Source organism: Archangium sp., assembly GCF_057119385.1.
Genome location: NZ_DBNGVP010000154.1, coordinates 286,193 through 340,687, shown reverse-complemented (window position 1 = coordinate 340,687; position 54,495 = coordinate 286,193). Strand labels below are relative to the sequence as shown.

37 protein-coding genes (1 of these 37 running past the window's edge) are annotated in these 54,495 nt (G+C 69.5%); 18 read left to right on the top strand and 19 right to left on the bottom strand.

Annotated elements, in window-relative coordinates:
• The coding region (locus tag AC16DP_RS37530; RefSeq protein WP_483956943.1) for a non-ribosomal peptide synthetase at positions 1 to 3,076 on the top strand (3,076 nt) is incomplete at its 5' end.
• A gap of 6 nt (positions 3,077 to 3,082) precedes the next feature.
• On the opposite strand, the gene AC16DP_RS37525 is transcribed toward AC16DP_RS37530, so the two are convergent.
• Together AC16DP_RS37525 and AC16DP_RS37520 are read right to left on the bottom strand one after the other, a co-directional pair.
• The gene (locus tag AC16DP_RS37525; protein ID WP_329726046.1) at positions 3,083 to 4,033 is read right to left on the bottom strand and encodes a biosynthetic peptidoglycan transglycosylase; all 951 of its coding nucleotides are present in this window, start codon (positions 4,031 to 4,033) and stop codon (positions 3,083 to 3,085) included.
• Between the two features lie 61 nt (positions 4,034 to 4,094).
• Entirely contained in the window at positions 4,095 to 5,912 is a 1,818-nt protein-coding gene (locus tag AC16DP_RS37520; RefSeq protein WP_329726293.1) for an ABC transporter ATP-binding protein, read from the bottom strand.
• Between the two features lie 188 nt (positions 5,913 to 6,100).
• Between AC16DP_RS37520 and AC16DP_RS37515 the strand changes: the two genes are divergently transcribed.
• Both AC16DP_RS37515 and AC16DP_RS37510 read left to right on the top strand, forming a co-directional pair.
• Entirely contained in the window at positions 6,101 to 7,705 is a 1,605-nt protein-coding gene (locus tag AC16DP_RS37515; protein WP_329726047.1) for an MBL fold metallo-hydrolase, read from the top strand.
• Between the two features lie 235 nt (positions 7,706 to 7,940).
• On the top strand, positions 7,941 to 11,195 hold the full coding sequence (locus AC16DP_RS37510; protein ID WP_329726048.1) for a PAS domain S-box protein: 3,255 nt from the start codon (positions 7,941 to 7,943) through the stop codon (positions 11,193 to 11,195).
• Here AC16DP_RS37510 and AC16DP_RS37505 read toward each other — a convergent pair.
• Positions 11,174 to 11,773 (bottom strand): DUF2378 family protein, encoded by a 600-nt coding sequence (locus AC16DP_RS37505; RefSeq protein ID WP_329726049.1) that lies wholly within the window; start codon positions 11,771 to 11,773, stop codon positions 11,174 to 11,176. The genes AC16DP_RS37510 and AC16DP_RS37505 overlap by 22 nt on opposite strands.
• Before the next feature lie 218 nt (positions 11,774 to 11,991).
• Positions 11,992 to 14,181, bottom strand: a complete 2,190-nt coding sequence (locus tag AC16DP_RS37500) for a DUF7151 family protein (protein WP_329726050.1) — start codon at positions 14,179 to 14,181, stop codon at positions 11,992 to 11,994.
• 311 nt (positions 14,182 to 14,492) lie between these two features.
• Here AC16DP_RS37500 and AC16DP_RS37495 point away from each other — a divergent pair, with 311 nt between their 5' ends.
• A complete protein-coding gene (locus tag AC16DP_RS37495) occupies positions 14,493 to 16,736 on the top strand; it encodes a site-specific recombinase (RefSeq protein ID WP_329726051.1) in 2,244 nt (747 codons plus the stop codon).
• Positions 16,737 to 16,796: 60 nt separating this feature from the next.
• Positions 16,797 to 17,435 carry an endonuclease III gene (gene nth / locus AC16DP_RS37490; protein ID WP_329726052.1) on the top strand — a complete coding sequence of 213 codons (639 nt, stop codon included), beginning with the start codon at positions 16,797 to 16,799 and terminating at the stop codon, positions 17,433 to 17,435.
• 22 nt (positions 17,436 to 17,457) lie between these two features.
• On the opposite strand, the gene AC16DP_RS37485 is transcribed toward nth, so the two are convergent.
• Together AC16DP_RS37485 and AC16DP_RS37480 are read right to left on the bottom strand one after the other, a co-directional pair.
• On the bottom strand, positions 17,458 to 18,165 hold the full coding sequence (locus AC16DP_RS37485) for a glutamine amidotransferase-related protein (protein ID WP_329726053.1): 708 nt from the start codon (positions 18,163 to 18,165) through the stop codon (positions 17,458 to 17,460).
• Positions 18,166 to 18,265: 100 nt separating this feature from the next.
• Positions 18,266 to 18,415 (bottom strand): hypothetical protein, encoded by a 150-nt coding sequence (locus AC16DP_RS37480; RefSeq protein ID WP_329726054.1) that lies wholly within the window; start codon positions 18,413 to 18,415, stop codon positions 18,266 to 18,268.
• 306 nt (positions 18,416 to 18,721) lie between these two features.
• Between AC16DP_RS37480 and AC16DP_RS37475 the strand changes: the two genes are divergently transcribed.
• The 4 genes from AC16DP_RS37475 (at position 18,722) to AC16DP_RS37460 (ending at position 23,347) form a co-directional block, all read left to right on the top strand.
• Entirely contained in the window at positions 18,722 to 19,345 is a 624-nt protein-coding gene (locus AC16DP_RS37475; RefSeq protein ID WP_329726055.1) for a TetR/AcrR family transcriptional regulator, read from the top strand.
• A gap of 32 nt (positions 19,346 to 19,377) precedes the next feature.
• Positions 19,378 to 20,772, top strand: a complete 1,395-nt coding sequence (locus AC16DP_RS37470; protein WP_329726056.1) for a hypothetical protein — start codon at positions 19,378 to 19,380, stop codon at positions 20,770 to 20,772.
• Positions 20,773 to 20,857: 85 nt separating this feature from the next.
• The gene (locus AC16DP_RS37465; protein ID WP_329726057.1) at positions 20,858 to 22,159 is read left to right on the top strand and encodes a hypothetical protein; all 1,302 of its coding nucleotides are present in this window, start codon (positions 20,858 to 20,860) and stop codon (positions 22,157 to 22,159) included.
• Positions 22,160 to 22,162: 3 nt separating this feature from the next.
• Positions 22,163 to 23,347, top strand: a complete 1,185-nt coding sequence (locus tag AC16DP_RS37460; protein ID WP_329726058.1) for a hypothetical protein — start codon at positions 22,163 to 22,165, stop codon at positions 23,345 to 23,347.
• 9 nt (positions 23,348 to 23,356) lie between these two features.
• Here AC16DP_RS37460 and AC16DP_RS37455 read toward each other — a convergent pair whose 3' ends face one another.
• Entirely contained in the window at positions 23,357 to 24,718 is a 1,362-nt protein-coding gene (locus tag AC16DP_RS37455; RefSeq protein WP_329726059.1) for a cytochrome P450, read from the bottom strand.
• A 112-nt stretch (positions 24,719 to 24,830) separates the two neighbouring features.
• Between AC16DP_RS37455 and AC16DP_RS37450 the strand changes: the two genes are divergently transcribed.
• The 3 genes from AC16DP_RS37450 to AC16DP_RS37440 are packed head-to-tail and all read left to right on the top strand — an operon-like array spanning position 24,831 to position 29,791.
• A complete protein-coding gene (locus AC16DP_RS37450) occupies positions 24,831 to 27,122 on the top strand; it encodes a GMC family oxidoreductase (RefSeq protein ID WP_329726060.1) in 2,292 nt (763 codons plus the stop codon).
• 9 nt (positions 27,123 to 27,131) lie between these two features.
• Entirely contained in the window at positions 27,132 to 28,688 is a 1,557-nt protein-coding gene (locus tag AC16DP_RS37445) for a GMC family oxidoreductase N-terminal domain-containing protein (RefSeq protein ID WP_329726061.1), read from the top strand.
• Between the two features lie 50 nt (positions 28,689 to 28,738).
• Positions 28,739 to 29,791: an alpha/beta hydrolase gene (locus AC16DP_RS37440; protein WP_329726062.1), complete on the top strand. Its 1,053-nt coding sequence runs from the start codon at positions 28,739 to 28,741 to the stop codon at positions 29,789 to 29,791.
• Positions 29,792 to 29,804: 13 nt separating this feature from the next.
• Here the strand turns inward: AC16DP_RS37440 and AC16DP_RS37435 are convergent, their stop codons facing one another.
• The 5 genes from AC16DP_RS37435 to AC16DP_RS37415 all read right to left on the bottom strand — a co-directional run bounded on the left by AC16DP_RS37435 (position 29,805) and on the right by AC16DP_RS37415 (position 34,860).
• Positions 29,805 to 30,704, bottom strand: coding sequence for a fumarylacetoacetate hydrolase family protein (locus tag AC16DP_RS37435; protein WP_329726063.1), 900 nt, complete (start codon positions 30,702 to 30,704; stop codon positions 29,805 to 29,807).
• Complete coding sequence (locus AC16DP_RS37430; RefSeq protein WP_329726064.1) at positions 30,701 to 31,774, bottom strand: hypothetical protein; 1,074 nt, start codon at positions 31,772 to 31,774, stop codon at positions 30,701 to 30,703. The genes AC16DP_RS37435 and AC16DP_RS37430 overlap by 4 nt, the downstream gene beginning before the upstream one ends.
• Before the next feature lie 74 nt (positions 31,775 to 31,848).
• Positions 31,849 to 32,409, bottom strand: a complete 561-nt coding sequence (locus AC16DP_RS37425; protein WP_329726065.1) for a DUF2378 family protein — start codon at positions 32,407 to 32,409, stop codon at positions 31,849 to 31,851.
• Positions 32,410 to 32,525: 116 nt separating this feature from the next.
• The gene (locus AC16DP_RS37420; protein WP_329726066.1) at positions 32,526 to 34,184 is read right to left on the bottom strand and encodes a sensor histidine kinase; all 1,659 of its coding nucleotides are present in this window, start codon (positions 34,182 to 34,184) and stop codon (positions 32,526 to 32,528) included.
• Complete coding sequence (locus AC16DP_RS37415; protein WP_329726067.1) at positions 34,153 to 34,860, bottom strand: response regulator transcription factor; 708 nt, start codon at positions 34,858 to 34,860, stop codon at positions 34,153 to 34,155. Before AC16DP_RS37415 ends, AC16DP_RS37420 begins: the two co-directional genes overlap by 32 nt.
• Before the next feature lie 117 nt (positions 34,861 to 34,977).
• Between AC16DP_RS37415 and AC16DP_RS37410 the strand changes: the two genes are divergently transcribed.
• Positions 34,978 to 36,432: an SPFH domain-containing protein gene (locus tag AC16DP_RS37410; RefSeq protein ID WP_329726068.1), complete on the top strand. Its 1,455-nt coding sequence runs from the start codon at positions 34,978 to 34,980 to the stop codon at positions 36,430 to 36,432.
• Positions 36,433 to 36,457: 25 nt separating this feature from the next.
• Here AC16DP_RS37410 and AC16DP_RS37405 read toward each other — a convergent pair whose 3' ends face one another.
• Entirely contained in the window at positions 36,458 to 37,330 is an 873-nt protein-coding gene (locus AC16DP_RS37405) for a serine hydrolase (protein ID WP_329726069.1), read from the bottom strand.
• 132 nt (positions 37,331 to 37,462) lie between these two features.
• Complete coding sequence (locus AC16DP_RS37400) at positions 37,463 to 38,944, bottom strand: RCC1 domain-containing protein (protein WP_329726070.1); 1,482 nt, start codon at positions 38,942 to 38,944, stop codon at positions 37,463 to 37,465.
• Between the two features lie 284 nt (positions 38,945 to 39,228).
• Here AC16DP_RS37400 and AC16DP_RS37395 point away from each other — a divergent pair, with 284 nt between their 5' ends.
• Positions 39,229 to 39,744 (top strand): biotin transporter BioY, encoded by a 516-nt coding sequence (locus tag AC16DP_RS37395; RefSeq protein ID WP_329726071.1) that lies wholly within the window; start codon positions 39,229 to 39,231, stop codon positions 39,742 to 39,744.
• Between the two features lie 64 nt (positions 39,745 to 39,808).
• Here AC16DP_RS37395 and AC16DP_RS37390 read toward each other — a convergent pair whose 3' ends face one another.
• The 3 genes from AC16DP_RS37390 to AC16DP_RS37380 are packed head-to-tail and all read right to left on the bottom strand — an operon-like array spanning position 39,809 to position 48,938.
• The gene (locus AC16DP_RS37390; protein WP_329726072.1) at positions 39,809 to 42,109 is read right to left on the bottom strand and encodes an AAA family ATPase; all 2,301 of its coding nucleotides are present in this window, start codon (positions 42,107 to 42,109) and stop codon (positions 39,809 to 39,811) included.
• Positions 42,106 to 45,579, bottom strand: coding sequence for an AAA family ATPase (locus AC16DP_RS37385; RefSeq protein WP_329726073.1), 3,474 nt, complete (start codon positions 45,577 to 45,579; stop codon positions 42,106 to 42,108). Before AC16DP_RS37385 ends, AC16DP_RS37390 begins: the two co-directional genes overlap by 4 nt.
• On the bottom strand, positions 45,576 to 48,938 hold the full coding sequence (locus AC16DP_RS37380) for an AAA family ATPase (RefSeq protein WP_329726074.1): 3,363 nt from the start codon (positions 48,936 to 48,938) through the stop codon (positions 45,576 to 45,578). Before AC16DP_RS37380 ends, AC16DP_RS37385 begins: the two co-directional genes overlap by 4 nt.
• Positions 48,939 to 49,002: 64 nt before the next feature.
• Between AC16DP_RS37380 and AC16DP_RS37375 the strand changes: the two genes are divergently transcribed.
• Positions 49,003 to 50,139: a M48 family metallopeptidase gene (locus AC16DP_RS37375; protein ID WP_329726075.1), complete on the top strand. Its 1,137-nt coding sequence runs from the start codon at positions 49,003 to 49,005 to the stop codon at positions 50,137 to 50,139.
• 631 nt (positions 50,140 to 50,770) lie between these two features.
• Positions 50,771 to 51,511: a ceramidase domain-containing protein gene (locus AC16DP_RS37370; protein ID WP_329726076.1), complete on the top strand. Its 741-nt coding sequence runs from the start codon at positions 50,771 to 50,773 to the stop codon at positions 51,509 to 51,511.
• Here AC16DP_RS37370 and AC16DP_RS37365 read toward each other — a convergent pair.
• Positions 51,486 to 51,665, bottom strand: a complete 180-nt coding sequence (locus tag AC16DP_RS37365) for a hypothetical protein (protein ID WP_329726077.1) — start codon at positions 51,663 to 51,665, stop codon at positions 51,486 to 51,488. The two genes, AC16DP_RS37370 and AC16DP_RS37365, sit on opposite strands and share 26 nt — an antisense overlap.
• Before the next feature lie 437 nt (positions 51,666 to 52,102).
• Between AC16DP_RS37365 and AC16DP_RS37360 the strand changes: the two genes are divergently transcribed.
• Positions 52,103 to 53,539, top strand: coding sequence for a hypothetical protein (locus tag AC16DP_RS37360; protein WP_329726078.1), 1,437 nt, complete (start codon positions 52,103 to 52,105; stop codon positions 53,537 to 53,539).
• A 90-nt stretch (positions 53,540 to 53,629) separates the two neighbouring features.
• The gene (locus AC16DP_RS37355; RefSeq protein ID WP_329726079.1) at positions 53,630 to 53,824 is read left to right on the top strand and encodes a hypothetical protein; all 195 of its coding nucleotides are present in this window, start codon (positions 53,630 to 53,632) and stop codon (positions 53,822 to 53,824) included.
• Between the two features lie 15 nt (positions 53,825 to 53,839).
• Here AC16DP_RS37355 and AC16DP_RS37350 read toward each other — a convergent pair whose 3' ends face one another.
• On the bottom strand, positions 53,840 to 54,495 hold the 3' portion of the coding sequence (locus AC16DP_RS37350) for a hypothetical protein (protein ID WP_329726080.1). It continues 340 nt past the right edge of the window; only the last 656 of its 996 coding nucleotides appear in the window; its start codon lies off the right edge, out of view — the gene reads right to left on this strand; it ends in the stop codon at positions 53,840 to 53,842.

Sequence of the window (54,495 nt, the reverse complement as noted above, 5' to 3'; positions counted from 1 at the left end):
CCAGCTCCTCGCCCACGTCCGCTCCCTCACCCTGGCGGCCTACTCCCACCAGGACGTGCCCTTCGAGAAGCTCGTCGAGGAGCTCCAGCCCTCCCGCGATCTCAGCCGCAATCCCCTCTTCCAGGTGGTCTTCAACCTCCAGAACACGCCGCAGCCGGAGCTCGCGGTGCCGGGTCTGAAGTTGCGGCACGTGGAGGTGGAGATCCCGATCTCCAAGTTCGATCTGAGCCTCGCGCTGGCGGAGACGGCGGAGGGGCTCGAGGGAAGCCTCGAATACAACACCGACCTCTTCGAGCCCGCGACGGCCGCCCGCATGGCCGAGCACTTCCGCGTGCTGCTCGAGGGCATCGTCGCGCACCCGGAGCAGCGCCTGAGCGAGCTGCCCCTGCTCACCGAGGCCGAACGGCACCAGTTGCTCGTGGAGTGGAACCCGCGCACGGACGTCCCGCGCGAGGACTGCATCCACCACCTCGTGGAAGCCCGGGTGAAGCAGTCACCGGACGCCCTGGCGGTCAGCTACGAGGACCAGCACCTCACCTACGGAGAGCTCAACCGGCGGGCCAACCGGCTCGCGCACCACCTGCGCGCGTTGGGGGTCGGCCCCGAGACGAAGGTGGGGCTCGCGGTGGAGCGTTCGCTGGAGATGGTCGTGGCCATCCTCGGCGTGCTCAAGGCCGGCGGCGCCTATGTCCCGTTGGATCCCGCCTACCCGAAGGAGCGCCTGGCCTTCATGCTCCAGGACAGCCGCGTCCCGGTGCTGCTCACCCAGGCCCGGTTGCGCGAGGCCTTCCCGCCGTCGGACGCCGAGGTCATCTGCCTCGACGTGCCGGATCCGGTGCTCCACTCGCGGAGCGAGGAGGATCCGCCGCCACTCGCGGCGCCGGCCAACCTCGCGTACGTCATCTACACGTCCGGCTCCACCGGCAAGCCCAAGGGCGCGCAGCTCAGCCACGCCGAGGTGGTGCGGCTGTTCCGTGCCACGGAGCACTGGTTCCACTTCGACGCGCGGGACGTCTGGACGCTGTTCCACTCGTACGCGTTCGACTTCTCCGTCTGGGAGCTCTGGGGTGCGCTGCTCTACGGTGGGCGGTTGGTGGTGGTGCCCTACGAGGTGAGCCGTTCGCCCGAGCACTTCCACGAGCTGCTGCGCCGCGAGCAGGTGACGGTGCTCAACCAGACGCCGTCCGCGTTCCGGCAGCTCATCCAGTACGAGGAGTCCTCGGGCCGCTCCGAGGGGCTGGCGCTGCGCTACGTGGTGTTCGGCGGTGAGGCGCTGGAGTTCGGCGCCCTGCGGCCCTGGTTCGAGCGTCACGGCGATGCACGGCCGCGACTGGTCAACATGTACGGCATCACCGAGACGACGGTGCACGTCACCTACCGGCCGCTGAGCACCGCGGATGCGGAGGGCGCACCGGGCAGCAACGTCGGCGTGCCCATCCCGGACCTCCAGACGTACGTGCTCGACAGCCACCTGCACCCCGTGCCCATCGGCGTGACGGGCGAGCTGTTCGTGGGAGGCGCGGGCCTGGCGCGCGGCTATCTGGACCGGCCGGAGCTGACGGCCGAGCGCTTCATCCCCAACCCGTTCGCCACGACGCCGGGCGAGCGGCTCTACCGCAGCGGCGATCTGGCCCGGTACCGGCCGGACGGGACGCTCGAGTACCTGGGCCGGATCGATCACCAGGTGAAGGTGCGCGGCTTCCGGGTGGAGCTGGGGGAGATCGAGGCGGCGCTGCTCGAGCACCCGGATCTGCGCGAGGCGGTGGTGCTGGCGCGGGAGGACGTGCCAGGAGACAAGCGGCTGGTGGCCTACATCGTGGCGGCCAGCAACCGCCACGCGCCGGGGGCCGCCGAGCTGCGGGACCGGCTCAAGGCGCGGCTGCCCGAGTACATGGTGCCCTCGGCCTTCGTGCCGCTGCCGGTGTTGCCGCTCACGTCGCACGGCAAGGTGGATCGCCGCGCCCTGCCCGTGCCCGGTACGGTGCGCACGGAGGCCTCGCGGGCGCTCGTCGCGCCCCGGAGCCCGCTGGAGCTGCAGCTCGTCCGCATCTGGGAGGACGTGCTGGGGGTGTCGCCCCTGGGCATCCGCGACGACTTCTTCGAGCTGGGCGGGCACTCCATGCTCGCGGTGCAGCTCGTGGAGCGGATCCGCGAGGAGACGGGCCGCGACTTCCCGCTGGTGTCGCTCTTCAAGGGCGCCACGGTGGAGAAGATGGCCACGCTGCTCGAGCAACAGGACGCCCGGCCGTGGTCCCCGTTGGTGCCGCTCAAGCCCCACGGCACGCGGGCGCCGCTGTTCTGCATCCACCCCATGGGTGGCAACGTGTTGTGCTACGTGGAGCTGGCGCGCCTGCTGGACGCGGAGCAGCCCTGCTACGGCATCCAGGCGCGCGGCGTGGAGGGGGGCGAGCCCTGCTCGAGCATCGAGGAGATGGCGGCGCTCTACATCGAGGCGCTGCGCTCGGTACAGCCCTCGGGCCCCTACCACCTCGCGGGCTGGTCGCTGGGCGGCATCGTCGTGCTGGAGATGGCCCGGCAGCTCACCGCGCGGGGCGAGCAGGTGGGGCTGGCGGCCATCATCGACGCCTACCCGCTGAGCACGATGCGCGAGGGCGTGGCGAGCGACGCGGAGCTGCTGGAGGACATGCTGACGCAGGAGCTGGCGTCGATGCTGCTGCCGCTGACGGGAGAGGAGCCGGCGGCGCTGAAGGAGCGCCTCGCGCGGATGCCGCGGGAGGAGCGGCTGCGGCACTTCTACGAGGAGCACCAGAAGGCCAACAGCCCGCTGGCGCAGGTGGGCTTCGAGCGGGTGAGCAACCTCTACCGCGTGTTCGAGTACACCGCGCGGGCGTGGGTGGGTTACCGGCCACAGCCGTACACGGGCCGGCTCACCCTGCTCCGGGCCACCGAGGACATGGCGGGCAAGCCCGTCCAGGCCGGGCACGGCTGGGAGCCGCTCGCCGCGGGAGGCCTGGACATCCGCGAGGTGTCCGGCAACCACATGTCCATCATGCGCCGGCCCCGCCTCGGCGAGCTGGTGCGCCTGCTGGAGGAGTTGATGGGCGCGGGGCGGTAGCGCGGGCTACGGCTGCTTGCCCTGCTCGCGCTCCTTGCGCCGGAGCTCCCGGATGGCCTTCACCTCGGTGGACTCGCGCTCCAACCCGCACCCCTGCTCCAGCCAGTCGCGCAGGGGCTCCACCTGGGTGCGGGCGTAGAAGGGCTTCGGCGTCCCCGTGGGCGGAGGGGCCTCGGTGCAGGTGAAGGCGGCGTTCAGGGGCTGCCCCTGGCGCAGGCACGCGAAGACGGCGCTGGCGCGGGTGTCGGCCTCGCGCCACGTCTCCTCGTCGAGGATGCCGGAGCGGTAGAGCTGGAGCAGCACCCGGTGCTGCACGCCCTCGGCCCGCTCCAGGTTGGAGCCCGTCAGCGGGTGCCGGGGCGCCGCCGTCAGCGCGGAGAGGAACGTGGCCTCGAAGGCATCCAGCTCCGCCGGGGACTTGCCGAAGTAGTGTTTCGCGGCGGGCCCGGCGCCCCACGTTCCATCGCCCCACTCGATGACGTTCAGATACAGCTCGAGGATGCGGCGCTTGGACAGCGTCCGCTCCAGCTCCTTCGCGATGAACAGCTCGCGGAGCTTCCGCCCCAGCGACTGCTCCGGCCCCAGGAAGACATTGCGCGCGAGCTGCTGGGTGATGGTGCTCGCGCCCGACAAGGTGAAGCGCGTGAAGATCTGGGACAGGAGCTGGCCCCAGTTGAAGCCTCCGTGGCGGAAGAAGACGAGGTCCTCCGACTTGACGATCGCGCAGGCCAGCACCGGGTTGGGGGGAAGCACCTCGGCGGGCTCGAGCCGGAACGTGTCCTCCGCCTTGTTCAGCTCCCCGGCCCTCACCCGCATGTAGCTCGTCCGCTCCGGCGTCTGCGCCACCAGGGGCGAGACGTCCGGGACCGTCCGCGAGAGGATGAAGACGTAGACGGCGAAGCCCCCCAGGACGCAGAGGCTCGCGGTGGAGAAGGGACGGCGGATTCGAGCGGACATGGGCACCCAGGATAGCGCGGCCCTGGTGTCTCGTGGCCCGGCGATTGGGGCCGGCCCGGGCTCAGCGGTAGCGCGAGGCCTGGAGCTCGTACATCGTCGCGTAGCGCCCCCCGCGCGCGAGGAGCGCCTCGTGAGCCCCCTCCTCGACGATCTTCCCGCCCGTCAGCACAAGGATGCGATCCGCCATCCTCACCGTCGAGAAACGATGGGAGATGAGGACGGCCATCTTGCCCGTGGCCAGCTCCCCGAAGCGCTCGAACACCTCGAGCTCGGCCTGGGCGTCGAGCGCCGCGGTCGGCTCGTCCAGGATGAGCAGCTGCGCATCCCGCATGTAGGCGCGCGCCAGGGCGATCTTCTGCCACTCCCCACCCGACAGCTCCACGCCCCCGTCGAAGCGCCGGCCGAGCACCTGGTCATACCCTCGCGGCAGACGATCAATCACCGGATGGGCGAGGCTCTTGCGCGCCGCCTCCGTGATGAGCGCCCGATCCTCGAGCTGTTCAATCTGGCCGATGGCGATGTTGGTCGACGCCGACATGTCGTAGCGGCCGAAGTCCTGGAAGACGACGCCCATCTGACGGGCCAGGTCCTCGATGTCGTACTCCCGCAGGTCCACGCCATCGAGCAGGATCTGCCCGGACGTCGGATCATAGAGCCGCATCATCAGCTTCACGATGGTGGTCTTGCCCTGCCCGTTCTCGCCGATGAGGGCGAGCCGCTCGCCCGGGGCCAGCCGGAAGCTCACCCCCTGGAGCACGGGCTCGGAGCGCCCCGGGTAGCAGAAGGTGACGTCGCGGAACTCGAAGCCCTGGCGGATCGGACGGGGGACCTCGAGGGCCTTCGTGCCCGAGCGGACGGTGGGCTCCATGGCGAAGAAGGCGAGCACATCGCTGATGTAGAGCGACTGCTCGGCCACGCTCACCGCGGTCCCGAGGAGATCCTGGAACGTGCGGTTCGCGCTGGCGATCGCGCCGGCCAGGAACGTGAGCCCGCCCACGCTCACCTCGCCGCGCGTGGCCTTGTACACGACGAACGCGTACGCGCCGTAGTAGCCGAGCGCGCCCACCACCGACAGCAGCGACAGGCCGGGGAACGAGCGGCGCCACAGCCGCACCACGTCGTCGAGGATCTCCCCGGAGACCAGCTCGTAGCGGCGCATGAGGAAGGGGCTCAGGCCGAACATCTTGAGCTCCTTCGCGCTCTCCTTGCTGGCCCCCAGTTGGCGCAGGTAGTCCAGCTCGCGCCGCCTGGGCGTGTTGCGGAAGTTCAAGGCATACAGCCTGGCGCCGAAGCGCGCCTGGGCCACCGCCGCCGGCACCAGGCAGAGGATGATGTTCAGGAGGATCCACGGGGAGAACACGAGGATTCCAGCGCACAGGCCCAGCGCCGTGACGAGCTGCTGCAGGAAGCGGGCAATGCCCTCGATCATGGCGAGCCGATCGGTGGCCTGCACGCGCGCCCGCTCCAGGCGATCATGGAAGGCGGGATCCTCGTACGTTCCGAGGTCGAGCCGCGAGGCATGCTTCATCAGCCGGAGGCTGATGTGGCGGGTGTACTTCTCGGCGAGCACGGCGTTGAAGTACTGGAGGGCGCGGGTGAGGATGCCGCCCGCCGCGGCGAGCGAGAACTCCAGCCCGACGAGCATCCAGAGCCGCCGGGACATGCCCTGCTGGATCGCCGATTCGGTCACCACGCAGTCGATGATCCGGCCCGCGACGCCCAGCAGGAGCACGGGGATCAGCGCCGCGATGATCCGCAGCGTGAGATTGGCCAGCACCGCCGAGGGCGAGGCCTCCCAGACGATGCGCAGCAGGGGCGGGATGTTCTTGAGTGCCGCGCTCCTGCGTTGCGGCTTCGGCTTGTTGTCGGACGCTTCCATCACGCTCCCTCGCGCCATGAGTATCAGATCAGCCCGCGGCCTCCCATCCCGGTCATGGCGCCAGCATGACGCGCCGCGGCCGGCCGGGCGCCAGAAGCGCGACGGGCCCTCTCGCCAGATGGCGCGGGCTCTGGCACATTTCCCGCCTCCCTGTTGCAACAGCAACCCCGATTCCGCGAGCCGAACCCATGACGTCACAGCCCCTGTACCGACTGGCCGACCCGGCCTTCGCCGAACCCCTCGTGAATGGCTGGGCGGCGTGGTGGCTGAACGTGGCCCCCGTTCCCGCCTGCCTCCATGTCCACGGGTACCAGATTCCCCTCCTCCGGGCGTATCTGCAGAGCCCCGACTTCCACTTCAAGGCGGCGAGGGATCGCGCCCTGAGCGGCAGCTCCTTCGTGGACGTGCCGCCCGCTCGCGCCGGTGAGGTGAAGGCGCTGCTGCAGAAGATGCAGGCGGATCAGGCGGACTGCATCAAGCTGGCCGAGGCCCATGAGGAGTTCCAGGGCTGGTTGCTGACGGAGGCCCGGGGCCAGTCGCTGGAGCCGTTGTACGAAAAGCTGCCCGAGCCGCTCAAGGGACGGGTGGAGCTGCTCTACGACTACAACAACCGGCCCTTCGTGCGCTTCATGGAGGGGATGTTCTACCGGAGCCGCTACTACAAGCGGGAGCTCCAATCGCTGCGCCTGGGCCTGCTGCCCTCGGACTCGGCGCGCTCCACCTTCCTCACCACGCCGCGGCTGCCGGAGCCGGGGCAGCTCGACTGGCAGGTGCCCTTCGACGACGAGCGTCTGGACAAGCTCTTCCAGATGGACCTGGAGCCCCGGCCGCTGGGCTACGTGCGCGATCTGCTCGGCCCCGCGGCGAAGAGCGACGAGGAGGTGCTGCCATTGCTCTCCGGCGCGCCGCTTCCGCCTCCCGCCGCCCCGTGGGAGGGCCCCAAGCCCCGCGTGCGCTACCTGGGCCATGCCAGCGTGCTCATCGAGTGGAAGGGCGTCTCCATCCTGGTGGATCCGGTGATCAGCTCCCGCCCCATCGCCGAGGGCCCGCCGCGCGTCACCTTCCAGCAGTTGCCGCCGCGCATCGACTACGTGCTCATCACCCACAACCACCCGGATCACCTGGACTTCGAGACGCTGCTGCGGTTGCGGCACCGGATCGGCCATCTGGTGATGCCGCGCGCCAGCGGCCTGCTGGTGGGCGACTTCAACCCCCGCTTCCTGGGCCTCGCGCTCGGCATCCGGAGCGTGCACGCGCTCGACACCTATGAGTCGCTGCCCCTGCCGGACGGGGAGATCCTCGCCACGCCCTTCCTCGGCGAGCACGGAGACCTGGGCCACTCCAAGTCCAGCTGGCTCATCCGGGCGGGCCAGGAGAAGCTCCTCCTCGTCGCCGACTCCATGTGCGTGGATGACACCCTCTACCGTCACCTGCGCCAGGACCTTGGAGACATCCAGACGGTCTTCATGAACACGGAGATCGAGGGGGCTCCGCACACCTGGACGATGGAGGCGCTCTTCCCGAAGAAGCGGGACCGCAAGATGGAGAAGAACCGGCGCTGCCGTGGCAGTACGCGCGCCGAGGGGCTGCGGTTGCTGGAGCTGGTGGGCGCCCGGAGGCTCTACAACTACGCCATGGGCCTGGAGCCCTGGATGGAGCGCATCATCGGCCCCGCCGCCACGGCGGAGACGCCCCGCATGAAGGAGTCCGACCTGTTGCTGGCCGAGTTCCGCTCACGCGGGGGGACCGCCGAGCGGCTGTACGGTGCCACCGAGCTCCAGCTCGGCGGCTGAGTCAGACCATCCTTCCCCGGTAACGCCGGGCCGCTCCCCGGGATGCCTCGGGCTCCAGGGAGCGGTCACCAGGCAGCCGTCCGAGCCCTGGCCACTGCCCGTGTGTCTGGCATCCACTCCAGGGTCGTACGTAGGGCCCCAGGCGCGTTCCGGCCAGGTGGGGACTACTTTGCCATTCCGCTGATGTCTCAGTGGAACGGGGCTTGTGGCCCAGGCCCGGGGGAGGAAATACGGAGTGAACCTCGAGACACATCGGTCCACGAGCCCACCTGCCTCCCTGGCGGACCTGTTGGATTCCCGGCGGGAGGAGATCACCCGCCAGTGGCTCGAGCGGCTGCACGCCGGCCCGTCCCCCGGGCTCCCGAGCCGGGCCGCCCTGGAGGACCACATCGGGGACTACCTCCGGCAGTTGGCCACGGTGTTGCGCCGCACCGGAGGCAGTGAAGCCGCCGCCGTACCGGACCAGAGCGCCGAGGCCCGGGTCCACGGTGGCCAGCGCCTGAGTCAGGGGTTCGAGCTCCCCGCGGTGGTGCGGGAGTATGGCGTCCTGCAGGACTGCATCCTCGAGCAGGCGAGACAGGCGGGCGTCCCCTTCTCCTTCACCGAAGTGCAGCACCTGGTCTCCTTCATCGTCACCGGCATCGCCGAGGCGGTGGACGCGTACACCGTCCAGCGCGACGAGCTGCAGCGGCAGAACGAGCGCACCGCGCAAAAGGAGGAGGAGGCCACGCGCGCCCGGCTGCTGAGGGAGTCCGAGGCGCAGCGCGAGCGCCTGGCGGCCCTCTTCCAGGAAGCGCCCGCGCTCATCTTCGTGCTGGAGGGCCCCGAGCACATCCTCACCCTGGCCAATCCGCGCCTCCAGCAGGCCATCGGCGTGCGGGAGATATTGGGCAAGCCCCTGCGCGAGGCCCTGCCGGAGCTGGAGGATCAGGGCTTCCGCGTGCTGCTCGACAACGTCTACCGCACGGGCGAGCCGGCCGTGGGCCACGAGGTGCGTGTCTGGGTCTACCGCAACGGCGGCCCCCCGGTGGAGTGCTTCTTCAACTTCGTCTACGCGCCCAACCGGGGCGCGGATGGGCGGGTGGAAGGCGTCTTCGTGCACGCGGTGGAGGTGACGGAGCTGGTGCGCGAGCGCCAGAAGACGGAGGAGGCCCTGGCGCTGCTGGACACCCTGCTCACCACCGCGCCGGTGGGGCTGTCCTTCATGGATCGCGATCTGCGCTACGTGCGCGTCAACCAGATGCTGGCGGACATCATCGGCGCTCCCATCGAGAACGTCCTGGGCCACGGGGTGAAGGAGGTCGTCCCCGGACTGGCCACCCAGCTCGGGCCCATGCGCCGCCAGGTGCTGGAGACGGGACAGGCGGTGCTCGGCCAGGAGGTGACGGGCACCACCCCCGCGACGGGCGGGGAGATCCACCACTGGCTCATCAACCACGCCCCGGTGCGCAACCGCGCCGGCGAGGTCTTCCTCGTGGCCAGCGCGGTGCTGGACATCACCGAGCGCAAGCGCGCCGAGAGCGCCACCGAGGAGCGCTTCCGCCTGCTGGTGGAGGGCGTGGAGGACTACGCCATCTTCATGTTGGATCCCGAGGGCCGGGTGGCCAGCTGGAATCCGGGCGCCGAGCGCATCAAGGGCTGGAAGGCGGAGGAGGTGATCGGCCATCCCATCTCCCTCTTCTACCTGCCCGGGGACGTCATGGCCGGGGTGCCCGAGGAGTCGCTGCGCATCGCCGCCTCCGAGGGGCAGTACCGCACGGAGGCCGTGCTCGTGCGCAAGGACGGCACCCGCTTCTGGGCGGACGTGCTCATCAGCGCCCTGCGGGACGAGCGCGGCGGCCTGCGCGGGTTCGCGAAGATCACCCGCGACATCTCGCCGCGGCGGCAGGCCGAGGAGGTGCTGCGCGCGACGACGCGGCGGCTCGAGGCGATCCTCGAGACGGCGGTGGACGGCATCCTCACCATCGACGAGCAGGGCGCCATCCAGAGCGTCAACCCGGCCACGGTGCGCATCTTCGGCTACGCGCCCGAGGAGCTGATCGGCCGGGACATGCGCCACCTGGTGCCCGAGCCCCAGCAGCGCAGGAACCTCGGCACGGGGGTGCGCAAGCTCATCGGCATCGGGCGCGAGGTGTACGGCCGGCGCAAGGACGGGCTCGTCTTCCCGCTGGAGCTCTCCGTCAGCGAGACGCTGCTGCCCCAGGGGCGCTTCTTCACCTGCATCGTGCGCGACATCACCGCCCGCAAGCGCGCCGAGGAGGCCCAGGCCCTGTTCGTCGAGATGGGCACCCTGCTGTCCCAGTCCCTCGACGTGCACACCACCCTGAAGAGCCTCGCCTCGCTGGTGGTGTCACACCTGGCGGACTACTGCATGGTGGATCTGCTGAGCGAGGACGGACAGCTGCTCCGGTTGGAGCTGACGGCCCGGGACGCGGATCGTCAGGCCCTGCTGCACCACACGATGATGTACCCGCCCCACCTGGGACATGGGGGCGTCATGCAGCAGCTGCTCAACACCGGCGTGCCCCTGGCCGAGCCGGACGTCACCCCCGAGTGGTTGGACTCCGTCGCCCGCAGCGAGGAGCACCGGGCCCTGCTGGAGGCGCTCTCGCTCAAGTCGGTGATCCTCGTGCCCCTGGTGGCGAGGGACCGGAAGCTCGGCATCATCTCCTTCGCGTGGAACCGGTTCCGCCCCACGTGCACCTCGACGGACCTGGAGGTGGCCCGGGGCGTGGCCGATCGCGCGGCCATGGCGCTCGACAACGCGCGGCTCTACCAGCAGGCGCAGGCGGCCATCCAGGAGCGCGAGGATCTGGTGGCCATCGTCAGTCACGATCTGCGCACGCCGCTCAACGCCATCGCCCTGTCCGCCACCACGCTGCTCAAACGCGAGGACGTGGACGAGCGCACCTCGAAGGCGGCGCAGCGCATCCACAGCTCGGCGGACCGGGCCAGCCGGATGATCCGGGATCTGCTCGACTTCAACCAGGCGCGGATGCGGGGCATCCCCGTGCACCGCGAGCCGCTGAACCTCCACGAGCACGTCCGGCGGGTGGTGACGGAGGTGCGGCTGGCCTGGCCCAACCGGCGCATCTCCTTCCAGGCCAGTGGAGACGGCTGGGGTGAGTGGGATGGGGATCGGCTGGCCCAGGTGGTCACCAACCTGGTGGGCAACGCGCTCCAGCACAGCCCCCGGGACACGCCCGTGCGGGTGTCCACCCGGAGCGAGGGCGAGGACGTGCTGCTCGAGGTCCACAACGAGGGGAATCCGATCTCCCCCGAGGTGCTCCCGGGACTCTTCGAGCCCTACCAGCGGGGACCGGAGGCGGGGGCGCGCCAGGGGAGCCTGGGACTGGGCCTCTTCATCACCCGGCAGATCGTCCTGGGCCACGGAGGCACCATCGACGTGAGCTCCACGGACGAGGAAGGCACCACCTTCACCGTGCGCCTGCCGAGGCGCCTGGCGGTTCAGGACCAGTTGATGTCGTAGTCCACGTCGAGCGGGGAGATGCGGTGGCCGCGCACCTGGACACCGGAGACGCCGGAGCGCTCCACGACGGCGGTGAGGGTGCCCTCGATGTAGTTCATGGGCAGGAAGTCACGGCGCGCGAGCATGCGCGCCTGCTTGTCGCCGAGCCGCTCGACGGTGCGCTCGCCATAGCTCAGCGCGGCGCGGCAGGCGTTGGGGAAGGCGGAGAGGAGCCGGTGCGGATCATTGCCGGCGAGGGCCACCATGGTCTTGCCCACGGTGGAGTTGAGGAAGTCCTCGGTGGCGCGGCGGCCGAGCCGGCGGAGGACGGCATCCCTGCCGCCCAGCCTGGGGCCGAGCACGTCCGCGGCGGTGTAGATGGCCTTGAGCAGATCGCCGACCGGGTAGCTGCGGAAGTCGACGTACTTCTTCTCGCCGGCGGCCGTGATGCACTTCGCGCGGGCCTCCTCGCCGCCCAGAGCGCGCGCCGCATCGAACAGGCCGTTGAAGAACATGCCGCGGGCGGTATCCGCGGGGGTGGCCAGCGAGAGCAGATGTTCCAGTCCGGGGGCGGGAATGGAGGTAGTAGGCAGGGGCACGGTGGGGGGACTCCAGGAACTTGTCCGGCGGCGCCCATTAGAGCGCAAAACGCGGCGCTGACCACCTATCGCGTCGTCAGACCCGCTCAGGACCCATCACTCCACCTTCACGCCGCCTGAATTCCGGGATTTCGCGGCGGCGCTACAGCGCTGTAGCGCGCCCACCGGGCCGATGGGGGCACCGGTGGGCGCGGATCAGGCGCGAGTGGGAGGAGCGCTTACGGCAGTTCCTCGGCCAGCAGGAGGTTCTGCCCGCGGTTCCAGCCGAAGTAGTTCGAGCCGCAGGTGCTTCCGTCCCCATGCAGTGTGGTCGACCAGATGGAGAACGTGTGGAAGCCGGGCGTCAGATTCGGAATGATGCACGTCAGGTTCGCCGGATGGTGATGGTCCTGCACGGCACCCGCATTCCACACGTACTGGCCGTTGATGCACCCGGTGGGCTGGTAATCGACGTACAGCTGGAATTGGCCCATGCGCCCATTACAGCCGGCGACCGCGCGGAACGTGTCCGAGTACGTGACCTTCACCGTCTTTCCGGGAGCGCTGACGTAATGAACGATCTGTCGCGCACCGACGCCGGCCCATACACCAGAGATTTCGCCACTGGCGAAGCCCATGTTCGAGTAGGTGAGCCCCGTGTTCGGGAGTTCCTCGACGAGGAGGAGCGGACTGCTCCGCTCCCAGCCAAGGGACGCTTGACCGCCCGAGTTCGCTGAAAGGGCAACATCCAACGTGTGCTGAGCAGCGGAGACGTTCGGCAGGATGCAGGTCATCACGAATGGATTGTGAAGATCACCGCCTGTTCCTTGGGCGTCATACTTACCCGTGTAGCAGTTGGTGTTGACCCCATCGAGCCGCACCATCACCGTGCCGTGCCCGCCGTTCTGGTTGTAGCCCACACGTAGAGTATCCGCGAGCGTCACCTTGAGCAGCGTGGACGCGGACTGCTTGAGGAACGTGACTTCACGCCCGCTCATCTTTGAGTATGACGGGACGGCCGTACCGCTCCACCCCCCCGCCTTGGAAAAGGCGTAGGGCTTTGAGCCATCGAGTTCTTCGGCGAGAAGCAACGCACTGCCGGACGTTACATGACCGATGTAGCTGGTTCCTCCGCTCGCCATCGTCCACACGTCGAATTCGTACAGCCCCTTCGGGAGCTGATCGGTGAGGCAGACGTTGGCGAAAGGCAGGTGATAGTTCTGGTTCCAGCCAGCCGTGTTCGCGTTGTACTGCCGGGCGTCGCAGTTGATCGAACTGCCGTTCATGCGCACCGAGTAATAACCACTCCCTCCGTTGAGGTTGAAACCAACCCGGAAATTGTCGGAGACAGTGAGCTTGATACGCGACGTATCGCTGCTCTTGTAGATCCAGACCCGGCGCGACACGGGGACCCACAGGTTGGTGATCTCACCGGATTCGTAGCTTCCCGGCTGGTTGTTCGCCCACTTCGTCCGGAAGAAATTGGCCGCGCTGCACACGAGCTGGGTCGTCGTGACCTCGGAATCGCTCAGCGTTCCGTCGCCATTCGAGTCGAAACCCGTCTTCACGGCCGTGCCGCCGTACGCGCAGTTGGCGCCCGCGGGCTCGGAATCGAGCCGTACGAGGGCCTCGCCCCGGTTCGGGTCCAGCGTCGCGGTGAGCCCGTTGCACACGAACGTGGTGTTCGTCACCTCACCGGTGCCGAGCGTTCCGTCACCATTCGCATCGAAGCCGCTCTTCACGGCAGTGCCACCCTGGCCGCAGTTCGCACTGGCCGGCGCGGCATCGAGCCTGACGAGCGCCTCGGTACCACTCACGCCCGCCGATCCGGTGCAGACGTACTGCGTCGTCGTCACCTCGGTGCTCTCGAGCTGCCCGTTGACGTTCACGTCGATACCACCGAGGACGGCCGTTCCGCCCTGGGGGCAGTTCGAGCCGGCGGCCTCGGACAGCATCTTCATCAGGTACGCATTGCCCTTCTTCTCGCCCTGCCCATTGCAGAGGAACTGCGTGTGGGTGACCTCGGAGTCCCCCTGCAGCCCGTCGGCGTTCGTGTCGCGCCCGGACAGGACGGCGGTGCCACCGGAGGCACACCGCGCACCCGGCGCCTCGGGCATCAGCTTCACGAGCGACATGCCGCCAGCCTGGGGGCCGCTGCCGTTGCACACGTACGAGGTCTGCTCCACCTCGTCGTCGCTCAGCGAGCCATCCCCGTTGTGATCGAGGCCCGTCTGGAGCGCGGTGCCACCCTGGGGGCAGCGGGCGCCCGGTGCCTCCGGAATCAGCCGGACGGCCGCGTTCTTGCCGTTGCTGCTGGAAGTACCGCCCTGCCCGTCCGCGCCCGGAACCTCCGAGGGCGAAGAACACGCGGTGATCGCGAAGACGAAACCGGCCACGACAGACGGACGCCAACTCCACTGCTGGGACATTCAACCTCTCCTGGATTGCAGAAGCGTGGGACACGCCGCATCGCGGTCCGTTCACGCATCAGTGCGCGGAAGAGAACTGTGTTTGCCCTATCACCGTCAAGACACCGGACCCGCACCAGCGAGGCGCCAGGAATAACGGCCGATCAGCAGGCAAACATGCTTGATTCATATCATGTAAGAAATTGGTTCAAGCTCGCCATGGGCAGGCTGCTCGGACAGTGCGGCATGCGGCAGACCCGTCTGAGGAGCAGGCAGGCCCGAGTCCTCCCATTTCCCACTTTGTTGATTTGAGGACAAAATTTTCTTCACCCATGCTCATCAGTCCCGCTCCCGCCCCGCGCACAGAGCCCCTCCTCTCCTCGCCCGCGCTGGAACAACTGCTGACCTGTTACCCGAGGACCCCCGAGGCGGAGGAGCGGCTGCGCGAGCTGCATGCGCTGCTGACATCGGCCCGGCCCCAGGAGCCGCTCGCGGCCCGCCTGACGTGGCTGGAGGAGCTGGTCCGCTGGCTCCAGGCTCGTGGTGCCACGCCCTCGCGGCGCGGACGGCTGGCGCCGGTGGAGTCCCCGGGCTCGGCGCGCCTGCGGCTGCTGGTGGAGGTCCTCGGCGAGGCACCCGCGTGGTGCGAGTCCCTGCGCGATGTCCTCGCGTCGGTGCTCGCCGAGACGTCCGCGCTGAGGTTGTTCACCGAGCCGGGCCTGTCCGCCGCACGAGGCCTCCTGGGGGATGCCGTGGCGCGGCTCGGACAGCGGCTGGTGCCCCCGGCGCCGGACGAACGGGACCTCTCTCCATTCGTATGGCGCCTGTTCCCCGGGAAGGAGGGACAGGCCTGGCTGGATGAGTTGTCCGAGGAGCTGGTGGTGGCCTTCTGTGCCCTGCTGCGAGCGCCCTCCTTCGCCCCGTTGACGGAGGCGGTGGAGGACGCGGTGCTCGTACTCGCCGCGCGCGCGAGTGCCCTCGGTCTGGCGAGTGACGTGCTGGCGCGGCTGCCTCCGGGGCCACTCGAGCACTCCCCGTTCGTCCGCCTGCCGCGCGCGTGCGAGGCATTGCGATGGGAGGTGCGAACGGGCGCGCAGGGCTCCACCGTGGAGCGGCGGCGAAAGGTCTGCGCCGAGGCCATCGCCGGTTGCCGCGCCGCCACGCAGCGCGTGCTGCGCCACATGGATGCACACGCCGTGGGGACGGATCTCGTCTACCGGCTCGAGCAGCTCGGCCACGCCCTGGATCGGCTGGAGTCACTGCTGTGGTTGCTCGCCCCGGACCGCGTCCACGCCACCCCTGGCGCCGCCCTCCGGCTGTTGTCCTCGCTGGTGGATGCGCACGCGCGGGAGCGCAGCGTGGCCGCGCTCTTCCGCAGCAGCGTGCGGTGCATCTCGCGGCGCATCTTCGAGCACACCGGCGAGGTGGGCCGCCACTACATCGCCACCACCCAGGACGAGTACCACCGGATGGTGAGCGCGGCGGCCGGCGGCGGGCTGCTCACCGCGGGCACCGCGGCGCTCAAGCTGGCCATCACCTTCGCGGCGCTCCCCCTCTTCTTCGAGGGGCTCGCGGCCGCCACCAACTATGCCCTCGGCTTCCTGCTCATCCAGCTGCTCGGCTTCACCCTTGCCACCAAGCAGCCCTCCATGACGGGCGCGGCCCTGGCGGCCTCGATGGACGTGAAGGCCGGTGACAAGGGGATGCACAGCCTGGTGCGACAACTGGCCTGCATCACCCGCTCGCAGCTGGCCTCGGTCTTCGGCAACCTCGGAGCGGTGGTGGCCACCGTCACCGTCGTGGGACTCGTCCTCCAGGCGCTCCGGGGCCAGCCACTGCTGGAGCCGAGCGAGGCGGAGTACGTGGTGCGCTCGCTCCACCCACTGAAGAGCGGCACCCTGCTCTTCGCAGCCCTCACCGGCGTGCTGCTGTGGTGCTCGAGCGTCTTCGGCGGCTGGCTGGAGAACTGGGTGCACTACCAGCGCCTGCCCGAGGCGCTCGCGCGTCACCCCGGCCTGCGCTGTCTGCTCGGTGAGGCCCGGGCGAAGTGGCTGGGCGAGGCCCTCGCGCGTCATGCGTGCGGCCTGGGCGCCAATGTCAGCCTCGGATTGCTGCTGGGCATGACGCCCGCGGTGTGCCGCTTCTTCGGTCTGCCCATGGACGTGCGGCACGTCACCCTCAGTGCCGGCACCCTCGCCTTCGCCGGCACGGCGCTGGGGCCCGAGCGGCTCGTGGAGCCGGCCTTCCTCTGGGCCGTGGTGGGTATCCTCTGCGTGGGGGTGATCAACCTGGCCGTGAGCTTCTCGCTGGGGCTCTCCGCGGCGGTGCGGGCCCGGGGCCTGGAGCCGGTGGGCTTCCTGCGCCTGGCGGGCGCGGTGCTCGCGGGCGGCCTGCGCTCCCTGTCCGAGTTCGTCCTTCCCCCCGTGACCCTGCTGCCAGCGCCCCCACCCTCGTCGCGCTACGGCGTGCGATCGGCGGCGCGCCCGCGCGCTTCCACCCGAGGTGGAGAGGGCTTCCACGGAATGCCTCTCGCTCCGAGTAGAACCCCTCCCAGTACTCCACATCAGAGCAGGTGAAGCGCCCGGGCTCGGCCCGGTAGACTGCGTCTCCGTCGCCACTCCCTCCCGAGCACGACCATGACCGCCGCCCAGACCGCCAAGACCCTCCTCACCCGCCTCCACGAGGCCCACCCGGGTGCCCGCTACGAGCTCAACTGGAGCACCCCCTTCGAGCTGCTCGTCGCCACCATCCTGGCCGCGCAGTGCACGGACGAGCGCGTCAACCGCGTGACCGCCACCCTCTTCAAGAAGTACCCCGGCCCCCAGGCCTTCGCCGAGGCCGACACCGCCGCGCTCGAGGAGGACCTCAAGCCCACCGGCTTCTTCAAGCAGAAGACGAAGTCCGTGCAGGCCATGAGCCGCGAGCTGCTCGCGAGCTTCGGCGGCACGGTGCCCCAGACGATCGACGAGCTCATCACCCTGCCCGGCGTGGCCCGCAAGACGGCCAACGTCGTGCTCAACACCGCCTTCAACCTCCCCTCGGGCGTCATCGTCGACACCCACGTGGCCCGCGTCAGCCAGCGAATGGGCCTCTCCAAGAAGGAGAAGCCCGAGGAGATCGAGAAGGATCTGATGAAGCTCGTCCCCCAGGACCAGTGGACCTTCTTCGGGCCCGCGACCGTGCTGCACGGCCGCTACACCTGCACGGCTCGCAAGCCCAGGTGCGAGGCCTGCCCCATGAGCGACATCTGCCCGAAGATCGGCATCGAGGAGTAGGACGCCCCGCCCCACCCGGTGCTCACCGGGCGGCGCGAGCCACCCGCGCGAAGTGGTGGGCGAGCCGCTCGAGCAGCTCCCGGTTCTCGGCCTCGGCCGTGCGGAGCTTGGGGAGCTGGGAGCGCAGCTCGTCCACGTCCTTCTCGTACAGCTCGACGAGCTCCTCGGCACCCTGGGTGAACCAGCGGTCGAGCTCGTCCGCGGTGAGCTCCAGGTGGAACTGGAAGCCATACGAGTCGCCGAGCCGGAAGGCCTGCTGGGTGTAGCGATCCGTGGAGGCCAGGAGCGTGGCGCCGGGCACGGCCTTGAAGGTGTCCTGGTGCCAGTGGGCCACCGGGGTGCGCGGGCGCACGCCGGCAATGACGGGATCGGCGAGTGCCTCCTTCGTCCAGCGCACGGGGGCCACGCCCACCTCGAGGCCGTTCTTCCCGACGAAGACCTCGGAGCCGGCCGCGGCCGCCAGCAGCTGCGCGCCCAGGCACAGGCCCAGCACCGGGAGCCCCAGGGCGAGCCGCTCGGTCACCAGGGCCAGCTCCTCGCCGAGGAAGGGATGGCGATCCGCCTCGTAGACGCCCATGGGGCCGCCGAGCACCACCACCAGCTCCGCGTTCAGGTCCTCGCGCTTGACGGTGCGGAAGCGCTTCACCAGCGTGAAGCCCGCCGCCTCCAGCGCCGGACCGAGCAACCCTGGCCCCTCGTGCTCCTCGTGCTGCATCACCACCGCGCGCATGGCGCCTCCTGGATGGGAGTCCGGGCACCGTAACGGCAAAGGCCCCACCCGGGAAGCCCGGATGAGGCCTTCATCGCCGCGGAGCCGGAGCTCCGAGCCCTTACGGGCAGGGAGAGGTGCAGACCAGCTCGCCCGTGATCGGGTGCTTGTAGCAATACGGCGCGCAGGTATCGGCCGCCTGCACGGGGGCGGAAGCGAGGCCCAGGCCCAGGGCGATGGCGGCGACGGCGACGAAGAGAACGCGCTTCATGGGGTGCTCCTTGGGGGGTTTGAAGTGCAGCGCGGTGACGATAGGGGATTGCCTCAGAGCCGGATAGCTTTTCCTGTTCTCCCGGATATTTCCCGTTTCGGCGCACGAGGGCTCCTGGGGAGTGTGCGCGCCATGCGCCGCACCGCCTCGGCGAGCTCGGACTCATCGGCAATGCGAGCGAAGCCCAGCCGCACCGCGGGTACGGGGCGGCCATCCCCGAGGCCGATAAATCTCCCCACCGAGGAAGGATATAAACCCACACGATCGGCTTGATTCGGGAATATTCGCCGAATATCCATCTCGATCATGGGAAGGATATCGGGAGCCCGGAACCGCAATCATGACGAGACGCGCTCGCGGCTCCTGGCGAGCGTAGCGCAGCAGATGCTGATGTCGGGCGGCTCGCACCCGAGCATGCGCGTGCTCGCGGAGGGCGCCGGGGTGGATCCCGGGACGCTGAGGCACTACTTCGGTGATCGCCACGGCGTGGTGCAGGCCGCCTTCGATTACCTGTTGAAGTTCGGACAGGAGCGCCAGGCCTGGGCGAAGTCCCTGGCGGAGCTGCCCGCGAGAGAGGCCTTCACCCAGCTGCTGGGGCAGATCGCCGCCGCGTGGTCGGGAGCCCTGGGCGGCATGCACGCCGCGGGCTTCGCCGAGGGCATGGCGGACTCGGAGCTCGGGCAGATCTACGTCTCGTCGATCCTCGAGCCCACGCTGGTTTCCGTCGAGGAGCTGCTGATTGTCTTCCACACGCGAGGAGAGCTGTCCGTGCCGGATGCGCGGGTGGCCGCGCTCGCGTTGATGTCACCGCTGCTGCTGGGGCTCTTCCACCAGCATCAGTTGCAGGGCCGCCGTTGCCGTCCGCTCGTCCTGGAGCGCTTCATCGAGCAGCACCTGGACGGCTTCTTGAAGGGTTACGCGAAGAGCTAGTTCCACGCTTCATTCCAACAGGGGAGTTGTCCATGCTTTCACCGCGTCTATCGACGGTGCTGGTCGTGTTGTTGCTCGTGGCGGGCTGTCAGTGTGGCGGAGGGGGTGAAGTCCCCACCGTCCCGGAGAAGGTGGTGGGCCACTGCGTCTACACGAACCGGTTCAGCAGCATGGAGGAGTGCCGCGACTACGTCGGTGAGTGGACCGACGAGGCCGCGGTGGAGGACTGCAAGGATCAGGGCTCGACGGCGGTGCTGGGCTCGGCGTGCAACCTGCCGGAGCGGCTGGGCTACTGCTTCCTGGGGGGCGAGAACGAGCGGTGGACGCGCATCAGCTTCCCCGGAGTGGACGCGCAGCAGTGTGGCTCCATGCAGCGCGGGTGCGAGCTGTTCGGCGGTGGCGTGTTCGACCCGGCGCCCGTGTGCGGCGGGCAGGTGGAGGACAGCGGTGGAGGGACGGGGCTGCCCACGTTCCAGCAGCCGGTGCTCAACTGTGTGGATCCCAAGCCGGGCGAGCCCGCCGGGATGTCGCCGGGCGGAAAGGTCTGCACGTGGGAGATGATCTCCGGAGCCACCGAGCCGGGCCGCAGCTTCATGGACTACGCGAGCTGCGATCGCGTGCGCACGCAGCGTCCGTACTACCCGGTGCCGCCGGCGGAGAACGCGGAGCGCGAGGACGCGCGCATGCAGGATCCGGCGTACGTGGCGGAGGCCAACTGGGTGAGGTCGCAGATCGAGTCGACGGCGTGTGTCTGCTGCCACTCGACGCGTGCGCCGAAGGGCCCGTCGAACTGGTACGTCGAGTCGCCGGGCAACTTCCTCAACTCCTTCCATCCGCGAGGCCTGGCCATGGGCGCCGGGTGGATCAACACGGTGGGCTTCGGCGCGTACCCGCGTGAGCAGAACAACGGCTTCTCGCGAGCGGGCCCCGAGAACCCGCACGACTCCATCTTCGTGACGACGGATCCGGTGCGGATGATGAGCTTCTTCGAGGCCGAGCTCTTCCACCGGGGCTACAAGCGCGAGGACTTCGCGGGCCAGACGTACGGCGCGGGTCCGCTGGACGATCAGCGCTTCTTCCGGCCCTCGCTCTGTGAGAACGGAGAGGGTGTCGCCGCGGACGGGACGCTCACCTGGAGGGGCGGCAAGGCGCGGTATGTGTACGTGCTCGAGGCCAGCGCCACGTCGCCGACGGTGCCGCCGAACCTGGATCTGCCCACGGGCACGCTCTGGCGCATCGACGTGCCGGTGGATGGAACCCCCGTGTCGAGCGGGACGGTGCGGTACGGCGTGGTCCCCACGGGCCTGTCGCAGCGCTTCCCGGCGTCCGGCCAGCCCGACGCGCTGGTGAGTGGCAGGACGTACTACCTGTACGTGCTGGCGGACATCATCATCCCCGTCACCCGCTGCCTGTTCACCATGCCGTAGTCCTCCACGATTTCTGCACGAACATTCCTCGGGGGGTGCACGGGGCGTCCATTCCCGTTGCACCCCCCTGTCCCACTCTGGGCCCATGAGCCCAGACACCCTTCCTCCCACGCCCTCACCGCGTCCACCGGACTCGCCGGTCCGGCGCGCGTTCAGGTGGCTCGTCCGCCACCACGTCTTCGGCAGCCTCCTCATCGTCGTCTTCGCCACGGCGGTCATCGCCGGCCAGGTGGCGGATCGGACGGACTTCGCCAGCTCGGAGCTGGCCCGGGACGTGGAGGAGCGCTGGGGCGCCCCCGTCGTCCAGCCCGCGCCCTCGCTGCGCTACGTGCAGAGCGGCACCATCTTCACCGAGCTCAAGCCCCTGCCCTTCGACAAGCAGCACGTGCAGGTGCAGTCCCGGATGAACTACCGCAAGCGGGGCCTGCGCTACTTCTCCGGCTTCGACTTCACGATCTCCGCCGACTACGCCGTCCTCAACCGCGAGGGCCACGACATCGACGTGGCCTTCATCTTCCCCATCGAGGTGGACAAGTCCCAGGTGCTCCTCTCGGAGCTGCAGTTCCTCGTCAACGGCGCCGAGTCGGACCTGGACCTCGGCGAGTCCGGCAACCGGCTCGTCTGGACGGGCCGCATCTCCCAGGGCGCCACCAACACCTTCTCCATCCGCTACCGCGCCCGGGGGCTCGACTCGTTCATCTACAAGCTGGATCCCGCCCTGCCGGCCCGTGACGTGCGGCTGCACATGGCCGTCGAGGGGGGCGAGAACTTCGACTATCCGCCCCAGGTGCTCTCGGCCAGCCGGGTGGAGACCGGGCGCGGCACGGTGGCGCTCGACTGGGCCTTCCAGTCGCTCGAGTCGGGCGTGAGCCTCGGTGTCATCCTCCCCTCGGTGGAGGCGTATGATCTCGTCATCTCCACCATGGCGGGCCGCGCCTGGGTGCCCTTCCTCGCCCTGCTGGCCCTGATGGCCGCCTTCAGCATCCGCCACCGCCGGCCGCTCGCCTTCTACGAGTCCTACCTGCTGGCCTCCGCGTACGGCTTCTTCTTCGTGCTGCTGGCCTACCTCGCGGCCTTCATGAACTTCTACGTGGCCTATGCGGTGGCCACGCTCGGCCTCGGCGCGGCGGTGGTCGTCTACGCGAAGCGCCTCTATCCCCAGGAGAAGAGCGCGCACCTGGCGGGCGTCTGGGCGGCCACGCTCGTGGTGCCCACCACCGCCGTCATCCTCCAGGGCTACACCGGCCTCATCTACACGCTGGAGATCCTCGCGGCGCTGCTCGGCCTGATGGCCCTCTCCACCCGCGCGAGTGTGCGGGCCCTGCTCTCGGATCTCCCCCCCGGCGGTGAACCGCCGCACGCCCCCATCGCCCAGGAAGCGAGGTGAACCATGTGGACTTCTTCTCTCGTACTCGGATTGCTGCTGACCGCTTCGGCCAGCTCCCCTTTTGCCCCGGCCACCGTCTCGGGCTCCGCGACCATTCCCCTCGAGGAGCTGCTCCCGTTGTACGCGAAGCGCCCGGAGCAGGCCCCGCCCGCCCCGCCCACGGATGCGCTGGTGGTGAAGAGCCAGCTCGAGGGACGCCTCACCGCGGACGCCCTGCTGGTGGACGCGCACTTCGAGGTGGAGGTGCTCGCCAGCGAGCGCTGGACCCAGGTGCGGCTGCTGCGGCTCGACGCGGACACGTACCTGACGGCGCTCCCCACGTTGGACAAGGCCACCGTGGGCGCGCTGGAGGACCAGCTCACCCTGGTGACGCGCGAGCCCGGCCGCTACAGCTTCGACGTCAGCCTCGTGCTGCGGCCCACGGGCAGCGGCTCCGATCGCCAGGTGCAGCTGCGCTTCGGCTCCCACGTCACGCCGGTGCCGCTGCGGCTGAAGGCGGATGCCACGGCCTTCACCGTGACCGAGCCCGCCACCTCCTGGGGTGAGGACTCCGAGGTGTACCCGCGACAGGGGGTGCTGCGGCTCGGCTGGCGCACGGCGGTGGCGCCGAAGGTGGCCCGCCAGGTGGTGCGTCCGCCGCTGGAGCCGAGCATCCCCGAGGCCCACGCCTCCTGGGTGTCCACGCTGGAGGGCAAGGCCGCGGTGCGCGTGCGTTACGCGCTGCGGTTGGATCGCGAGCAGGAACTGGAGCTGGAGCTGCCCGAGGGCCACCGGCTCGAGCGGGTGCTGCTCGACTCGGTGCCGCTGGTGCCCGCCGAGAAGGACGGCAAGCTGAAGCTGAAGGTGGCTCCGGCGCGGTTCGGGGAGACGGAGGCCTCGCTGGAGGTGGTGCTGGCGAGGGACCTGGGCGTCTTCCACCTGTCCGGCCGGCTGAAGCTGGCGCTGCCCCGGGTGTCCTGGCCGGTGGCCACGGTGCGGGCCCGGGCGCACTTCCCGGCCGTCTTCAACTACCGGCGCGACGGCGGCAGCATGGAGCAGTACGAGGAGACGGAGGCGAGCAACGGACTGGAGACGCAGACGCCGCTGCCCGGCAAGGTGCTCCACTTCCGCCAGTACCTCGTGGCGGCCTCCGCGCCCACGCTGGAGCTGGGCTACTCGGTGGACATCTCCCAGAGCTACTTCCGGTGAGGTGCTGACTCAGCGCCGTGAGAAGCGCACGAGGAGGCCATCGCGCGGGAGCGGGATGGGGAAGGGAATGGGGCTCAGATCCTGGCCGGGGACGAGCTCCCACTGGTAGCCGCGCACCAGCAGGGCGGCGACCACGGCCATCTCCACCATGGCGAAGTGCTGCCCGACGCACACCCGCGGGCCACCGCCGAAGGGAATGTAGGTCCCCGGTGGCTTCTGCTCGTTGCGCTCGGGGCCCATGCGATCCGGATCGAACCGCTCGGGGGAGGTCCACGTGGCGCCGTGGTGCGTGCCGCGGATGCCCAGCGAGACCTGCCACCCCTTGGGGATGCGATAGCCACCGTAGGCCACGTCCTGCGTCGTCACCCGGAAGGCGCCCGCGACGGGCGGGATGAGGCGCATCACCTCCTGGATGACCTGGTGCAGGTAGGGCATGGCCCGGAGCGACTCCAGCGTCAGCGGCCCCTTCTCCGCCACCTGCTGCTGCTCCTGGCGGCACCGCTCCAGTACCTCCGGGTGCCGGCCCAGCAGCATCATCAGGTTGGAGGTGGCCGTCACCGTGGTGTCATGACCGGCGAAGAGCAGGAGCTGGAGCTCGTCGAGCACGGTCTCGCGAGGCAGCGGCCGGCCCTGCTCGTCCCGCGCCGAGAGCAGGGAGCCGAGGGTGTCGGGGGGCTGCTCGGCCAGCTTCTCGCGCTCGGCCACCAGCGGGGTGAGGTACGCGCGCATCTCCTTCTCGGCGGCGACTCCCCGGCCGAAGGTGGTGAAGGGGATGTCCAGCGACACGGCGGCGAAGAGCCCCGCCGCCCATCGCTTGAACAAGCGGCTCATGTAGGCCGCGTCCACCCGGCTCTCGCCCACCAGGAGAACGATGGCCACCTCGAACACGAGCGCGCGCACGGCGTCCACGGCCCTGAAGGGCTGCGGCGCCGAGAGCCACTGCTCGCAGTGCTGGTGGACGAGCGCCTCGATGCGCGGCACGAAGTGGCGCATGGCGGCGTAGGTGAAGTGGGGAGCGAGCAGGCGGCGGCGCTCCAGGTGGGCGCCGCCGTTGATCATGGCGACGGACTGCTGGCCCAGCAGCTTCCGGGCGCTCAGGTGCCAGCGGTTGCGCAGGTACTTGTTCTCCCCGGCGAAGATCCACCGGTTGGCCTCGGGGCCGAGCATGAAGACGATGGGATCTCCCAGCACATGGGAGCGGAAGACATCCCCGTGGAGGCGGCGGCGCTCCTCGAGGAACTTCCCACCGTCCCGCACGAAGGCGAGCGTCTCGCCCAGGAGGGGAAGCCCCGAGCTGCCAGGCGGCAACGGCAGGCGGGAGACATCCACGGAGGAGCCAGGCGAGTTCTCGGGAGAGGCCAGTGTTTCCATGGTCAGTCCGTATGCCATGGGCGCCGCGCTGTGTTAAAGTCCCGACGCTTCTGGAGCCCCGACATCCACCCACACACTCCCATGGGAGAGGCGGCTCCACAGGGGGGTAGACATGACCGAGACGTACGATGCCCTGGTCATTGGAACCGGCTTCGGTGGCGCGGTGGCGGCCTGCCGGCTGGCGCAGGCGGGCCTGTCCGTGCGTGTGCTGGAGCGTGGCCGGCGCTACCCCAAGGGGGGCTTCCCCCGGGACTGGGACAATCCGCTCAACGGCTGGCTGTGGAAGTACAACCAGGGCCTGCTCGACGTGAAGCTGCTGTCGGGCATGAGCGTGGTGCAGTCGGCCGGCTACGGGGGTGGCTCGCTCATCTACGCCAACGTGCACCTGCGCCCGCCCGAGGAGACCTTCGCCAACGGCTGGCCCGCGGGCTACGGCCGGGCGATGTTGGATCCGTACTACGACCTGGTCGCGTACATGCTGGACGTGCAGCCCATCACCACGTCCGCGCGGGGGCTGCCCACCAAGACGAAGCGCATGCGCGAGGTGGCGCGGAAGCTCGGGCGCGAGGCGCAGTTCTTCCACCCGGATCTGGCCGTGCGCTTCACCCCCGCCGGCGAGGCGCTGCCCAACAAGTTCGGCGTGCCGCAGGAGGGCTGCAACTACTGCGGCGAGTGCGACATCGGCTGCAACGTCCGGGCGAAGAACACGCTGGATCTCAACTACCTGGCCGTCGCCGAGCAGCGCGGCGCGCAGGTGACCACCCAGGCCGAGGCCATCAACATCGAGCCGCTCTCGCCGGGCTACCGCGTCACCTACAAGGATCACGCGGCGGACGGAGTGGAGCGCAAGGTGGACGCGCGGCGCGTCTTCCTGTGCGCGGGCGCGGTGAACACCACGGAGCTGCTGCTGCGCTGCCGGGACGACTCGGGCACGCTGCACGAGCTCAGTGACACGCTCGGCTACCGCTACTCGGCGAACGGGGATCTGCTCGCCTTCGCCTTCGACACGCGCGAGCCGTGGGATCCGGCGGTGGGCCCCACCATCACCACCAGCATCGTGGTGGACGAGGGCCAGGGTCCGGACAAGCGGTGGTTCCTCTTCCAGGAGGGCGGTCACCCGGCCCAGGTGGCGGCGGCCCTCCAGGTGCTCAACCCGGCCCAGAGCCTGGCGCGGATCCCCACGGACCTGATGCAGCGCGAGCTGGTGAAGGTGTTCCGCCAGCGTGCGAAGGAGATGTCCTCCATCGACGGCGAGCGCGGGCGCTTCCAGTCGGTGTTCCTGGCCATGGGCCGGGACAAGGCGAACGGGAAGCTGGCGCTGGTGCCCCTCACGCGCGAGCTGCAGGCGAAGTGGGACGTGCCCTCGAACCTGCCGCTGTACCGCACGCAGGAGCAGCTCTGTCAGGACATCGCGAAGGCGCTGGGCGCGCAGGTGGCCTACAACCCGCTGTGGGAGCGGCTCCACGTGCCGGTGTCCGTGCACAACCTCGGCGGCTGCGTCATGGCCGAGGACGAGGCCTACGGCGTCACCGACCCCAACGGGGAGGTGCACGGCTACCCCGGGCTGTACGTGCTGGACGGCGCCGCCCTGCCCTCCAGCACCGGCGTCAACCCCGCGTCCACCATCGCCGCCGTGGCCGAGCGCAACGTGGAGAAGGCCATCCGCGGCATCCTCGGCCACCCGGACTGGAAGGCGCCGGAGCGGGCCCTGGCGACGCCCCGCGAGGACCTGGTGGGCAAGGTGACCATCCCCGTGGGCGGCACGGTGGCCTCGACCCAGCCGGTGGTGGGCATGCGCTTCACCGAGCGGATGACGGGCTTCCACTCGCCGGGCCACACGCCCGCCGAGGACTACGCGGGCGCGGAGAAGGCGGGACAGAACGCGAACCGCGTGGCGGAGTTCACCGTCACCATCACCCTGGCCAACCTGGATCGCTTCCTGGCCGAGCCGGCCCACGGCGGCATCGCCCAGGGCGTGGTCCACGTCGCCGGCCTCACCCCGCCCGAGGGCGCCCGGGTGGAGAACGGCGTCTTCAACCTCTTCGTGGACACCGACAGCTTCTACGAGCGGCGGATGATCTACCTGCTGCCCTTCATCGGCCAGGACGGCCAGCCCTACCTGCTCGACGGGTACAAGGAAGTGAAGGACCAGGGCGACTTCGACGTGTGGGGGGCGACCGCTACGCTCTACACGGTGATCCGCCAGGGCAAGGACAAGAACGGGCCGGTGGTGTCCAGCGGCATCATCCGTCTGAACAAGAAGGACTTCGCCGAGCAACTCACCACCTTCGAGGTGCTCGGCACCACTTCGACGCAGGCGAAGGCGGACGCGTACTGGCGCTTCGGCTCGATGTTCCTGGGCACGCTGTGGGACGTGTTCGTCCGCCCGCGACTGGAAAAATAGGAGAGACACATGGCTGCGATGGCGAACCGGTATGACGTGGTGGTGGTGGGCTCCGGCTTTGGAGGCTCCATCTCCGCCTTGAGGCTGGCGCAGGCCGGCAAGTCGGTGGCGGTGCTCGAGCGCGGCCGGCGCTACACCCCCGGGCAGTTCCCCCGGGACGTGACGCGCACGAACGAGCTGCTCTGGCGCCACGCCTCCCGCGAGCAGGCCCAGGGTCTGTACGATCTGCGTTTCCTCTCCGGCATCGGCACGGCGGTGGCCAGCGGTGTGGGAGGTGGCTCGCTCGTCTACGCCAACATCCACGTGCGGCCGGACGCCGTCGTCTTCGAGGATCCGCGCTGGCCCAGGAGCTACACGCGCGCCGCGCTGGAGCCCTACTACGACAAGGTGGCCAGCGAGCTGAAGCTGACGCCGATGCCCGAGTCGATCAACCTGCGCAAGCGCAACGTGCTGCGCGCCGCCGCCCAGCGCATGGGCCGGGAGGTGTTCGATCCGCCCGAGGCCGTGGCGTGGACGGAGTCTCCCGGTCCGGGCCGCAAGCCGTGCCAGCTGTGCGCCGAGTGCGAGTTCGGCTGTCAGTACGGCGCCAAGCAGACGATGGATCAGACGTACCTGGCCCGGGCCGAGGCGCTCGGGGCCACGGTGTGGCCGCGCATGCAGGTGTCCCACGTGGAGCCGGCGCCGGGCGGCGGCTACCGGGTGCACTTCCAGGACCTGGCCACCGGGGAGAAGCGCTTCGTGGAGGGCGCCCGCGTGGTGCTCTCCGCCGGAACGCTGGGCACGGTGGAGATCCTCCTGCGCAGCCGCGACCAGACGCGCACCCTGCCCAGGCTCAGCGCGCGGCTGGGCCATGGCTACTCGGGCAACGGTGACTTCCTCGGCTCGGTGTTCAACAGCCGGGAGGACCTGGAGCCCTGGAAGGGCCCGGACGTCTCCACGGTGATGCGCTTCTTCGACGCCGAGCCCTCCTTCACCATGGCGGCCCCCACCTTCAACAAGCCCGTCATGGAGGTGCTGACGGGCCTGGGGCAGCCGAACATCGGCGCTCCCTTCCAGGGCCTCGGCGCGCCGCTGTGGCCCCTGCTGGGTCCGGCGCTCGACCTGGCCTTCCGCAAGGGGCTGCTCAGCAAGCCGGCCCGCACCTCGGCGGACCCGGCGCGGACGACGAACCTCTTCGGCATCGGACGGGACAACGCCAACGGGCGCATGCTGATGAAGGGCGGCAAGCTGGACATCGAATGGGACTTCGCCGGGGAGAACAAGGCGCTCATCGATCGGATGGGGAAGGCCATGCAGGAGCTGGCCTCCCAGTACGGCGGCACCTACGCGCCGCTCGTCACCTGGCAGCTCTTCAAGAAGGTGATCACCGTACACTCCCTGGGCGGGGCGCACCTGTCCGAGTCCCCCGAGCGCGGCGTGGTGTCCACCGAGGGCGAGGTGTTCAACTACCCCGGCCTCTACGTGGCGGACGGCTCGGTGATTCCCACCTCCATCGGCTTCCACCCGGTGATGACGATCAGCGCGGTGTCCGAGCGCATCGCCGAGGCCGCGGCGCGCGGCTTCTGACAACCCGGGCGGCCCGCGCGGGGCCGCCCCCCGTGAACGAGGAGGACTCCATGAGGCTCATGGACACGCTACCGGCCGCCGAGCGGCACGAGGTGATCGCGGGAGACGGCGTCCCGCTGCGGCTCACCCGCTACCCGGGCGGCACGAAGGGCCCGGTGTTGCTGGTGCACGGGGCCGGGGTGTGGAGCGGCATGTTCAAGCTGCCCACCATCTCGGAGAACTTCGTGCAGTACCTGGTGCGCCACGGCTACGACACGTGGCTGCTGGACTGGCGCGCCAGCACGCAGCTGCCGCTGCGTCAGTTCTCCCTGGACGAGGCCGCCGAGTACGACATGCCCGCCGCCGTGCGCAAGGTGCGCGAGGTGACGAAGGCGGACAGCGTGCAGGCGGTGGTGCACTGCGCCGGCTCGGTGACGTTCTTCATGTCGCTGGCGGCGGGGTACCTGCCGGACGTGCGCGGCGTGGTGGCCTCGCAGGTGGCGCTGCACCACCGCGTGCCGCGCTCCACGCTGCTCAAGTCCCGCATGCGGCTGCCGGACATCCTGGACGTGGCCGTCAACTACATGTCCCCGGGCGAGGGCACGCAGAACCCGAGGCTCCAGGCCGCCTTCGGCAAGATGGTGGACCTGGTGTACCGGGAGTGCGACAGCACGGTGTGCCACCGGCTCTCCTTCCTGTACGGGCGGCTGTACCGGCACGCGCGGCTCAACACGCAGACGCACGAGCGGCTGCACGAGCAGTTCGGCCGCTGCAACATGCAGACGTTCCGCCACCTGGCGCAGATGGCCCGGGCGGGACACGCGGTGCGCTACGACTACGGCAAGGAGGAGAACCTCCGGCGCTACGGCACCGTGAAGCCGCCCGACTACCTGGACCCCAAGCACCTCGAGCTCCCCATCACCTTCGTGGTGGGCGATCACAACCAGACGTACCTGCCCGCCTCCTCGGAGCAGACGTACGAGTGGTTGCGGGAGGCTCACGGCGCCGCGCTCTACGAGCGCAAGGTGCTCCCGGGGTACGGGCACCTGGACACCTTCATGGGCAGCACCGCCTCGCGCGACACCTACCCGGTGATCCTCCAGGCGCTGGACGCCCGGGCCTGACTCACCCGGGGACTCAACCGGTGAGGGTGATGCGGCGGCGGCCCAGCACCCCGCCGTCCATCTCCACCACGTCCCCGGCCTTCAGGATGCGCGGGTTGGAGGCGTGGGTGCGCAGCGCGGCGGACAGCCTCGTGGTGGAACCCGGCAGCAGCGCCGCCAGCTTGCGCTTCCACGCGGGCACCGTGAAGGCCACACCCGAGGGCGTCCCGGTGAGCACGGCGTCGCCCTTCTCCAGCAGCCCCGAGGGCACCGCGCGCGCCGCCAGCCGCAGCAGCTCGCGCGGCGAGGCGATGAGCTCCATCGTCCGGCCCCGCTGCCGCACCTCCCCATTCACCGTGAGGGTGAGCGTCACGTCGAGGCACACGTCGGCCCGGGGCGCGTCCGGCACCCACAGGACGGGCCCGGGCACGAGGAAGCCCGGGAAGCTCTTGGCGGCGCCCCAGAAGGCCATCCGGTCCGGCCGGCCCTCGCCGAGCACCTGCACCGTGCGCGCCGTCACGTCATTGGCGAGGAAGTAGCCCACCGGCGGCGCGAAGTCCGGGCGCTCCAGCGCGTCCGCGCGCACGTCCTCCAGCAGCACCAGGCCCAGCTCCACCTCGTAGTCCAGCAGGGGCGGCAGCTCCGGGAAGCGCGAGGCCACCCGCGAGGACAGCGCCGCGTCCAGCTTCGCCACCGCCGCCAGCATCGCGTCGCGCGAGGGGCTCGTCACCGCGTCCCCCTGCCCCAACAGCGACGCGGCGTCCTTGGCGAAGACGGCCGGGCCGCCCGCGTCGCTGCCCGTCTCGTTGATGTGGGCCGCGTAGGTGAGGCCGAGCGCGTGCACCCGCTTCGGCGACAGCACCAGCGGCTGCGTACGCCCGGGGGTCCGGTCCGGATCCAACGCGGTCATCGAGGCCGGGACGGCGCGCGTCACGTGCCCTCCGCCGCCTTGAGGGGCGCCTCCGGGTCCGGCAGCACGGTGTCGTCCCACCCGACGTAGCGCACGCCGGGGATCCGCTCGTGCCCGTGGAACTCCAGGGCGCCCACGGCGGAGGTGAGCTTCCTCCCGTCCGGCTTCCAGGCCGCGTACGGGTGGGAGCGCGTGAAGAACTCCAGCTCGCAGTTGGCCACGTCGCTCTGGGCCACGTGCACGTCCCAGCCCTGCGGATCCCTGTACGCGTAGCCCACCAGCGTCCGCGGATCGCACCAGGCGCGCCCCTTCACGGACACGGTGGCCGAGGTCGCCTGGAAGAGCAGCTCGCCGTGGCGCGGCGTCTCCATCTTCGTGAACAGCAGGCCGGGCACCTCGTGGAAGGCGTGCTTCTCCTTCGAGGTGCGCAGGTAGATGGGCGTGAGGCGCGGGCCCCGATCACGCCGTTGGCGGACGGTGAGGGCCTCCAGGCGGGCCTCCGGATCCTCGCGGAAGGTCGGGCAGTACAGCCACGTCAGCTCCTCGATGCGCCGGTGCCCCCACAGGTGCTTCTGCATCCCCGGAGCCCCGCGCACCTCGAACTGCTTGCCATCCACCGTGACGGTGCCGCTGAAGGTGATCTCGTCGTGCGCGTGGTTGACGTGCGTGACCAGCGGCAGCATCCCCACGCCCCGCGGCGTCCGCCGGACGGCCTCGCCGGACTCGGGGGTGTAGCGCAGATCCCACGCGATGGAATGCCCGCCCGAGGCGACACGGCCATGGCACTTGCCCGGCGCCAGCTCCGCGTCCCCGATGCGGATGCCGAAACGGCCCGGCGTCCCTGGATCGAAGGCGGAGATGGGATGGATGGCCTTCACCGCCACCGCGGGCGCGTCGGGCGACGCGCAGTCGAAGGCCGCGGCCCACAGCGTGGCCCGGGGCTCACCTGGAGCGCCCGGAGCCGGGGTGAAGAGCGTGTACCGCAACCACCAGGCGCGCTCGCCACCCGGGTCGAGCACACACAGGAACCAGATCTCGAAGAACCCCGCCTGCTTCTTCCAGCGTGGCAGGTTGGCTTGCTCGCTCGTCGGCATACCGGCACCCCCCTATAACCTGAACCCTCGCAGAGGCGGCGTGGCCCGGCAAGAACCGGTCGCGTCACGCGGCGTCAGGGCTTTGTTTCCGTCCAGGTGATGCGGAAGGTTACGCCCTCATCGTCAAAGTGGCGCAGCACCGCCCGCATGTTCAGATCGCCCGCGCCGCGCGCCGAGCCCTGGACGATTCCATGCTTGAAGTGGCGCAGCAGACCGCGCTCGTTCAACCACAGGTCCACCTCGGTGGGCCCCAGATCCGTGATGAGGGCCTCCTGGTAGTTGTTGCCCGCGCGGAAGTTCTGCCGCACGCGCGACAGTCTGCGCTTGGGATTCATCAGCCGCAGCACGCCGAAGATGGCGCGGCCCAGCATCGTCTCGCTGTACCCCTCGATGTGCCGCTCGCCGAGCAGCCGGAAGCCCTCGGCTTCCGACTTCTCCGGGTGCAACGTCTTCGCCGCCAGGCCCACGCACCGCTCCCACACCTCGACCGGGTAGGCCGGCAACAGCCGCTTGTCCAGGTCCAGCCCCGCCTGCTTCAACTGCTGCCGGAGGTTGGGCGAGATCTTCGGGCCGATTCCCCGGACGAAAAGCCCCTCGACGGTCTGATCGAAAACGAGTCTCTCGTTCTTCAACATGGCGTTACTTCCTTGCTGTGCCCAGACCCATGGGTCAGGCCCCCTTGGCACGCAGGCACCCCACTTATGGCGTCGTGACCGCAGCCTACCATGGGACTACCTCGCGCGGGGTGGGTCTAGCCCGAGGCAGGGCCCGTCCACAAGCGGGGAGCCGCCTCCACCACCGCGAAGGCCGCCCCCCGTTGCTGTTGTAGCTCCGGTGGCAACAACTCCAGGCTGGCCCCGAAGGCCCGCAGCATGGACTGGGCGATCGTCAGGCCGAGCCCCGTGCCTCCCCGCTCGCGGGCCGTGGTGAAGAAGGCGTCGAAGACGCGGGCCCGGTTGGACTCGGAGATGCCCCTGCCATCGTCGCGCACCACCACCCGGGCCCTCCCCTCCCCGGCCACGTCCGCCTCCAGCCGCACGTGCACCCCCTCGCCCCCATGCTGGGCGGCGTTGGTGATGAGCTGCCAGACGATGTCCTCCAGCACCTCGGCGGGCAGGCCCAGGACGAGCCCCGCGGGCACCGCCCCCACCTCCACGGCCAGCCCCCGCGCCCGGCCCCGCTCGGCCAGCGCCGCCAGCAGCGGGCCCACCTCCGTCCGCGCGGGCCGGGCCACCAGCGAGTCCGCCCGGGCCAGCTCCAGCAGCCGCTGCACCAGCCGGGTGAGCCGCCGGGCATCCGCGTCGATGTTGGCGAGGAAGCGCTCGCGCTGCTCGGGGGACATGGCGCCGGCGCTGTCGCGCAGCAGCTCCACCGCGCCCTGGATGGAGGCCAGCGGCGTCTTGAACTCGTGCGACACGTTGGCCGCGAAGGAGCGGATGTACTGGTTGCGATCCCTCAGCGCCGTGGCCATGCCGGCCAGGGACTCGGAGAGCTCGGCGAGCTCCTCCACCACCGGGCGCGCCACCGGCTCGAAGCCCTCGGGCGCGCTGGCGGCGATGGCGCGCGTCTGCCGCACCAGGGCCCTCACCGGGCGGACCACCAGCGCCGCCGCGGCCAGTGACATCAACGCCACCACGCCCAGCAGCACCAGCCCGGTGGCCGTGAGGTTCCACCGGTCCGCGTAGAGGGCCTTGGCGAACGTCATGGGCGTGCGGGAGAGCAGCACCGCGCCCCACACCCGCTCGCCCTCGAGCACCGGCAGCACCACCGTGACGCGCACCCCGGTGTCGCGGCTCAGCGAGGCGAGCGGTGCGTCCTCGGGATCGGCGAGGCGCCGGCGCAGGACGCTGCGAGGCTCGCCGCGCAGGGCACGCTGGACCTCCTGCCGGGCCACCAACGTGGTCCCCAGCCCCATGGAGCTGCTGGCCACCACCACGCCCTGGGCATCCATCACGCGGATGCCCGCCAGGGTGGAGCGCCGCACCTGGGCGAGCAGCGGAGAGAGCTGCTTGCCGGCCTCGCGGGCACGAGGCTCCGCGGGGATGGCGGAGACGGGGGGATCCTCCATCGCGGGCAACGCCTCGTCCGAGGCCCGGAGCGAGGGAAGGATGGGCCGCAGCTCCGAGTCCGAGGGCGACGCGAAGGGCCAGGACGCGAGCCGGGTCACGCCATAGTCCTCCGTCCCGACCTTCTCGCGCAGCAGCTCGCCGTAGAGCGAGGCGACCACGACGCCCTGGGCGATGAGCTCGGACTCCGTCTGGCGGATGAGCTGGTTGTCGTAGACGCGGACGAACGCCAGGCCGAGCAGCGCGATGATCAGCGCTCCCAGCCCCACCGCGGCGAAGACCATCCACAGGCGCGGGCGGGCGCGCTGGCGGTCAGGGGATCGCGAGCCGGTAGCCAAGGCCATGCACCGTCTGGATGACTTCGCCTCCCGCCGAGGCGAACTTCTGCCGGATGTGCCGCACGTGACTGTCGATGGTGCGATCACTCACCACCACGTCCTCGTAGACGCGCGTCATCAATTCGTCGCGGGTGAAGGCCTTGCCGGGTGCGCGCAGGAGCGCGGTGAGCAGGTGGAACTCGGTGACGGTGAGCACCACCTCCTGACCGTTCCAGTACGCGCGCCACAGGTCCAGGTCCATCCGCAGGGGCCCGCGCAGCAGCACCTGGGCGGGCGAGGGAGCGGGCGCGGAGGGCGCGGGGCTCGCGGTGGCACGGGCCCGCCGCAGCACGGCCTTGACGCGCGCCACCAGCTCGCGCGGGCTGAAGGGCTTGGCGATGTAGTCATCTCCGCCCAGCTCCAGTCCGAGGATCCGGTCCACCTCGTCATCGCGCGAGGAGAGGAACACGATGGGGACCTCGTGGGCGCGGCGGACCTCGCGGCACATCTCCAGCCCATCCATCTCGGGCATCATGATGTCCAGGACGATGAGCGCGGGCACGGAGCGGCGCACCTGCTCCAGGCCGGCACGTCCGTTGGAGGACTGCTCGACGTGGAAGCCCGCCTGCGAGAGGGCGAAGCCCACCACCTCGCGCAGGTGCGGATCATCATCGACCACCAGGATGGAAGGACGTTCGGTCACGGCGTCCCGGACGCTAGGCCACCCCCTCCGTTCCCGGCAACAGTCTGATTAGATGCGCGCGAAGCCTCCGGTATGGCGTGCCGATGATCGGCGCCCCTCCGGAGCATGGGGGCACCGATGTCGATGAACCACGAGCCGGTGAGGAACGAGTACCTGGATCAGGTCCGCGAGCAGCAGCAGCGCCTCGAGGTGGACCTGAAGGCACGCAAGGCCGTGATGCCCATGGCCCAGGCTCAGATGGCGCCGAGAGCCGCCCGGAACTTCGTCGCGCCCCCTCGCGAGATTCCAGGCAACGCCGTGGACGTGCGCATCACCGGCTTCTGGAGGTGGAAGACGGTCGTGGTTCCGCCCAACGCCTATGTCGTGCACACCCGCCGGGGCCATGCCCAGCCGCTGCACATCGGCCTGGGCGTGTCCTTCCGCTTCAACCCGGCGACGGACTCGTTCCTCGTCGTACCGGGGGCCATGCAGACCATCCTCATCAACGCGCACTGCATCTGCCGCGAGCTGCAGGGGCTGCTGGTGCAGGGCTACGTGCAGTGGATCATCGAGGACTTCGCCACCGCGTACAAGAAGCTCGACTTCACGGACGCCGAGGACCCGATGCGGGTGGTGAACGTGCAGCTGCGCGAGCAGGCCGAGGCCGCCATCAAGGACAAGGTGGCCACCATGAGCATCGACGCGGTGCTCTCGGACAAGCAGCCGATCATCGAGGAGCTCACGGCGCGCCTGCGCCATGTGGCCGAGGGCGGCGGCGGCGGCGACAAGGGCCTGGGGCTGCGCATCGTCACGGTGCAGATCAAGGAGGCGGTGGTGAGCTCGGGGAGGCTCTGGGAGAGCCTGCAGAAGCCCTTCCGGGCCGAGCGCGAGCGCGTGGCGCGGCTGGCGACGCTGGAAACGGAGGAGGCCATCAACCACCGGGAGCTGGAGGTGGAGCAGCAGCGCGAGCGGACACGGCTGGAGACCGACGGAGAGCTGGCGATCCTTCGTGCGCGCAAGGAGGCGGAGGCGTACGACCGCGATCAGGCCGAGCGGCTGCGGCGCCAGCAGCGCGAGGAGGAGGACGCCCGGAAGCTGGCCGTCGAGCGGCAGCAATCCGCGCTCCAGACGGCCGAGTTGGAGAAGGCGCGCCTGGTGGTGGAGGCGGAGCTGACGAAGCAGAAGCAGGAGGCCGAGGCCGCCCAGCGCAAGCGCGAGGCCCTGGCGGCCATCGAGCTGCTGGACACGCAGCGGGCGGCGGCCAACCGGCAGAAGCGGGTGGAGCTGGAGCTGCTGGAACAGCGCCAGCGCATCCTCAACGGTCTCAGCTCGGCCAACCTCCAGGCGAGGATGGTGGAGCTGCTGCCGTCCATCGCCGAGAAGATGCCTCGGCCCCAGGAGCTGCGCTCCGTCACCATCGGCGGAGGCGCGGGCGCCCAGGAGGGCCAGGCACTCACCACGCTGGTGGCGCAGATGATGGCGCTGGTGGGGGCGATGCGGCCCGAGGGCGAACCAGCCACCCCCGAGCAAACAGCCACCGCGTCCATTTCCCCTCGCCCTCCGGGAGAGGGACGGGGTGAGGGTATCGGGTGAACCCGGGTTGAATCCCTGGCAGGCGTTACCGTGTCGCGTGCGCGAACACCTGCCGGGAGAGGTCCGCGATGAGCGAGCGGGCCACCTTCTCGTCCGGGATGCCGCTGGTGAGCACCACGAGGACGTAGGGAGGCTTGCCGGACGGATAGACGGTGGCGGCGTCGTGGAGGACGCCGGAGATCTGCCCCGTCTTGTGCGCCACGGGCGTGCCCGGCGGCAGGCCCGCGGGGATCTCCAGGTTCAGCTCCTGGGCCAGGAGGATGGTGCGCATGGCCTGCGTGGAGGCAGGTGACGCCGCCCTCCCCTGCTCGATGGCGGTCATCAGGGTGGCGAGGTCCCGCGCCGTCGCGGTGTTGTTGAGGCCCTTCTGGAACGCCTTCCCATCCTCCACGCCGCGCAGCACGGTCATCTGGCGGGCCCCGAGCGAGCGCAGCGTCTTGGTGACGCGCCTGGCGTCCACCAGGGCGATGACGGTGTTGGTGGCCAGGTTGCTCGAGCGGGTGATCATCCGCTCGACGAGCTCACGCGCCGGCACCGGCTTGCCGAGCCGCTCATAGAGGGACGCATCCTCGTCGTCCTTGGAGTCCAGGGCATACGGCGAACCGTCCACGATGGAGGCGAACTGGTTGGAGAGGGTCAACTCCTGGCCCACGGACAGCTTGCCGGCATCCACCTGGCGGAAGAACTCGATCATCACCGGCACCTTCATGGTGCTGGCCGCATGGAAGGAGCGATCGGCCTCCAGGAAGAGCGAGTCCCTGGGATTGCCGAGGTGCTGGTAGGCGACGGCCACGGTGGCCCCCTTCACCTGGGCGATGCGCGCCTGGAGGGAGGCGCGGAGGGTGTCGGTACCAGAGGGCGTCGCGGCGAGGAGGACGAGGAGCGCGGTGGAGAGCATGGGTGCAGGGGGAGAATATTTGCCAGAGAAGTATCTGCCCCTTGCGCTACAGCCAACCAACACGCGCTTCCCCGCCGCGTGCCGCTCCGACTCGTCCCGCGGACTTCAGGGGAGACAGGGGCGCTCCGGCCGTCAAAGGCCTATCACCGACACCGGCGTGCTGCGGTTGGTGGTCGTCCCATCCCCCAGCTGGCCGTAGGCATTGTGGCCGCAGGTCTTGAGGGTGCCGTCCCCCGCCATCGCCAGGAGGTGGCCGGCCACCTCGATGAGCGCGATGCCCGTGAGGCCCGGCACCAGGTAGGGGGCCAGCCGGTTGGTGGTCGTCCCGTCACACACCTGACCAAAGGCGTTGTAGCCCCAGGTCCGCACGGTGCCATCGCTCTTCAGTGCCGCCGAGTGATTGAACGCCGCGATGCGGGTGATGCCGCTGAGGCCCGGCACCGTCACCGGCGTCAACCGGTGGGTGGTGGTTCCGTCTCCGATGGCACCGTAGCCGTTGTAGCCCCAGGCCCGCACGGTGCCGTCACTCATCACCGCCATCGAGTGGTCGCTCCCCGCGGTGGCCTGGGTGACCCCCACGAGGCCCGGGACCGTCACCGGCGTCAGGCGGTTGGTGGTGGTTCCATCCCCGATCTGGCCGAAGTTGTTGGCGCCCCAGGTCCGCACGGTGCCGTCCGTCTTCAGCGCCACCGCGTGGTAGAAGCCCCCGGAGAGGGTGCTCACCCCGGTGAGGCCCGACACCTTCACCGGCGTCAGGCGGTTGGTGGTGGTTCCGTCCCCCAACTGGCCCGAGCTGTTCAGGCCCCAGGCCCACACGGTGCCGTCGTTCTGCAACGCCAGGGAGAAATAGAGGCCCGCGGAGATGGCGGTGATGCCGGAGAGGCCCGGCACCCTCACGGGCGTCAGACGGTTGGTGGTGGTGCCGTCCCCCAGCTGGCCCGAGCCGTTCAAGCCCCAGGTCCACACGGTGCCGTCCGTCTTCAGCGCCATCGAGTGCCCACCATTGGCCGAGAGCGCCATGACGCCGCTCAGGCCCGACACCGACACCGGCGTCGAGCGATGGGTGGTGGTGCCATCTCCCACCGCGCCGTTGGTGTTGTAACCCCAGCCCTTGACGGTGCCGTCGCTCTTGAGCGCCAGGGAGTGCGAGCCGCCTCCGGCGACGGCTCGACAGGTCTGCGTCACCGATTGGGTGAGGACCTTCGACGTGGCGTAGCAGGTGGTGCGGTTGCCCGCGCTGTCGATGACCATGGGCCAGGCCTTCACCTGGAAGGTCTGCGTCCCACAGCCCATCTCCCCGCTGAAGTACCAGGTGCCCGAGCTCCCCACCCGCTCCTCCACGGCCTGCAGCACCCCTCCCAGCGTGTACTCCAGCCGCACCGCGTTGGCCCCGGTGGACACCCCGAAGGAGCCGCTCCCCGCCACCACGAACTCGTAGGAGCTGATCCCGGAGATCGTCAGGGTGGAGACGCTCAGCCCCGCGCACAGCTCCGACTCCCGGGTGCCCAGGGGCTCCTCCGGGAGCGCCCCCATCTCCTCTGGATTGCCACAGGCCACCACCAGCCCCACACACAACAAGAACCATGAGCGGAAACGGATGGCCGGTCGCGACACGGGGACTCCTCTTCGAAAATCCATGCACGGAGGGCGGAAAACAACACCCACAGTGTATTCCTGATTTAAAAAGAGAACAAGTTGCTCCGGGAGATGCGGCACAGGCGGAGTTGCTCCCCGTTGGGGCACCGGCGTTCTGCTGACGCCTTGCATCGGTGCTCGCCCTCGCCGAGCATCGGTTCGTGCCTCCACGCCCCTCCGAATCGAGCGCGGACACGGGTTCTCCACCGCCTCGCGTCCTGGCAGACGTCTTCGCACGCTCGCGCGTCCATGATGGGGCGCTCGTGCTTGGCGCCGCGCTGTTCACCGCGTTGCTCGCGCAGGTGGCCATCGCGGTGCCGGGCTCCCCGGTGCCCATCACGGGCCAGACGCTCGCGGTCGTCCTCACGGCCGCCGCGCTCGGTCCCATGCGAGGCATGGCCGGACAGCTCGCCTACGTCCTGCTCGGGGCGGTGGGACTGCCATTCTATTCCAAGGGAGCCAGCGGCTGGGCACAGGTGCTCGGGCCGACCGGCGGCTACCTGGTGGGCTTCATCCCAGCCGCTTTCCTCATGGGCCTCGCGGCGCGGCGCGGCTTGGACAGGGTGGCGTGGAAGGCCGTCCCACTCTTCCTCGCGGGCCAGCTCGTCATCCTGGCCATCGGCGTGCCTTGGCTCTGCGTGGCGGCCCCGCTCGACCTCGCCACGGCCCTGCACAAGGGCTTTTTGCCCTTCCTCCCCGGTGGGTTGCTCAAGGCAACCCTTGCCGGCCTGTGGATGCCTCTCGCCTGGGGGCTCATACGACGAAGTCGCTCCAAGTGAGTGAAGACCCTCACACCTGGGTGCCGCGCTCGATCCGCTGCCGCTGAATGGCGGCTTCACCGCTTCAGTCTCCAAGCACCGTCGCGACGGCCCGGTACTCCGGCCGCAGGATCCGCTCGGCCTCCGTGCCGGCCACGACCACCGGGAGCATCGCGCCCTCCAGCCCCGCCTCGGCCGAGAGCTTCACCGCGATGGGCGCCATCACCTTCGCCTCGATGAGCCGCTTCAAGGGCCGGGCGCCCAGCTTCGGGTCGTACCCGTGACGGGCCAGCCAGGCCCGCGCGTCCGGCTCCACCACCAGCCGCAGTCTGCGCCGCAACAGCCCCGCCCGGGAGGCCGCCTTCTCCAGCTCCAGGTCGACGATCCGCAGCACATCCGCCTCCGACAGCCGGCGGAACGGAATGACGTGATCGATGCGGTTGAACAGCTCCGGCCGGAAGGTCTGCCGGATGGCGCGCATGAAGTCCTCCGAGCCGCGCTCGGCCCCGAAGCCCGTGGGCTCCGACTGCTCGACGCCGAGGTTGCTCGTCATGCACACCACCGTCATCCGGAAGTCCACCAGCCTCCCGAGGCTGTCCGTCAGCCTCCCCTCCCCCAGGATGCCGAGCAGCAGATCGAACACCTCGGGGTGCGCCTTCTCGATCTCATCGAAGAGCACGAGCGACATCGGCTGTTGCCGCACCCGCTCGGCGAGGCTGGTGATTCCCGGGCCCACCTCCATCAACCGCTGGGCCGAGCCGGGCTGCATGTACTCGGACATGTCGAGCCGGATCATCCGGTCCTCGTTGCCGAAGAGCGTGCGCGCGAGCTGCTTGGACAGCTCCGTCTTCCCCACGCCCGTGGGCCCGGCGAAGAGCAGCGTGCCCACCGGCTTCTCCGGATCGTTGAGCCCCGCCTTGAAGCGCGCCAGCACGCCCGCCGCCAGCTCGCAGGCGCGATCCTGCCCGATGACCCCCTGCCGCAACTGTCCCGCCAGCGAGGCCTGCTCTGCGGGCACCTCGTCACTGATGAGCTGGAGCGGCAGCCCCGTGTAGCGCGCGTAGGCCTCGGAGACATCGCGCGGATAGAGCGTCCGGGCCTTGCCCGGCTCGCCCTGCTGCTCCAGCCAGTCGAGGAAGCGGAAGGCCTTGCCCGGAAACAGGCTGTCGCGCTGGAACGTCTCCAGGTGCCCGACGAGCTGTCTCAACCCCAGGGCATGGATGCTCACCCGGCTGCGCTTCGCCGCCTGGTAGCGCAGCATCAGCTCCGGCACCTGCGAGGCCGGCGGAGGCTCGATGCGGATGATGCGGAAGGGCCGCAGCGACTCCGGGAAGCGCCGCTGGCAGCGCTCCAGCTCGGCCTCGGTGCACTCGGCGATCAGGGAGATCTCCCCGCTCATCGCCGCGGGCAGCAGCAGATCTCCAATGGACGAGCCGTCCGGCTGGGGCGCGAGGATCGACGTGAGCCGGTCCACGTAGAGGTAGTCGTTCTCGTTCGAGAGCGCGTCGACGATCTTCAGGCAGCGCTCCTGCCACATGCCCAGGTACACCATGCCGGCGACGATGCGCTCGGCGCTGGTGCGCCAGATCCTCGGCAGGCTCACCTTCTTGTCCTCACGCCGCTGCTCGGCGATCAGCCGCGCGAGCTTCAGCACCTGGCTCGTCTTGCCGGAGCCCGGGCCCCCCACGAGCAGCAGGGACTGCGGTGGCTGGCGCTGCGCGTGGGCGAGCCAGGAGCGCATCGACTCGGCGTCGTACACCAGTGCCGGCTGCCTGCCTCCCAGGGCGCGCGAGGTCAGCTCCTCGCTGATCTGCTCGAGGACTTCAGGAGGCCGCTCCTCGCCCGGGCCGCGCCGGTTGTCCCGCAGCAGCCAGCCGAGGTCCCAGCTGCTCACGTACTCCGCGCCCTCGTGGCGGAAGTCGTACAGCCCCTTGGGCTTCTCCCCGAGCAGCACGGTGGTGAGCGCGTTCTGCAACACCTCGCGCGCGATGGAGAGCTCCTCGAGCACGAACGACCAGCCGAAGCGCGGCACCCGCACGCGCCAGGCACCGCTCTCCAGCTTCCCGTAGACGTACGTCAGCTTGAGCGGGATCAGCGCCTTGGCGATCACCGGCCGCTTCTTGTGCACGGTCTGCGGGTGGATCTCCACGGTGATGGTCCGCGCCTCCAGGCTCTCCTCCCAGAGGAACCGACCGAGCCCGGCTGGGTTCTCGAGCATCATCAACCGGATGCGCGTCTCGAGCAGCGCGTAGATCTCCGCCTCGCTGTTGCCGTAGGCCGAGGGCGGAGGATCATCGAAGAAGCTGTCCCAGACCGGCAGGAGCTGCCCGGTGAGCCGGCCATCGTGGTGGGTGGTGAAGTAGACGCGAAGGCTCTTGTCGCTCATGGGGTCACCCGCTCGCTCATCCGCAGCCGCCACAGGGCCGGCAGGGCCTCGGCGGGATTCCTCACCCGATGGCTGCCGCTGTGGGTCAGCAGGTAGTCATCCAGCTCCAGCACCGACACCGCTCCCGGACGTGCGGGCGGCTCGAAGCGGTAGGCGCGCACGACGGGAGCCGCCGCCTCCGGATCCTCCGGGAGCGGGCTCACGCCCTCCTGGCGTGCCTTGTGGAAGGCCTGGAGCTTCACGGCATGCAGCGCGAGCAGCTCCGCGGGCGATGGCGCATTCGCCTCGTGAACGCGGACCTTGACGATCTCCGGGAGCCGGCCCGAGGACTGCCACACGTGCAGCCCGGCCTCGCCCTCGAAGAAGGGCCGCACGCCCGGGCCCACCAGCTTGATCGCGGCATGCACGGGCTCCTGCATGGACAGGTGCAGGAACTCCCGGAGCTGCCGGGGCCCACCGGACACCAGGGCCCCACCGGGCAGGTGCGCGGCGAAGGACTCGATCTCCCCACGCGAGTGCGCATAGGCCGAGCAGAGCCACCGGGCGAGCAGCGACCCGGAGGACGCGCCCTGACGCCACTGGCCGAGCGGGAGCAGCTCCAACATGACCACGTGCTGATCCGGGCTGGAAATCCCCCGGAGGATGCGTTGCAGGAAGTAGACCTCCGACAGCGCATCGAGCATCTGCTCGCGGGAGACGGCCTTCACCGGCTCGAACGCGCGCCGGGCGAAGAGCCGGATGCGTGTCCCCTGGGACCAGCGATCGGCGCCAATCCGCTCCACGCCGAAACGCTCGGCCTCGATCATCTCCCGCTCCGTCTCCTCGGGAGCGCGGGCGAGAGACTCGAGTTGCGCCGCGAAGGCCTCCAGGTACATCCGCATCGCATCGAGCGTGAAGAGCGACTCGGCGTGATCGTGCTCGCCCGCCCGCAGACGCTCCAGGTGGAAGCGGACCTGCTCGGACAGGGCACCGAGCGCCTCGCTCTCGCGCAGCTCCTGCACCACCTCACGCAGCTCGAGCATCTTCTCGCGCAGCCGTGCGATGGGGAGCGACAGGAGTGGCTCCAGCGCGAAGCCCTGGGCCAGCGGCTCCCGGGGAATGAGCGCATCGGCCTGCGCCTCGAAGCGGCCCTCCCGGGTGTAGAGCTGGAACAGCCGCATGAGCGCCTGGGGTCCCCGGATGATGGCATCGGAGAGGACCTGCCCGACCTTCTCCTCCAGGTAGCGCTTCAGCGGCCGCGCGCCCAGGTGGGGATCGAAGGCCTCCTCGACGATGCGCCGCTTCACCGCCTCGTCGGCGGCCACGAAGATGTTGCGGGACACGAGCCCGTGCCGCGACAACAGTCGCGCCAGCTCCTTCTCCACCACCTTCTCGCCCACGTCCCGCGAGAGCGGCGAGAAGTGCACGATGCGATCGATGCGGTTGAAGAGCTCGGGCGGGAAGAACTCGCGCACGGCCCGGTCCGCATCCAGCTCCAGGGCGCGCGCGTCCGGCGCACCGAGCCCCACCGCCGGCTTGCGCCGCGCCCCGAGGTTGCTCGTCATCACGATGACGGTATGGGTGAAATCCGCCGTCTCGCCCGAGGCATCCGTCAACCGGCCCTCGTCGAACGTCTGCAGCAGCAGGTTGAGCAGCGAGGGATGTGCCTTCTCGATCTCATCGAGCAGCACGAGCGAGAAGGGCTGCTCGCGGATGAGGCGCGTCAACCGGCCCTCGGGCTGCCAGGCGTCGCCCGTGAGCCGCGCGACGGCATCCGGCGTCTGGAACTCGCCCATGTCGAGCCGCACCAGCCGCGACGCATCGCCATACAGGTAGCCGGCCAGCGCGCGGGCGAGCTCCGTCTTTCCCGTGCCCGTGGGGCCGGTGAACAGATAGACGCCGTAGGGCCGCCGGGGATCCGTGAGTCCGGCATGGATGCGCGCGACGAGATCGCACGCCACGCGCACCGCCTCCGGCTGTCCCATCACCTTGCGCGACAGGGCCTCGTGGACCTCCTCGGGCACCAGCCGCTCCTGGGGGCGCAGGAGGAAGTCCGGCAGGCCCGTCCTGCGCGACAGGTGCGCGAAGAGCTCGCCGACGCCGAGCTCCCGGCCCGGGGCTCCCTGGTCCGTGGCCAGCTCGCGCAGCAGATCGAGCGCCTTGCCCGGAAGCGCGGACCCGGAGAAGAGCGTCCCCGCCTGCTCCAGCAGCACCGGGAAGAGCGGAGGGGACCAGGCGATGTGGTGCTTGGACTCCAGCTCGCGCGCCTCGTGCAGCAGCATGCGCAGTGTCTCGTCGGTGCGGGTGGAGCGCACGTGCACCTGGGTGAAGAGCGCGGCGAAGGACGGGGCGTCCGTCTCCAGCCGCTGGAGCTGCTCGGGCGTCACCGTGCCGGCGAGCGTGAGCTCTCCACGTGCCAGGGCTCCCTGGAAGAAGAGCGCGAGATTGGTGTCACTCTCCCGCGAGCGGCCGATGCGGCCGAAGGCATGCAGGTCCTCGATGAAGAGGATGCGCCGCCCTCCCCTCGTGTCCTCGAGCACCTTGAGGCAGCGCTGCTCCCAGTCGCCCACGTAGCTCATGCCGGCGATGATCCGCTTGCCGGCGATCGACCAGACCTCGGTCACCTTGTCCAGGTTGCGGTGGGTCTGGAAACCATCGGCCTCGAGCTGCTCGGCCACGAAGCGCTTGAGCAGGGTCCGCTTGCCGCAGCCGGGAGGACCCACGAGCAGCACCGGCGTGCGCCGCTCGCCTCCGAGCAGGAGCTGGAGTTGCTCCCGGTAGGGGCCGCGCGGCATGCCGGTATCGAGCGTGCCCTCCGCGGCCTGGAGGGTGAGGTTCGTCCCCAGCTTGTGCAGCACCTGGGTGCCGCCACCGGACTTCTTCTGCTTCTTCTTGCCGCCGGCCCGTTCCCGCCGGTCCTCGGCCTCCAGGTCGTCCCAGGGCCCCTTCTTCTTGCCGAGCTCGTCGAGCAGCGACTTCGGCTGGGCCATGAACGCGAGCGCCTTGAGGGTGTCCTTGCGGTTGGAGCGCAGGTCATCGTGCTCGTACGGCTCCAGCTGGGCCCAGGCACGGGTGAAGAAGACCTTCGCCTGCTCCTCGAGACTGGCGCCGGTATCGACCGGGAACCACTCGTGCTGGCGCGCGGGGTGGTAGGCGATGGTCATGAGCTCGTCGCGCGTGCGCCAGCGCGGCTCGAGGATGAGCGGGAAGAGACCGGACAGCCGCGGCGTCTCGGTTCCGGTGCGCACGCGCTTGAAATCCAGCTCGAGCTGTACCCGCTCCAGGCGGATGCCTCGGGGGAGCTGGAAGTACGACAGCTCCCGGACGGGCAGCTCGCCGATGATGCTCCGGAGATCCTCCACGAGCTTCTGCTGGAGCTTGACGGTGCTCCGTCCCTCTCGGCTGCGGGTATGGGGGCCGAGCGCGAGCGTGGTCCACCGGTAGCCACTGGAGGCATCGCGGCTCTGGTACACGCCAAGAGTGAGGTTCATCGCGAGGCCCCCCGGATCACGTCGAGCGCGAAGGAGAATCCACTCTCGGCATCGAAGTTCCCGGAGCTTTCGAGCAGCAGGATGTGTTCGAGCAGGATCCGTTCGAGCGCCTGGAAGTGCTCCCAGGAATCCAGCTGAAGCTTGCGTGCGCCATCGCACAGCAGGAGCTCGCCGCCGGGAACGTACTCACGGATGGCTGGCATCAACCGCAGCTCCCGGAGATCCTTGCCGGCCCGTTGTGCCGGAGGGGCGATGGCGGGCAGCTCGAGCTCCTTCTGGAACAGCTGGGTGGACATGGCAACGGGCCTGACCTCGACCTGGACCAGCTCGTCCTTCTCGGTGGGGGGATAACGATGAACCCCGGCCTCGAGCGCCAGGAAGGCCCCCGCGTTCGTGCCGTTGACCAGGAGCAGTACCTCCCGGAAGGCCCGCGAGGGCGCGGCCAGCTCCTTCCGAAGCTGCTCCGCACCCAGCAGCTTGTCATCCCACTTGCGCTTGCGCTCGCTGCTCTTGTGGGTGACCGAGACGCGGCCCTCGACCGTCCAGCCGCGCCGGGGCGCATCCTCGATCAGCGGCAGGATCCAGCGCTCGAGGCCGCGTGTCTCCCCCGCCTCCTGGAGGATGAGCGTGATCTGATCCCTCCGGGGCTGGAGCGCGAGCAGCACGGACGGCATCAGCTGGCGGATGGCCTTCATCTGCGCGTGGGCCTCGTCCACGAAGGGGGCGGCATCCTGCTGCTCGAAGAGCGCCATCAGCGCCAGCTCCTCGGCGGCCAGGAGCGATGCGCGCAACCGCCGGGCCTCGCTCCAGAGCGCCTCGAGCCGGCTGTGCTCGTACTGGAGTTGTCCCAGCGAGGACGCCTCGGGCCCTCGCATCTTCTTCTGATCTCCCTGGGCGAGCTGGGCCACCAGGAAGTGGATCCGCTCCCCCACGTTCTCCACGGCATCCATCCGGAAGAGCCTGTCGATGACCCGCCGCTGCTCCTGCAGGTCGCGCACGAGCTCGAGCTGGTTGCGCGCCGTCTTCGGGCTGCCCTTGGTCAGCTCCACGGCAATGCCCCCGGGACGGGAGGCGATCACCACACGGCCGCCCTGGGCCTCGGGCCCGGCCTCGGAGAGCATGCGGGCGATGGGGACGACGAGCTGCTGGTCCAGGTGCCTGCGCATGGCCCGGGCGCCATAGGCCTCCTGGTAGCCGGAGGTGGCGAGCGCGGTGGTGATCTCCGGAGGCACCTCGAGCGAGACCCCGCGCTGCATCAACCCGCGCCGCTGCCGCAGCTTGTCCACGCCGAGCCGGGCCACCTCCGCCGCCTGCTCGGGGGTGAGCGGGTGGAAGGGAATGAGCTGGTCGATGCGGTTGACGAACTCGGGGCGGAAGTGACGGTGCACCTCGCGCAGGTAGTACGAGGCGTCATCCACCGAGGTAGCGCCGATGCCCAGCGGGGAGCGGCGGTGCGCCACGCCGAGGTTGCTCGTCATGATGATGATGGCGTTGTGGAACCACGCCGTCTGCCCCCGGGCATCGGTGAGCCGCCCTTCCCCGCACACCTGCAGGAGCAGATCGAAGACGGCCGGGTGGGCCTTCTCGATCTCGTCGAGCAGGAGCACGCAGAAGGGCTGCTGGCGGACGCGGCGCGTGAGCAGCCCCTCGCCCTGGGTGTTGCCCCGGATGAGCCGTTCGGCGGCCCAGCCGTCCATGAACTCGCTCATGTCGAAGCGGAACATCCGCTCCGGCGAGCCGAAGAGGAACGTGGCGAGCAGCCGCGCGAGCTCGGTCTTCCCGACGCCGGTGGGGCCCACGAAGAGGAAGGTGGCCAGCGGCTTGCCCTGGGGCTGGAGGCCCGCCTTCACCATGCACAGCGTCTCCACGACGCGGCGCACCGCCGTCTCCTGGCCCACGAGCTGGCGGCGGAAGTGCGCCTCGACCTCCCCGGCGAGCAGCGCGCGGTCCTCGCGCAACAGGAACTCGGGGACGCCCGTCTTGAGGCTGAAGAGCGAGTACACGCGCTCGCGGGTGAGCAGGGGCACCTCGCCCGTGCCCGTGCGCTCCTGTTGCAGTCCCGCGCGCATCTCCTCGTACAACCGGATCGCCTTGCCGGGCAGCGCGCGGCTCGGCAGGTAGCGCTCGGCCAGGTCCACGAGCGGATCCACCGCGTCGTCGGCCAGCGAGTACCGCGAGGGCTCGGCCTTGCGTTGCCAGACCGTCCGGCTCCGGAGCGCCTCACGGGTCTGCCGCGTCCCCAGGGGCTCCAGGCGCACGCGGCCGAGCACCGCGAAGAGGCCCGGGTGCCGGTTCTCGAGCAGATCCAACGACTCGGGGGTGAGCTCTCCGAGGAACCGCACCCGGCCCTCCTCCAGGAAGGGCTTCATCGCGCCGGGGATGTCCACGTGCTCCGAGGACTGCTGCGCGAGCAGCTCCCCGAGGTTCTCGAAGTACAGGACGGCGTCGAGCTCCTGTGCCGCACGCATGACCCGCAGCACGCGCTCCTGCCACTGGCCGAAGCCGGACATGCCGGCGATCAACCGCGAGCCGCTCGTGGCGTACACGCGCCGCTCGCGGCCGGCCTTGCGCTCGGCGCGGAGCCACGCGAGGAGCAGCTCCGTCTTGCCCACGAGCTCCGGGCCCACGAGCAGCACGCCCTGCCGCTTCTCGCCGCCGAGCAGGCCGGACAGCAGCGCGAGCTCGGTGTCCCGGGCGATGAGGGGCGGTCCGTGCCGGGCCTCGTCGCGATCATGCAGCACCGTGGAGACGGAGAGGAGCACCTGGTGCGCCTGCTCCCGCTTGAGCTTCTCCTCCAGCTTCTTCTTCGCCTGCCGGGCCTTGTCGCTCGCGTCCTGACGCCGGAGCGCGAGCTGGACGGTCTCGAGCGTCACGAACTTCGGAGGCAGCAGCCGCAGGTACTCATGGGCGGCCGGCTCGCGCGCGGCGAGCAACCGCTCCACGTCCGCGCGCACCGTCTCGCGCACGTCCTGGTTCCTGCCCACGTAGACCGTGTGATCGATCGCCGGCACGAAGACCCACGTCTCCTCCGCGAGCGGCACGACGATGGTGGCCAGCTCGACGGTGACGGGCTTGACGAGCTTCTTGGGGAGATCGGCGCGGGGGGCGAGGATCTCCAGCATCTCGAGCCGCACCTGCTCGGGGAAGGAGAAGCGGGCCAGCTCCTCGGGCTCCACCCTGGACAGGTGCTCCTCGAGGAACAGGCGCTGCTCGCCCAGACAGGCCTCGAGCGTGGGCGCGTGGCTCGTCAGGGTGGGCGCGGCCACGGGGAACACCTGGTGGTCCCCGTTCCACAGCTGCTGGCAGACGAGCGGCGTGGAGAACTCGAGCGTCCCGGGGACGGCATTGGAAGAAGCCATGGGCCCGCCATCCTATCCTGATGAGGTACGCTGGCGGCAGGAGGCATTCCCCACGATGGCGCATGTGAATCCAAGCATCTTCCAGTCCGCGCTCGAGCGGCGGTTGCGCGACGAGCTCCTCGCGGGCGAGGACACCCAGCGGGCGCTGCGGCATGTGGACGCGGTGCCGGGCAGGTTCGGCGGCGTCGCGAGGCAGAGGCAGCTGCTCTCGAACGCCTTCAAGCTGACGCGCCCGGTGGCCCCGCGGGTCCTGGATGCGCTGGCCGCCTGCAAGGAGGTCCTGGGCCACGAGGGACCCGTGGATGTGTTCGTCAACCCGGAGCCCATGATCCGGGCCGCGGCGGTGCAGGCCCCGCCGGACACTCCCGCCATCGTTCTGTCCTCCCGGCTCCTGGAGGTGTTCCAGGAGGCCGAGCTGCGCTTCATCCTCGGGCACGAGCTCGGGCACCTCGCCTTCGAGCACTTCACCCTGCCCCTGCCGGCCACGGCCCTGGCCTGGGACGGAGAGGATGGACGATTCGTCTCCCCCGCCACGGCGCTCGGGCTGTACCGGTGGAACCGGGCGGCCGAGGCCAGCGCCGACCGGGCGGGACTGCTGTGCTCCCGGGAGCTGGAGGCCTCCGCGGGCGTCCTGCTCGCACGGGTGAGCGGATGGACCGCAGGCTCGGTGAAGTCCGAGCTGCAGGCGGCGGCGCGCCATGTGGACGCGCTCCTGTCCGATCCATCGGCCCGTGAGCGGCCCAGTGAGGACGATGAGGTACTCGGCGGTTTCCGCGCCCATGCCTTCAGCCCATGGCGGGTGCGTGCCCTCGCGGCGTTCTCCAAGACGAGGACCTTCCTGAAGAGCGCGGGCCGCTATGCGAGCGAGGAGGGACTGTCGGACGAGGAGGCCGACACCCTGCTGGCGTGGGAGCTGCGGGAGCTGGATCCCTCCTACCTGGAGAAGTCCGAGCATCCCGAGCTGCTGAACCTGGCCCTGACGACGGGGAAGCTCCTGCCCGTGCTGGAGCAGCTGTACCAGGAGCGGGCGACCCTGTCCGAGCGGGCCCGGCTGGCGCAGCACTTCGCCTTGATGAAGGCCCCGGACGGCGTCGTGGACAACCTGGGTTACCTGGAGCTGAGGAAGGTGGCCGGAGCGCTGGCGGTGCCCACGTGGCTCGTGGACGAGGCCCTGCGCGGCGCCAGCAATCCCTTGGATTGAATCCTCTCAATCCCGTGGTGGGGACACGAGGATGTGGAGGTCGGGCCACCGCTCGCGCAGGAGCCGCTCCAGCAGCCCGAGTCCCCACCGCTCCGAGCGCCAGCCCCATGCGGCACACGGGCTGTTCTCGCGCGACGACGATCCGGGTGCGCTCACCCGTCTCGGCGGAAGCACCCAGCAACTGGTCGATGTGCCCAGCGATCTCGTCAAGCCTCATGGTTGCAAGGATATCCACCCAATCCCTACCAATCCAGCAAAACGAATGTCTGTCTTTATCTAAATACATAAAAAACACATCAAATTATAGTTTGTATTTACTTAAAAAAGAAAAACATATCGTCACAATCACAAAAGACAAACATAGACAAAAACAAATACAGACTTCCACTCCACAATCCCTGACAGGAAATCAAGACTATGGAATTAATTTCTGTATTTGATTGCTCCATTCTGACACACAAAAGACGCCAATGTAAGTGCGACACACACCAGTTCTTGGGCATGAAGATGTCGTGAGATGTAGGCATGATGGGGCTCAACAAAGAGGTCCCCCAGGTATGCTGATGTAGGCACGATATCCGGACGGAGAGGGCCTGTCCGGGACGAGCCCATCGAGATGTAGGTTCGAGCCATGAACGGCATGGCAGCGCCCGAGAAGCTCCTCCAGCCCGGTTGCCCCTGGTGGGACATGCGGGTCGCCTGGGGCGAGCCGAACGTGAAGTGGTGCGAGGCCACGGTCTGCGCCTGGGTGAACGAGCCCGCGAACGCCTGGTCCAACCTCGCCTACCTGGCGGTGGCGTGCTGGTGTGCGTGGCGGTGGCGGCTCACGGGCAGCCGCGCCATGGGGCGCTTCGCTTGGACGACGGGGCTCGTGGGGGCGTTCTCCTTCGCCTTCCACGCGACGAACACCTTCGCCACCCAGCTCCTGGACTTCGTGGGGATGTACGTGCTCGCCTTCCTGCTGGTGGCGCTGAACCTACACCGCCTGGGTTGGCTGCCTCGCGAGCGGGTGGGCACGGTCCACGCCGGGCTGACGGTGGGGTGCACCCTGCTCGTGCCGGTGCTGAGGCTCGCCGGGTTCCCCTACCAGCTCGTGGTGCTGGGGGCGGTGCTGGTGATCGTGGGAACCGAGATCCGCCTGTCCCGGCGGAAGGACCCGCGAGAGTCGTACCGGGACTTCTGGCTCGCGGTGGGGCTGATGGCCGCGGCGGCGGCGTGCTCGGTGGCGGACGTGACGCGGGCGTGGTGCGACCCGGACAATCACTGGGTGCAGGGACATGCGGCCTGGCATGTCCTGAGTGCGCTCGCGCTGCTGTTCACCGCGCGGCACCACGCCGGGCTGGAGCTCAGGCGTCAGCGCCCTCGTAGCTGATGCGCAGCCCCTGGTGGGTCACCGTGAGGAGGGGGCGGCCAAACCAGCCGCAGTGCTTGCAGACGCCGTGGGTACCGGCTGCCGAGACGCGCACCGGCAGATCCGCGCCGCACGAGGGGCAACCCTCGGGCAGCGTGTAATCGCGCGTCGGCACCTGGACATGGGAGACGTCGGTCATTGATCAGGAGTAACGCAGGCACCGGGCCATGCAAGCCGCGCCCCGGTGCCCCCCCGCGTGCCTGAGCCGGCGCGTCGGCCTGACCGTCAGACAGGCAGGCAGACAGCCATTCGAGCGCCGTGTGGCCTCACTCCTCGGTGGAGCGGGTGAAATGAATTGAATCGACACACATCCAGCGAGCAGCCAGGCGTCGAGACACATACGGCCAGGAGAGTTGATTTCACTCCCCGGGGACAAGCCTCTTGGAAACTTTCGTCAGGGCAGGACTTTCTCGTATTTCCGCGAAAACTTCTATCAGCATTGCAATCACTCTCATCCAATACATGAAGAAGAGGGATTGATGGTGGCCGCCGCGTTGGATCGCGAGTCTGGTTTTATGTCAAAGAATTGGACCCGAAGTCGCGAGGTACCTCATGTCCTCCAGCGCGCGTTGGTTGTTGCTCCTGGTCCCCGGGATGTTGTTCTTCTACACCCTCAGCGGAGCACCCCGTGAAGCCGAGGCCGCCCCACGCGGTGGAGGGGTGTGCAAGAAGTGTCCGCCAGACGCGGGCACGGGCGGCTCCGATGCGGGCACTCCGGACGCGGGCACGGGTGGCTCGGACGCGGGCACGGGCTCGGATGCGGGTACTCCGGACGCGGGCACGGGCGGCTCGGACGGTGGCACGGTTCCGCCCACGGACTGCCTCGGCCAGCCGCTGCTCGATTCACTCGGGAAGGATCACGTGCTCGTCGGAGGACAGACGGACAGCTCCGTGGCCGGGCTGGCTCCGTTCGACATCCGATACATCTACCTCGCGGGTGGCCTGTTCGACAGCGCGGAGCCGTGCAACTCGTGCAGCACGAGCTGCTCCTCCGCCGGACAGTCCTGCTCCAACTGGAATCCCAATGGCTGCGGCTGGTGGGGGTGCTGGCAGTGGGACCAGATTCCTCCGGGGCAGTACCTGCGTGACTACTTCCAGCAGACGATCAATCTGGGACAGGTCCCGATGATCACCTATTACCAGATGCTCCACGCCAGCCGTGTCTCCGAGGGCTCGCCGGAGGTGGCCGCGGCGCAGACCGTCTCCTTGATGCAACGTTATTACAATGACTGGCGTTTCGTGTTGCAGCAGATTGGTACTTCCACCGCATTGCTTCACATCGAGCCGGACTTCTGGGCGTACGCGCAGCAGGTGAACACCAATCCTCACATGATTCCGGCGGCGGTCGCCTCGGCCAATCCCACGGATTGCGCGAACGTGGAGAACACCATCGCCGGCATGGGCCGCTGCATGATCGCCATGGTCCGCAAGTACGCCCCCAACGCCAAGGTGGGCCTGCATGCCTCGGCGTGGGCCACGAAGATCGACGCCATGATGAACACCAACCCCGCGCTCGACGTGGAGGGCGAGGCCCGCAAGGTGGCGGACTTCCTCAGGGAGTGCGGTGGCGCCAACGGGGACTTCGTCGTGGTGGAGACGAGCGACCGCGACGCCCAGTACTACCAGGTGCGTCTGGGCCGGAACAGCTGGTGGGATACGGCCAACACCACGCTCCCACACTTCCGTCAGGCCTTCCGGTTCGCCAAGGCGCTCTCGGAGCGGATGGGCCGGCCCAACATCTGGTGGCAGATCCCCGTGGGCAACATGTCCATGCCCGGTTACGACCAGCACTGGAAGGACAACCGTCTGGACTACTTCTTCGATCACCCGCAGGAGGTGGCCGCCGCCCACGGTATCGGCATGATCTTCGGCGCGGGCGAGCAGGCCCAGACGAACCCCTCCACCGACAGCGGGCACCTGGTGCTGCGGACGAACAACTACTTCCTCACTGGTGGGCAGCCCGCCTGCCTCAACGCCAGCATGCCCTGAGCGAGGCCGCGGGCCCGGCGGGCGTCAGGGGTGCGCTCCTGACGCTCGCGCTTGACATCGGCTCGCCGTCCGGGCCTGGGTAGGGGCCGCATGGATGAGACTCCGCCCTCCCCGCTGCCCTTCCCGACGAGCCTCTGTCACCGCTGCGCGGCGCCGCCGAAGTACGTGAGGACGAAGACGTCCACGTTCATCCTCTGCCCGCTGTTGCCGCAGAAATACGCGCCCCAGCCGGTGCTCCGGTGTCCCCTCTTCCGGCCGAAGTCCCCGGAGCCGGAAGCGAAGTAGGGGCACCCGGCGTGCTCAGCCCAGGTGCTGCAGCTCGCGCGAGAGCTGGGTCTCCAGGTCCCGGATGTTGCGGTACACGAGGCAGCGGTAGGCCGCGACGTCGAACTTGAGTTCCTTGAGATCGCGGACGAGCAGGATGGTGGGCCGTCCCCTGCCCCACGCGTAGCCGACCTCCAGGTACACGTTGGGGTTGGCCATGGACAGGTCCGCGATGACGACCTTCGCGGTGTCGATGCGCTCCTTGATCCGCTGGATGATGGCGCCCTCGAACACGGCTTGATCCACGCGCTCGCACAGGAGCCCCGCGCCCTTCACGGGGCCCAGGATGCCGTAGTGGTAGACGTCCTCCATCTCGGAGGCGAAGGGCATGGCGACGAAGGCGTGGGGCTTGGCCAGCGACTGCGCCCCGGCCGTGGCCATGGGCGGCGCCTGGACGTGCTGGCTCGTGCGCTTGACGCGGAAGCCCCAGCCGCTCGTCAGGGGCTCCACCCCCGGGCTCTTCCCGAGTCCCCGCTCCAGCGCCGTGCGAAGCCGGTCCGCCCGCTTCTGCTGCAGCTCCACCACGGTGATGCGCTCCAGCCCCTGGGGCCCGGCACCCCGCATGAAGGCCTCGACGAGGCCTCCGACGAGCGCGAGCGCCGCCTCGTCCTCGTCCAGGCCGTAGTTGGGGC

Bases quoted from the DNA above. Each gene is read 5' to 3' on its own strand.
- AC16DP_RS37485 (WP_329726053.1), bottom strand. From the start codon at position 18,165: ATGCGCGCGGTGGTGATGCAGCACGAGGAGCACGAGGGGCCAGGGTTG.
- AC16DP_RS37515 (WP_329726047.1), top strand. From the start codon at position 6,101: ATGACGTCACAGCCCCTGTACCGACTGGCCGACCCGGCCTTCGCCGAA.
- AC16DP_RS37440 (WP_329726062.1), top strand. From the start codon at position 28,739: ATGAGGCTCATGGACACGCTACCGGCCGCCGAGCGGCACGAGGTGATC.
- AC16DP_RS37495 (WP_329726051.1), top strand. From the start codon at position 14,493: ATGCTCATCAGTCCCGCTCCCGCCCCGCGCACAGAGCCCCTCCTCTCC.
- AC16DP_RS37380 (WP_329726074.1), bottom strand. From the start codon at position 48,938: ATGGCTTCTTCCAATGCCGTCCCCGGGACGCTCGAGTTCTCCACGCCG.
- AC16DP_RS37425 (WP_329726065.1), bottom strand. From the start codon at position 32,409: ATGTTGAAGAACGAGAGACTCGTTTTCGATCAGACCGTCGAGGGGCTT.
- AC16DP_RS37450 (WP_329726060.1), top strand. From the start codon at position 24,831: ATGACCGAGACGTACGATGCCCTGGTCATTGGAACCGGCTTCGGTGGC.
- AC16DP_RS37420 (WP_329726066.1), bottom strand. From the start codon at position 34,184: ATGGCCTTGGCTACCGGCTCGCGATCCCCTGACCGCCAGCGCGCCCGC.
- AC16DP_RS37430 (WP_329726064.1), bottom strand. From the start codon at position 31,774: ATGCCGACGAGCGAGCAAGCCAACCTGCCACGCTGGAAGAAGCAGGCG.
- AC16DP_RS37455 (WP_329726059.1), bottom strand. From the start codon at position 24,718: ATGGAAACACTGGCCTCTCCCGAGAACTCGCCTGGCTCCTCCGTGGAT.
- AC16DP_RS37370 (WP_329726076.1), top strand. From the start codon at position 50,771: ATGAACGGCATGGCAGCGCCCGAGAAGCTCCTCCAGCCCGGTTGCCCC.
- AC16DP_RS37390 (WP_329726072.1), bottom strand. From the start codon at position 42,109: ATGAGCGACAAGAGCCTTCGCGTCTACTTCACCACCCACCACGATGGC.
- nth (WP_329726052.1), top strand. From the start codon at position 16,797: ATGACCGCCGCCCAGACCGCCAAGACCCTCCTCACCCGCCTCCACGAG.
- AC16DP_RS37410 (WP_329726068.1), top strand. From the start codon at position 34,978: ATGTCGATGAACCACGAGCCGGTGAGGAACGAGTACCTGGATCAGGTC.
- AC16DP_RS37525 (WP_329726046.1), bottom strand. From the start codon at position 4,033: ATGTCCGCTCGAATCCGCCGTCCCTTCTCCACCGCGAGCCTCTGCGTC.
- AC16DP_RS37460 (WP_329726058.1), top strand. From the start codon at position 22,163: ATGTGGACTTCTTCTCTCGTACTCGGATTGCTGCTGACCGCTTCGGCC.
- AC16DP_RS37475 (WP_329726055.1), top strand. From the start codon at position 18,722: ATGGGAAGGATATCGGGAGCCCGGAACCGCAATCATGACGAGACGCGC.
- AC16DP_RS37520 (WP_329726293.1), bottom strand. From the start codon at position 5,912: ATGGAAGCGTCCGACAACAAGCCGAAGCCGCAACGCAGGAGCGCGGCA.
- AC16DP_RS37360 (WP_329726078.1), top strand. From the start codon at position 52,103: ATGTCCTCCAGCGCGCGTTGGTTGTTGCTCCTGGTCCCCGGGATGTTG.
- AC16DP_RS37480 (WP_329726054.1), bottom strand. From the start codon at position 18,415: ATGAAGCGCGTTCTCTTCGTCGCCGTCGCCGCCATCGCCCTGGGCCTG.
- AC16DP_RS37470 (WP_329726056.1), top strand. From the start codon at position 19,378: ATGCTTTCACCGCGTCTATCGACGGTGCTGGTCGTGTTGTTGCTCGTG.
- AC16DP_RS37355 (WP_329726079.1), top strand. From the start codon at position 53,630: ATGGATGAGACTCCGCCCTCCCCGCTGCCCTTCCCGACGAGCCTCTGT.
- AC16DP_RS37405 (WP_329726069.1), bottom strand. From the start codon at position 37,330: ATGCTCTCCACCGCGCTCCTCGTCCTCCTCGCCGCGACGCCCTCTGGT.
- AC16DP_RS37445 (WP_329726061.1), top strand. From the start codon at position 27,132: ATGGCTGCGATGGCGAACCGGTATGACGTGGTGGTGGTGGGCTCCGGC.
- AC16DP_RS37500 (WP_329726050.1), bottom strand. From the start codon at position 14,181: ATGTCCCAGCAGTGGAGTTGGCGTCCGTCTGTCGTGGCCGGTTTCGTC.
- AC16DP_RS37465 (WP_329726057.1), top strand. From the start codon at position 20,858: ATGAGCCCAGACACCCTTCCTCCCACGCCCTCACCGCGTCCACCGGAC.
- AC16DP_RS37385 (WP_329726073.1), bottom strand. From the start codon at position 45,579: ATGAACCTCACTCTTGGCGTGTACCAGAGCCGCGATGCCTCCAGTGGC.